Consider the following 57,671-nt stretch of genomic DNA (forward strand, 5'->3'; position numbering starts at 1 on the left):
TATCCTTCATAATAACTAGCTCCTTCCGTAATGTAGCTCTGATTTGGTTTGTTTTATCAATAAACATTCTTACCAAATTAACCTACGAATTTACGAGTAAGGAGCTAGTTTCGTTCATGATAACTCGACGTTCCGTCTGTGGGGTCTCGACCTTTCCTCTACATCCCGCAGGAGTCAAGCGCCTTCCCCTCCAATCAACTCAGTGCTCTTTACTAATAAATAAAGGAAGTAGGGAAAAATCTATTTCCTCTACCTCCTTTATTTTAGGGGGACTTAATGCAGCCCATTTCCGTACTTTACACCCTTTATATTTGTCAAAAGAGCATATCCATTATATATCTTTACACTAACTAATACTTTTCCTTCACGCGCCTGTTCTTCAAGCTCAAGACCGGTCCCTTCTTCTACATAGAAACGATCTAAGCCGTAATGAATGTGAACAAACTTTCTTCCTTGATTTTCAATGTCCTCGTTTAAATAGTCTTCCATTTTTCCTTTTATGAAAATTCCCTCAGGACGATCTTTACTAACACGATCTACAGTATAGATTCCCCCGCTTCCCTCTTTTAACAAGACATAAACCGTAATTTGATTCTCATATGTGGAGTTATGAACCTCTTTCCTTAGTTCTTCATCTAGCAATGTCTCCTCCACCTGATCTATCTCCAAATCCAAAATTACATAATCTCCATAAAATAAATCTCGCGGATCGATAGGTATAGTAGCTAGTACTACTTCATCTCCAAAAGTAGTTGCTTGCAATGGTTTCATTAGCATGGAGCAAAGTACGGCCACAGGGATAAGGAGTGATAAGAAAAAAAGTTTATTTGGTGCTCTTCTGTTCATTCCGTCTCTCTCCTCTCCTTGTTTTTTCAAACCAAAAGCCCAGTCCAAGTAGGATTATTCCACCTATTAGAAAAGCAATAGATTTATTTAAAAATACTAATGAAACATCAATATAGAATCGAAAAATTAATACACTGACAATGACAACACCAATTAATTGCTGGCGATACACAAGGAATAGACCATAAATCATATACCCTATTCCAAACACGATCCACCACGGGAAAGTGAATGAATTTGGTGACATATCCATTCCTTCCATCCATAGGTCCCTAGCCGTTAAAATCAGGCCTGAAATAAAGGAAATAATGATTCCTAAGTTTTTCATTGTATGTTTGTATGATGGTAGTTGAACATGAGTGATGGTTATTCCTACTAGTAAAAAGATGACAAATAATACAGCCACTCTTTCAACCTCAAAATAGTAGAAAGTCATAGCTATCCATTGAAGGAACAATAAGCTATTAACAACAAAGATAGCATTAGATTTATTGAAGAATTTATGCCCTATAGCAAACAATAGAGGCAAAAGGATAGTGAACACCATTGGAAAATCATTTTGCTCTAATGGTTGGATGGCAAACTTCATTTGTATAAATTGATAAAGTAACACTAAATTTGCAACTAGGAGCAGCCTATACTTGTTGAATAGGAAATACCATACCGCAAACAACAATGGAAGAATGATTAGCATAAAGGTAGACGGATTTAGCTGATCCCCAACAAACATAAATTTTAACTCAATTACTAGATAGATTAATACGAAACTTAATCCATATAAAAATTTATCTTTTAAATAAATAGCTAATGGAAAAACGCCTATTGCCCAGGCCAAAAATGCATTTTCAAGCTTACCACCTAGATGAAACAGCTGCCCTATATAGAATATCTCTGCACCATAAACAAATACACTAATGTAATATAAGCTTTTAGATAGTATTGGTTTACGATACTCGGTGAGCCAAGCAACAAAATATCCTAATATTAAACTTAATAATAGAACGGAGAATTTCGTTAAATCACTTAAACCTGCCCAATTGCTAGCTACAAAACTTAATACTCCTAAACCAATTAACAAAGCCCCAATCATGGAAAGGACTTTTATAAAATTTAGTGGCTCTTTCTTTTGACTTGGTACTTCATAGAAAGATAATAAATGCTTCGCTTGTTGTGGAGCTAGTTCTCCTATGTCTTCAAGGTATTGAAATTCTTTTCTTAAAAGTTCATATTGAAAGATGGACACTACTCGTTTCATCGCAAAACCTCCTTACTAGTAGTATAGTCACTCACTCCCTATCGTCTACATTAATTTTGAATCAAAAAAGAACCCTAGAGCAATCTAGAGTCCTTTCACTATTCTATATCTTATTCAAATGTAATTTTATCTACTGTTTCACGGTCTAGACGTTTAATTACTTCAACAATTAGTTTAACAGCATTTTCATAGTCGTCACGGTGTAACATTGCTGCATGTGAGTGAATGTAACGTGTAGCAATGGTAATGGCTAATGATGGAACACCGTTATGTGAAATATGGATAGCTCCTGAGTCTGTTCCTCCACCAGGGATTGCATCAAATTGGTACGGGATATTGAGCTCATCAGCTGTGTCTGTTACTAAGTCACGAAGACCTTTATGTGACACCATGGAAGCATCATAAAGGATGATTTGAGGTCCTTTACCCATTTTACTTTGTGCTTCTTTTTCAGAGATTCCAGGAGTATCTCCAGCGATTCCAACGTCTACTCCGAAGCCGATATCGGGTTCAATAGCTTGAGCAGATGTACGAGCACCACGTAAACCTACCTCTTCTTGTACTGTTCCTACGCCATATACCACATTTGGATGTTCTGCATCCTTTAATTGTTTTAAAACATCAATAGCAATTGCACAACCAATACGATTATCCCAAGCTTTTGCTAATAGCATTTTTTCGTTATTCATAACCGTAAATTCGAAATAAGGAACGACCATATCACCAGGTTTTACTCCCCATTCCATAGCTTCATCACGGCTAGAAGCACCGATATCAATGAACATGTCTTTAATTTCAACTGGCTTTTTACGAGCTTCTGGAGGAAGGATGTGTGGCGGCTTAGAACCAATCACACCAGTTACATCTCCTTTTCTCGTTACGATTGTTACACGCTGTGCCAGCATAACTTGAGACCACCAGCCTCCAACAGTTTGGAAACGAATGAAGCCTTTGTCATCAATATTTGTAACCATGAAACCAACTTCATCTAAATGGCCAGCTACCATGATTTTTGGTCCGCCTTCTTTACCAACCTTTTTAGCAATCAAGCTGCCCAGACCATCCGTTGTTACTTCGTCTGCGAATGGAGTTATGTATTTTCTCATCACTTCACGAGGTTCGCGCTCGTTACCAGGAATACCTTTTGCATCTGTTAAATCTTTTAGCATTAATAATGTTTCATCTAATTTAGCCATTTATTTCGACTCCCTTAGTATGTAGTATCATTTACATTATACAGAGTTTTCTAAAAATGCACAAAAATTATTTAATATCCTTCTTGTTGTCTCTTATAATTTACTTCATTCTTTGATACATATGCTCTTTCAATGTCTCCATCTGTGAATCCTAATTGGTTCGCTAAAAGTAAATAACTCTCAAACACTAATTTATAATTTTCAATAGAACGATTTAATCGGAATGTGGTGATTAATTCATAGATTTTTAAAAATTGATCACTTAGTGAAGTTTCTGGAGATCGCTCTATATTAATCTCTTTTAGATGGTTATAACCACTTTCAATTCCTAATGATAAAATAAAATGAATACCATCTACAAATTCCTCTAATATAACATCTTTAGAGTTAGACTCCTTTAAACTCCAAAACTTAAAGCATCTCGTTTCGTTTGCTAATTCCCCGATTTCTACTAGAAGAGCCAAGACTTTTCTGTCAAATAAATCATCAGAAGTTAGATTGTGCTTTTCTTCAATATGATGATCTAAACTCTTTTGCATTTCAAACAAATTCTGTAATTTCATGTTTTTCACCCTTTGTTTCAAATTACAATAACATGTATAGGATAATACCATATATTATTCTCTTTTATTAAATTATTATATAAAATATAGTTTTCGTAATACGAAATATCTTTATTAAAGAAGTTTTAAAAAAATATAATTTAAATGAAACTTTTCTGTGCTTGATACGTAAATAGGTTAAAAATCATTTGTTGGAGGAGCTTTGCGATATGTGGCTATTACGCTTCCTTTTATTTGCTCTTATTATTTTCTTGATTTACACTGCCATAAAATTTGTGCTCAACCCAAAACGAAAGCTAGAGCTCGCTCATGAGCAAAAACGCTATTATTTCTTAGATGACAAAAATAATGTTCGTAAAAACTTTTTAATTACTTATAAAGGGGTATTATTTGAAGGGGAAAAATATTTAGGTACAACAGAAAATGCGTTTGAAGTAATCTCCATTTTTGTATGGCCCCATAAAGTATCGGCCTTACAGGGATTAGTTCGTGAAGATTTCCTGTTTATTGAGAGGAAGATATTAGAAGGCTACCCAAATGCTAAAATTGACTGGAAAAGTCCTATAAAAGAATTTATGAAAAAAGAACATCCATCAGAAACGCCTTTTCAAAAGTAAATTCTTAAAAAAAACGTTCGGAAAATTTTCCCGAACGTTTTTTCTTTTAAGCAGCCTGATTAAAAAACTCTTTCCATTTAATAACAGCCACTTTCTCTCGTAAAGCATAGACTAGAAAAGAAAGCGAGAATAATATAATCACAATCATCGTTGGTGTAAAACGACTGATGAACTCTCCAAAGACCGTATAAAAGAAAGCCAAAGGGATATTCGTGATAACAGAAGCCTTCATGTAATCTTTAAAGCCCTTGTAGCGCTCTAACAAACAAAAGCTAAGTAAATGATAATGCACAAACGGTATAAGCCGTAAGATAGCAATCTGACTCATGGTTAAATTACGGTACTCACCAAACCACTTCCTCTTAATAGTAGAAAGCTTCTTATGTGTGTTGGGCAATCTATGAATAAGTACATAAAATAATAGACTACTTAAAAATAACCCGATTATTGAATAAATAGTTCCAGCAAGCGTGCCAAAAAGTGCTCCTCCTGCTATGCAAATAACCACAACCGGAAAGAAAAGAAACTGCCTTAAAAAATGAATCAAAATAAATGCTATAGGTGCTAATATTCCACCCGATTTCACCATTATAAAAATCATTGCTAATTCATCTTCCATGATGTTTTCACCTTCTTCAGCTGAAAAACTAGTTGTTACTAAAGCTTATAGAAAACGAATGGATGTTATGACAATAAATCAGCTAACCATAGTATTACAATTATTTCTATTATAGTTAACGATGGCAATCCCCATTTAAATGAGGTATGTTTCGTTTTATGCCTAAAAGTGTTCATGCCAATCATGGCTCCAGCTGCTCCTCCAATAAAAGCAACCATCCAAATTGTTTTCTCCTGTATTCGATATTGTTGTTTCTTTGCTTTCTGCTTATCTGCAAACATTATATAGAATCCAATTAAATTAATGATTACTAGATAAAAAACTATGTATAACATAAACTTCACAACTCCTCTTTTGCACTTGAATTGAAAAAGCCACCCTCTAAGAGGATGGCTCTATTATATGTTAAAATTATTTGTTTAAGCTATTTTTAGCAACAGTTGCTAATTCAGCAAATGCTTTTTCGTCAGCGATTGCTAATTCAGCAAGCATTTTACGGTTAACTTCGATACCAGCAACGCTTAAACCGTGCATTAAACGGCTGTAAGAAAGACCGTTCATACGAGCAGCTGCATTGATACGAGTGATCCATAATTTACGGAAGTCGCGTTTCTTTTGACGACGATCGCGGAAAGCATACATTAATGATTTCATTACTTGTTGGTTAGCAACTTTGTATAATGTATGTTTTGAACCGTAATAACCTTTAGCTAATTTAATAATTTTTTTACGACGTTTGCGAGTAACTGTACCGCCTTTTACACGTGGCATTTAATTTCCCTCCTAATTTCCCAATATTACTTAAGATTTACTAATAAGTTACGGATACGTTTGTAATCGCCTGAAGAAACTAAAGTTCCTTTGCGAAGTTTACGTTTTTGTTTTGTAGATTTGTTAGCGAATAAGTGGCTTGTGTAAGCATGAGAACGTTTAAGTTTACCAGATCCTGTTCTCTTGAAACGCTTAGCAGCGCCACGGTGAGTTTTCATTTTTGGCATTTGGGATTCCTCCTCGTTTACTTATCGTTTTTAGGTGCTAATGTCATAAACATGCTTCTACCATCCATTTTTGGATGTGATTCCACTGTTGCTACTTCTTTACAAGCTTCAGCAAAGCGGACTAAAACACGTTGACCGATTTCTTTATGAGTAATGGCACGACCTTTGAATCGGATCGATGCTTTTACTTTATCGCCTTTTTCCAAGAATTTAATCGCATTACGTAACTTTGTGTTAAAGTCATGCTCATCAATTGTTGGGCTAAGACGAACTTCTTTAATGTTGATAATCTTTTGATTTTTACGTGCTTCTTTTTCTTTCTTCTGCTGTTCAAACTTAAACTTTCCATAGTCCATGATACGAGCTACAGGTGGCTTAGCATTTGGAGCAACAAGAACGACATCAAGATTAACACGAGCTGCAATTTCAAGTGCTTCGTTTTTAGATTTAATACCTAATTGCTCGCCATTTTGGTCAATAAGACGAACCTCGCGGGCACGAATACCCTCGTTTAACAACATGTCTTTGCTAATAGTTAGACACCTCCAAGGTTTTATACGAATACAACGTCTGGGTCAAGAAATTACGATTTTATAAAAGTAATTATTGCACCATATTTCTAGCTAAGATTATGACTCAAAGGTTGAATCGTACATTTGATAAACTTCATTAGATAAACAAAAAAGTGTGGATGCACAAAACACCCACACTTTACGAAAACAATAAAGTTTAACTAGAAACGTTCGTAAAACCTGCCAACTGCTTAACTGCGTCAATCAGGTGAGAAGCGGGTGCTTCTTCTTTTCCTCAAACTCGTATTCAATTTACCTAAGCAACTATATCACAAAAGATGACCTTGTGTCAACGAATCAATATTTACTGCAACGAAATGAATTGTAGCAAATATATTTAAGTATGACAAGTCTTTTTTGATATTTTGTTTATAAAACCATTTTTTACATGGTATTAGTTTGATTAATTTTATTCTCTCTACGTAAGAAAGAGAGGCTTTTACACCTCTCTTTTCTCACTAAATTATGAGCGTTTTACTTCCGCTTTAAGGCTTTCCATAAAGTCGCTAAATGGAAGTGTTTCTGACTTTTGTTCACCATATTTACGAACATTCACTGCGTTTTCAGAAACCTCATTATCACCAACAACTAGCATATATGGTACTTTTTGCATTTGCGCTTCACGGATTTTGTAACCAATTTTCTCATTACGATCGTCAAGTTCCACACGGAAACCTTCTGCTTGTAATTGTTCTTGTACTTGTTTTGCATACTCAAAATGAGCATCTGGAGAAACTGGAATCACTTGTACTTGAACAGGTGCTAACCAAGTTGGGAAAGCTCCTTTATACTCTTCAATTAGGAAGGCAACGAAGCGCTCCATTGTTGAAACAACTCCGCGGTGGATAACAACTGGACGATGCTGCTTTCCATCTTCCCCGATGTATGATAATTCAAATCTCTCTGGTAATAAGAAGTCTAATTGAACCGTTGATAAAGTCTCTTCCTTACCTAAAGCTGTTTTTACTTGAACATCTAGTTTAGGGCCGTAGAATGCCGCTTCCCCTTCTGCTTCAAAGTAATCTAATCCAAGCTCGTCCATTGCTTCTTTTAGCATGCTTTGTGCACGATCCCACATTTGATCATCTGCATAGTATTTCTCTGTATCTTGAGGATCACGATATGACAAACGGAATGAATAGTCATTTAAATTAAAGTCTTTATATACTTCTAACACTAATTGAACGACACGTTTTAACTCTTCCTTGATTTGATCTGGACGTACAAAGATATGAGCATCATTTAGAGTCATCCCACGAACACGTTGTAACCCTGATAAAGCACCAGACATTTCATAACGGTGCATTGTACCAAGTTCAGCTATACGGATTGGAAGCTGGCGGTAACTATGAATACCATTTTTGAAAATCATCATATGGTGAGGGCAGTTCATCGGGCGAAGAACTAGTTGCTCATTGTCCATATCCATTACAGGGAACATATTCTCTTGGTAATGATCCCAGTGACCTGAAGTTTTATAAAGTTCAACACTACCCATTACTGGAGTGTAAACGTGATCATAACCAAGGCGCTCTTCTTTATCCACGATATAACGCTCAATGATACGGCGAATCGTTGCACCTTTTGGCAGCCATAATGGTAAGCCTTGTCCAACTTTCATTGAATTCATGAATAAGTTAAGCTCTTTACCAATCTTACGGTGGTCACGTTCTTTCGCTTCTTCTAAAAGACGTAAATGCTCTTCTAAATCTTCCTTCTTGAAGAAAGCAGTTCCGTAAATACGTTGAAGCATTTTGTTGTCGCTATCTCCACGCCAGTAAGCACCAGCGATACTTAATAACTTAAATTCTTTTAGCTTTCCAGTAGATGGCACGTGAACTCCACGACATAAGTCAAAGAAATCACCTTGCTCGTAAATAGTTACCGTTTCACCTGCAGGAATAGCTTCAATTAACTCAAGCTTGTATTCGTCACCAACTTCTTTGTAAAGTTGAATTGCTTCTTCACGACTCACTTCTTTACGAACGATCTCGATATTTTCGTTGATGATTTTTTTCATTTCTTTTTCAATGGCCGTTAAATCTTCAGGCGTAATTGCTTCTTCTACATCAACATCATAGTAGAATCCACCTTCGATTACTGGACCTACACCAAGCTTAACGTTTTTATATAAACGTTTGATTGCTTGTGCTAGTAAGTGTGCAGAGCTGTGACGTAAAATTTCTAATGCATCTGCATGGTCCTGAGTAATAATTTCGATTGATCCATCCTCTTCAATTGGACGGCGAAGGTCAAATAATTGACCACTAACTTTACCAGCTAAGGCTTTCTTTTTTAGTCCAGGACTGATTGAACCTGCAACATCTTCCGTTGTCGTACCTTTTGGAAACTCCTTCACAGCTCCATCTGGAAACGATAATTTAACAACGTCTGACATAATTTTTTTCCTCCTTCGTTTAAAAAAGCAAAATAAAAAAACCCGTCCCTATGAAAGGGACGAGTTATCATTAACACGTGGTTCCACCCTAATTTTCACAATAATAAACACATGATTGTGACTTTAGAAAAAAAGGTAACGGTTTTTAGCCGTCAATCAATACTTAACCTCGTAGTTCCGAGTGCTGTTCCTGATTGAAGTTTAGAGGTGGTAAGCATTCATATCGTGTTAGGAAGTTTGCACCAATCCCTTCCCTCTCTGAAAACCGTACAAGAATACCCATGTCCTCATCAAGACATTTACATTAATCTAATTTTGCAATTGCTTGGCTCCATTTAAAAAGTATTTCCGAAATAAGAAATGATATGTAACGGGCCAATGCTATGTACGTTATTATAGTTTGTTAAAATGGGAAAATCAAGGGCATTCTCTACATTTTTTCTTCTGCTGTCATAGAAATCTTTCTCTTCATATCATAAAAGGAGGTTAACGGTTTGATAATCATCCGTTCCTCAAATATATTGCAAATGGTTCGAATAAGCGGTTGCTCACAATCATCTGTATATAAATAAATCGTTTCTGGTGAAATGGAAAGTAATGGTGCAATGGTTACAGAATCTATATAAACAGGATGATTTGAAATCAACTTACGATCAACCATCCTTACTAACTCTGCCCTTTTAATCTCATAAAACTGTGCATCATAAAAGGTTACTTCGTCATCCATCATGAGATGAAGTTGACTAATCTTCGCCTTTCTCCCATTCAAAAATTCTCTTAACATTTGAATAAACATCTGATATTCTTGTTCCATTTTGTATTCATCAATTGCTAATTCTACGTATTTACCTAAGGAATCTATAAATGGCCTCATCCGAAATCTAACGAAAGAATCAAATGAAAAAGAAACGTTTTCTTGGAACATTTGATCAATCGTCTCTTCCAGACGATGCACTTGATCGTCGTCCTCAATAAAAGAATGTAAATCAATTCTATTCCCATCAAGAATGGCTTGGACAATATCAATTATTTGTTGTTGTTCATCCTCATCTTCATAAAAGAATTGTTCTTTTAAAATGATTTGGAGCCACTCAACCTGTTTGATCTCCATTATAAAATGAGAGAAAGCCCTTTTCACTAAATCATTTAGTTCGATATTGTAACTAACTTTTACTATATGTTGATCTTCTAAAAGAAGAATATCATTTTTTCTAAAATGGAAGGTTTGCAACTTTTGCTGTAGATATTGATATAGTCTTTTAGCATCCTTCTTATTTTGGAAGATGATTTCAATCAACCAAATCCCCCCTCGAAAATTTAAACTCTGCAGATTTCTTATAAATTAAGGTCAGGATCTGCAGAACACTAGTCTCTGTTTTCATGTATATGGGGGACTTGGCCAAAATAGAAGCGAGAAAAGGAATGACTTGGTATTTTTCTCTTAATGAAGACCGCTAATTTCCACTCGGGCCACTTACTTTCCTAAGTAAATAAAAAAGCTGAACGAAAATATTTCGTCCAGCAATTTTATAGTAATGTTTTATTACCTTCTCCTATTCGGCCCGTCTACTAAAACAGGTGTGGATAGATATCGGATGCGCTCTAAAATACGGCGAGCCTTCATCTTTTCTTCTTCCCCTCTTTGACTATAGGTCAAATGGTGCTCTAGGCCGTCATAATCAAAATTTGAACTGAAGAAGGTTGGTAAGTTTTCTAGCATTCTAAACTGTAACAGTGGACCAAGTACTTCATCTCTTGTCCAACTTGTCATGGTTTCAGCACCAATATCATCTATCATTAGAACCGGTTCTCTTTTAATCATTTCTATCTTTTCATTTAGAGTGGAATCTCCAATTGAGTTCTTTAATTCCCTTAATAACTCAGGGAAGTAAACAATCATCGATGATACTTTCTTCTTGGCTAACTCATTGGCTATAGCCCCTAATAAATAGGATTTTCCAACACCAAATTTACCGTATAGGAATAATCCCTTTGGTGGATTTTCAGAGTCATAGTTTTCCACAAATTGTGTCGCTCGATCTACAGCATCAATGCGCCCAGCCATATCTCCATGCAAATCAATATCCGCAAAAGATGCCTTTAAAATATCCTTTGGAACGTAAAGGCTTTTAATTAAAAGTTCATTTTTCTTTCTTTCATCATGAATGACTTTACGAGGACAGCGATCATAATGAATATCAATAGCTCCTCTTGTAATCACTAACTCTGGATGATAGCCCTTCATAATGTTTACACAGCCTTCTAAGCTAGGACATCCTTGACACTCTTTGCTTTGATTAGAATACTCATATAACTTCGTAAGACTTTTATCAACCATCTCTTTCGTTACTTCATTCTTATGATCGAGTAAAAAACTCCTAACGTCAGGGTGCTTTAATGTATCTTCTCTCATTTTTTCATATCTTAGCTGAAAATTTGAACTAGAAGCTAGTTTCTTTAATGTTTCATTAATTTTTTCCACTTAAAGTCACCTCCTTAGCTTTTATATTTTTTTAGCCTTTCCTCAAGTGCACGTTTTTTCGCTTCATAGTCTTCTGTTTTTTCTGTTTCATTTGTAACATTTGGTTTGTTTTCTTGCTCATGGTCGAACCAATCAGGTAGAGCCTCTGTTCGAATAGGCTTTTTCTTCCCAGGAGTTTTGGCTGTTTTCCCTTCAGCCCAATCTAAGTATTGACGGTGCTCTTTCTTGGCAAGCTCCATTGCCTCTTTAACCGTCTTAATTTTCTTTCTAGCCCAGTGAGAAGCAATTTTCTCTACATAACCTTTTGTTAATTTCATATCTGTCTTAAGCAAAACATATTGAATCAACACATTAACAACACCTGGTAAAAGCTTCTGTTGAAACATAACATCCTCAATAATTTGTAGGTCAGATTTAGAAGCCTCTCCTCCACCTGAAATATCGATTAATAATTGTCGAGGAGAGGTTGTGTCTAGATAATGTATCAATTGTTCTTCTTGAGTTTTGGGCTCACGTGTTTTCGATTGATTCATTGGGGGTTGAATCTTATCGATAAGTAAAGGGAGCTGATCTTGATTCTCAAATTGAAACCAATCTCGAGCAGCTTTACGTAGGTCTTCTATATTTATTTTATCGTCTGCATCTAGGGAGCTTAAGACGAGATTTTTCATTTGGATAGGATCAATTCCATATAAAAAGGAAAGATTACTAATGGCTTCTCTAACTTTCTTTGTTAAAGAGTTTCGAGGCACTAGCGCTTCTGTTAAACCCGCTAATAGCAAGTCAAAGTCAAATCCTGTTTCATCCACTTGAATACTGGTAGAATGATTTCTCCCTACAAAAACTTGACCTTCTTCCTGCTGAATGTTCTCTGCATCCTCTGAAAATTGAAAAGTAGTTGGAGTGGCCGTTTCATATATATCCTGAAATGCTCTTGTTATGTTTTCATATCGTTCTTCAGCTTGAACCGCTTTATCACTAAAAAACCTTTTTAATTTTAAATATTGATTCTTGCCAATTTTACGATATAGATAAATGTTTAGCATTCCGTCTAAAAAAAATTGATCTGGAGTAAGCGGCGGTTGAAGTTCATAAATAAAAGACCTTGTCCCATCTTCTACTCGAACAAGCGTTTTTATAAGTCCAATTCCTTCAAGCTTTAATCTCGCCTGGTAAATGTCATTTAGATTTAATCCCATAATGTTCATTAACCCATGATGAGAGCTTGATTCAGACCATAGACGATTTTCCTCCACCTGTGCCCAAAGAGTGAAGTAAAGGCTTAAAGATGTTGGCCCGATAAGAGGTTGATATAAGAATGTTAATATTTTTCGATCATACTCATAAAGTAGACCGTTAGAGGAAGCGACATATCGGTCAATAGGTAGCATCTCCTGCCAATGCTGCACCATAAAATTATTCAAACCTTTCACTATTTAATAAACCTGTTCATTGCGAAAAACAACCATGATAAAAAAGAGCCAAAGCACCCCTTTAGCTCATAAAAACTACTTTTACTGTTCTTTTTTAATTAATTCTTTAAGCTCTTCTATAAATACATTAATATCTTTGAACTGTCGGTAAACAGACGCAAAACGAACATAAGCCACTTCATCAATCTTTGCCAGTCGATCCATCACCATTTCTCCGACTAATTCACTTTTAATTTCTGAAACCCCTAGATTACGTAATTCCTTTTCAACTTCTGAGGCAATTCCTTCAAGTTCCTTTAATGCAACGGGTCTCTTTTCACAAGCTTTAATAAGTCCACGCAACATTTTTTCACGACTAAACTCCTCGCGTGTTCCCTCTTTCTTTACAACAATTAAAGGGATTTCCTCCACTTTCTCAAATGTAGTAAAGCGGAAGGAACATTTTTCACACTCTCTCCTGCGACGTATGGATCTGCCTTCATCAACAGGACGAGAATCAAGAACACGGGTATTGTTATTTTGGCACGTTGGGCATTTCATACAATCAGCTCCGTATCTCACTTCTAATGGTTCCGTAATTTCTTCATACTAATATCTTATAAAAAAGAAGATGTTAGTACAAGTAGTAGGAATGAATTATACATTCTTCCCTGAGCCGATGTATGTAGATTTTTGATCTAATTTCTGATAAAAGCGTAAAATTTCTTCTTTCAGTTGTCCGTATACACCTGTTAAGGAACCTGATTCTGTTGATGCATTAATATCCACAGCCGTTTGATAGGGCTTTACGGTGATGATGGTAATAATCATAAAAATCTTCCGCCCACGGTTCACTTCAATGGCTAGCTCTCCATGTTCTTTTGCGGAGTTAACAACTTTTGCCTGCTTATCATTATTGAAGATTTCCTCAACAGTAGTAAAAAGTTGATTTAAGTTACCCTTATAATACCTAGTTTGAAGGGATTCATCTTTATGATTGTCTGATGTTTCACATTGCTTTTCAAATCTTTTTAACAATCCACCAAAAAGTGTCATTTTATCATCCTTTGCCGCATTTTTGTAGTATAACGTACAAACAGTCTATGTATATTTACTATTTTACACCGAATCTAGATAAAAATAAAAAGAGGTGTAATAAATACACCTCTCGGATTTGTAAAGTTAATTTTAATTAAAATTATAATGCTTTCGCTTGAGCTGCTTTAACTTGAACAGGACCCATTCCGCGTGGAATTTCGATATTCTCACGAGTCTGTGCTCCTAATGCTTCTGCAATGTAATCTGCAGCAATATTAGGATCCATGTCTCCGCACGTATATACATCAATACTAGCATAACCATGCTCTGGGAAGCTGTGAATTGTTAAGTGAGACTCAGAGATAATAACCACTCCACTTACACCTTGTGGCGCAAATTTGTGGAACGCAACCTCGCGAATTTCTGCACCAGATTTTAATGCAGCATCAGCAAAGATTTGTTCAATTTGCTCTAAATCATTTAACTTCTCAAAATCGCAACCCCATAATTCTGAAATAACGTGACGACCCATAGTTTCCATATTCAAATTTCCCCCTTTAAACTATTTTCCTACTAATACTGAATTTCCCTATTTTTCTGGAATATAACTACCACGGGGGAAAGTTAGTCCAAAGAGGTCCTAACCCTTTAAGTAGCCATGCTTACCAAATTTCGAGAAGTTCACGAGGAATAGTATACTTCCTTTATATTTTTTTTGCAACCATCATTTGTACATTTTTATTTAAAAATTTATTAAAATGGCAAGCACTTTTTTGTTATTTTTATTATAAATTAGTAGAATAGTTGAGCTATAAAGAGGATTAAGCAGATAGTGTTTTTCAAAATAATATTTGATTTTTTCTTAAAAAGACCTGAAGAACGCAAACAAGCTTACCGATATTTACCGGTAAGCTTGTTTACTAAACATGTATTTATCGTACTTCAACAGAAGATGATTTTTTTAATTCTTGTGCAACGTATTTAGTAAGGTCTACCACTCGGCAAGAGTAGCCCCACTCGTTATCATACCAAGCTAATACTTTAACTTTATTAGCTCCGATTACCATAGTAGATAGACCATCAATGATAGCCGAATGTGGATTTGTGTTGAAGTCTACAGATACTAATGGCTCATCTGTAATATCAAGGACACCGTTTAGAGATCCTTCCGCTGCTGTTTCAAATGCATGGTTTACTTCATCAATCGTTACTTCACGCTTTAAGTCAACAACTAAGTCTACAAGAGAAACGTTTGAAGTTGGAACACGTAAAGCCATTCCATGTAATTTCCCTTTTGTTTCTGGTAAGACTAAAGATAAAGCTTTTGCAGCACCAGTTGTTGTTGGGATAATTGATTGTGCACATGCACGAGCACGACGTAAATCTTTATGTGGATTGTCAATATTCTTTTGATCATTTGTATAAGCATGAACGGTAGTCATTAAGCCGTTAATTATACCGAATTGCTCATCAAGTACCTTAACTACAGGTGCTAAACAGTTTGTAGTACATGAAGCATTTGAAATAATACTATGCTCATCAATATTTAATGCGCTTTCATTTACTCCCATAACGATCGTTACATCTTCATTTTTACCAGGTGCTGTTAAAATAACCTTCTTCGCACCAGCTTCTAGATGTAGACTAGCTTTATCTTTTGAATTAAATTTTCCTGTTGCTTCTATAACAATATCAATCTCTAATTCTTTCCATGGTAGTTCTTGAGGGTTACGGTTACTTAATAACTGAACTCTTTTACCATTAACGATTAGAGCATCATCCTCAGCAATAACTTCCCCTACGAATTTCCCGTGATTTGTGTCATACTTTATTAAATGTGCTAACGTTTCTGATGGATAGCTAGCATTTATAGCAACTACTTCTAATTGATCTTCAAGAATAGCCTTTCTAAATACCATTCTTCCAATTCTTCCAAACCCATTAATCGCAATTTTAGCCTTCATTTTACGGCTCCCTCCGCATAAATGTTATACTTTTGTTGCTCGTATTTACAATTAGTATAACATAATAGGACTGATTTGTGATGACTAAAATGCGGATTTTTTAATAATTAACAATTCAGAAATGTTAGAATATGAATTGCTGCTCACTTCGTAAATTTTGACTCATAGTTAGACAGCAATTATCTTCATCATATGTGCACATTCAACTTAGTTATTCCATTTAGAAAGAATATGGTTAAGTTGGTCCTCACTTTGCTGTATCGTTCCGTTATTGTCTATAACCGCATCAGCAAGTTGGAGTTTATCCTTTAGAGGCATTTGTGAAAGAACACGAGCAGTTGCCTCATCCTCGGTCAATTGATTACGGTTCATCAATCGTTGTAACTGTACTTCTTCACTAACATATACGAGCAAAACCTTGTCCACCATATAAGTTAATTTACTTTCAAACAAAAGTGGTATATCCAATACGATTATGTTTGAACCTTTCTCAATTTCCCTTTCTTTCTTCTCAGTCATATGTTTCCTGACAGCAGGATGAACAATACTGTTTAGCTTTAAGCGTTTTTCTTCGTTATTAAAAATAATAGCACCTAATTTTGCACGATCAATCGTATGATCCTCATTTAAAATTTCCCTACCAAAATAAGAAACAATTTCCTCATAAGCTGGTTCACCAATCTCAACAGCAAGTCTTGCTTCTACATCCGCATCTATAACAGGGATTCCTTTTTCTTTAAGCATGTTTGAAATTGTACTTTTTCCACTAGCAATTCCACCCGTTAGACCAATAATTAAACTCATTTTATAATCTCCTTAAAGTGAAAATCATCAGTGAGCATTTCCTCACTGATGTATAAATGTCTTACCAACACCCAGAATGTTAGAAAATGAAACATACTTAGATTTGTATACTATATTTATTTTAATTTATTTTCGGTTCTATTCGCAAAAAATGTTTATAGTTCACATAACCATCTTATATTTTCCATATCCCTAAAATAATGAGTAAAACACCTGGAATAAAAGAAAAATTTTGCATCCAGCTAATTTTAGATAACTTTACTCCCATTCTCATGCCTAGAAACACAAATAAAGAACTCATAAATGCCACTGTCACAGCTAATGATAAAGGGGAAAAACCAAGCATAGCAGCACCAATACCTGCACCAAAGGCATCTAAGGATAAAGCAAACCCTAGCATAAATGCTTCAATTCCTGTTATAGTTCCTGATTTATCAAAATCAGCAGACATGGGCTTTTTCAAAATATTCACTACTAGTCCGAGAGATTTGATTTCAAAGTTCACAATTGTTTTCTCATGTGGAAGTGCGTCATCTTTCAATTTTTCCGGGCGAAAAAACTGAAATAACACCCATCCTCCAATTAACACTAAAACAATTCCCCCGACACTTTCTGCCAAATCTGGAGAAATAAATTTTTCAATGATATGCCCTATACCCATTGCTATCATTAATGTTACTGCTGAACAGCAGGCAATAACCAAGATTGATTTAAAAGGAATTCTCATTTTCCTCAGACCGTAAGTGAACCCTACACTAAAACTGTCAAGACTAACAGCTAAAGCAAGTAGTAGAAGTGAGACTGTATAAACCATTGGATAGAGCTCCTTCCTATCAAAAAGCTAAGATAGTATATGGAAAATGCCTATCCGATGTTAATCATTTGTTGGTAGAAAAAAATCTCAGGAATTCCCTGAGATTTTCTTTATTTAACCTTTTGACACTTCGGGCAAAAGACGGTCCCTCTTCCACCCACGACAATTTTTTCTAATGGACTTGCACAAACTTTACAAGGCTCTCCCTTTCGGCCATACACGTATAGCTCTAATTGGAACATCCCAATTTGCCCTTGAGAGTTGACATAAGAACGAATCGTACTACCACCCTTTTCGACTGCTTCTGATAAGGTTTTAACAATTTCTTCGTGTAATTTCTTGATTTCCTTCTTATTTAAAGAATTAGCTTTTCGTTCAGGGTGGATGCCAGAACGAAATAATGCTTCATCTACATATATATTCCCTAGGCCAACAACAAGCTTTTGGTCAAGTAAAGCTGTTTTGATCGATCGATTGGTTTTTTCTAATTGCTCAGAAAGCTGACTTATAGAGAATTCTTCTGTAAATGGCTCAGGGCCTAATTGAGACAAAGGTAAAACAGTAAATTCTTGACCCTTTTCAAACAAGTGCATCGTACCAAATTTTCTTACATCTTTGTAGCGGAGCTCTGTTCCATCTTCAAAATGAAAGATAACATGGGTATGGAGATCGACTGTTTCATCGCTCTGAAAAAGCCCATATTTACCTTCCATTCTTAAATGAGATACTAAAGCAAACTTTTCTGTGTAGATGATGAGGAATTTCCCTCGTCTTCCTATTTCTTGGATACTTTGGCCAACAAGGCCGTCTTTAAATTGCTCAACCTCTTCTGGTTTTTTCACCATTTTCGGCCAGAAGACAGAAACTGATTTAATTTTTTTGTCTAATACTAATGCTTCTAATGTTCTTCTGACGGTTTCCACTTCTGGTAGTTCAGGCACGTCCATACCTCCGAAAAACTTTTGATCTATAATGATGCCCGTTGATTTCCGCTTCAGGCACTTGCTTTCCGCAAGGAGTGACGGGAGCCTCCTCGGCGTGTCGCCTGTGGGGTCTCCCATCCCCTCTATTCTTGCAGGAGTCAAGTGCCTTCCGCTCCAATCAACTCAGATAGGTAATTATGACAGATATATCACGCAAAGTTTCAACAACCCATATTCTATACTATTTCGCATCAAACCACGTTGGTCCATAAGAGAAGTCCACTTTAAGTGGAACTTTTAGTTCGACTGCGTGTTCCATTACATCTGGGACAATTTCTTTTAGCTTTTCGATTTCTTCTTTTGGAGCTTCGAAAATCAGCTCATCGTGTACTTGAAGGAGTAATCTTGTTTTTAGTCCTTCTTTTTCTAGGCGATGGGCCATGTCTATCATAGCCTTTTTAATGATGTCTGCCGCACTACCTTGGATTGGGGTATTCATGGCTGTACGTTCAGCAAAGCTTCTTAAGTTAAAGTTTCTACTCGTAATCTCAGGTAGATATCTCCTTCTCTGAAGTAGGGTTGATACGTAACCTTTTTGCTTCGCATCGTGAACAATATCTTCCATATAATCTTTTACACCAGGGTAGCTGTCTAGATATTTCTCAATAAATTTACCTGCTTCTTTTCTATTTATATTTAAACTTTGAGATAAACCATAGTCACTGATTCCATATACAATTCCAAAGTTAACTGCTTTTGCATGACGACGCATATTAGAAGTCACTTCATCCGCTTGAACATTAAATACTTCCATAGCTGTTTTCGTATGAATATCTAAGTCTTCTTTAAAAGCACTTATAAGCTTTTCGTCTCCAGCAATATGAGCAAGGACTCTTAACTCGATTTGTGAGTAGTCAGCTGCAAAAATGACCCAGTCTTCCTCTGAAGGAATGAAAGCTTGACGTATTTTTCTCCCTTCCTCTAAACGAATTGGGATGTTTTGTAAGTTAGGGTCGGTTGAGCTTAATCTTCCGGTTTGAGTCAATGCCTGGTTGTAACGGGTATGAACTTTATCATTTTTAGGATTAACTACTTTCAATAACCCTTCAATATAGGTTGATTGTAATTTTCCTAGTTGTCTAAAATGAAGAATTTCTCGAATAATTTCGTGGTCTTCTTCAAGCTTTTCTAATACATCTGCTGAAGTAGAATAACCCGTTTTTGTCTTTTTAATAGCAGGGAGTTGTAGCTTTTCAAAAAGAATGACTCCAAGTTGTTTTGGAGAATTAATATTAAACTTTTCTCCCGCTAATTCATAAATGCGACCTTCAATAGCCTTTAGTTTTTCACTAATATCTTCACCCATGGAACGTAAGCGTTCTAAGTCCATTTTTATACCCGTTGATTCCATATCGGCTAAAATTAAGGATAAAGGCATTTCTAACTCATGGAATAGTTCATATTGTTGGTTTTCTTTAAGCTCACTTACTAGCTTCTCTTGAAGTTCAAACAAAGCTAATGCCTTTCTAGCAAGATGCTCTGACAAGGTTTCTTCTCCTGGAACCTTTCTTTTTGCACCTTTTCCGTAAAATGCTTCATCCGATTGTACACTCATAAATCCGTGGCGTTTAGCTACAGATGAAAAATCATCAATGGATTCAGAAGGGTTAATAATATACGATGCTAAAAGTAAGTCAAACTCAATCCCCTTTAAATGAATATCATGATGTCTTAAAGATACTTCTGTTCGTTTCGTGTCATAAACAATTTTCTTTTTTGACTCATCTTCCGCCCATTGTTTGAACACGTCCGATTTGATGGCTAGTTCTGTTGGAATAAAGAACTTTTCATTTTCATTCACGACTGCTAGTCCCACAATGGGAGCATAGTGATAATTATCCTCTAAGATTTCTACATAAAGTGCATTTTCATCTGTAAAAAGATCAGCTGTTATTTCAGAAATCATTTTAAATTCAATTTCTTCTAATGTTTCATTTTCTTCTACTACTTCATTTCCACCAATTTTATCTAAAAGAGAATTAAAGCCTAATTCTTTGAATAATCCTATAAGCTTTTCTGGTTCATAGCTTTCATACTCTAATTGATCAAGTTCTACAGCTACAGGTGCTTCTCTTGTGATAGTAGCTAGTTCTTTACTCATAATTGCTTGATCTTTAAATTCTTCCAGCTTTTCCTTTAACTTTTTCCCGCTCACTTTATCAGTCGATTCAAGTAACTTCTCTAATGTTTCAAACTCTTTTAACAGCTTAATAGCGGTCTTCTCTCCTACACCTGGTACTCCTGGTATATTGTCTGAACTATCTCCCATTAACCCCTTCATATCAATAATTTGATCTGGTGTTAGTCCGTATTTCTCTTTTATGTGTTCTGGAGTATATTCTTCAATTTCGGTAATACCTTTTCTAGTGATGCTAACCGTTGTTTTATCAGAACTTAACTGTGTTAAGTCTTTATCTCCTGAAATAACTTTAACTTCATATCCGTCCTTCTCTGCCTGTAAAGAAAGGGTACCAATAATATCATCGGCTTCATAATTTTCCAATTCATATTGAGCGATTCCATAAGCTTTTAAAAGTTCACGAACATAAGGGAATTGCTCTGACAGCTCAGGTGGAGTCTTTTGTCTACCACCCTTATATTCTGTAAATGTTTTATGACGGAACGTTGTTTTTCCAGCATCAAAAGCTACCATGATATGTGTTGGTTTTTCGTCCTCAAGGATCCTCATTAACATCATCGTAAATCCATAAACCGCATTAGTATGTATACCTTTGTCATTATTCAAAAGCGGCAAAGCAAAAAACGCTCTATACGCAATACTATTTCCATCTATAAGAACCAATTTTTTCTGCAAAAATATTCCCCCTTAAAGAGTCATTTAAACCATATTTAGTTTTCAACAATCGATTAAAATAAATTAAAAAAACCGTTATACCCCTTATATTCTATCATGAGAATATTAAGAAAGGAAAATAACGGTCTTTATTATTGGGTTTTAGTAATTATGGTTGTTATTGGGTTTTAGTAATTATGGTTGTTATTGGAAAAAGTTAGAATAGAGTCTCTACGATTAGTTCGTATATCCCATTAAAAGCCTTGCATATGGTGAGTCTGATGGAAGAACAATGACCGTTTCTTCATTTATTGTTTTCTTATAAGATTCTAATGTTCGGAACATGGAGTAGAACTCAGGATCCTTCGAGAATGCTTTGTTATAGATTTTTGCTGCTTCTGCTTCCCCTTCAGCTCTGATTACTTCAGCGTCCGCTTGAGCTTTTGCTAACATTTCGTTTACTTCACGGTCTGTTTCAGCAATGATTGTATTCTTATCAGCGTCTCCTTTTGACAAATACTCCTGTGCCTTGGATTCACGCTCAGATATCATTCTCGTAAATACAGATTGTTCATTTTCAGTTGGTAAATCTGTACGTTTCATACGAACATCTGTTACTACGATCCCGTAATTATCTTTCGTTAATAACTCGTTAACTTTTACTGTCACACGATCATTTAAGGAACCTCTTGAAGACTTTTCATCATTAATAATTTCGTCATAGTCTAGCTGACCAAGCTCTGAACGAACAACTGAGTAAATAAATTCCTCCATACGTGTTTCAGCATTTACTAATGTTCTAGCATTTGTAATCATTTTCTTTGGATCTTCAATTCGCCAAACTGCATAGTTATCAATTAACATACGTTTCTTATCTTTTGTATTAATCTCTGCTTCTGATACATCATAAGTCATTTGATACTTTGGAAGAGTAGATACACTTTGGATGAAAGGAATCTTATAACTAAGTCCAGGAGTACTTTCAATACGAACAACCTCTCCAAACTGCCTAACAACTTTATATTCACCCTCTTTTACAATAAAGAGGTTTGAGAAAATAATTCCAATAATGATTAATAGGATAATAAAGAAAAGTCCTATTTTCGTATAACTACGCCAGTTAAATTGTGGTGCTCTTTCATTAATATCAACTACATTTCCGTTTCCATTACTCATTATTGTCACTTCCTTCCCCTTGTGTCTTAGGCTTTTCCTTTTCAAGTGGACGGATTGGGAAATATTTCATCGTATTACCATCATCATTCATAATGTAAATTTCTGAGCCAGGTAAAACACGTTCTAACGTTTCTAAAACAAGACGTTGTCTAGTGATATCAGGATTGTTTTTGTATTCATTATAAAGCTTATTAAATACGGCAACGTCACCACGAGCGATCTCAATTCTCGCTGCTTTATCTCCTTGAGCTTTGGAAATTAACGCTTTCTTTTCCCCTTCTGCTTCATTCGTGCGCTTGTTTCGGTATTTATTCGCTTCATTAATTTTTGTATTCATCGTTTCCCTTGCATCCGTTACATCTGTGAACGCTTTACGAACTTCTTTGTTTGGAAGTTCAACATCTTGTAATTTTACAGCAAGTATAGATATACCTATATCGTACTTATCAATAAGTGAGGAAAGTAAGTCTCTTACCTCTGCCTCAATCTCAGCCTTACCACTCGTTAATGCGTCATCAATTTTTGTGCTTCCAATAATACTTCTTAAAGAAGCTGAAGTTGTACTATATAAAATTTCCTTTGGATTGTCTGCATTATATAAATATTTAGCAGGTTCAGTAATTTTCCATTGAACAACAAGGTCTGCTAAAACAATATTCTCATCACCTGTAATCATTTTTGTGTCTGCATGAAATTCTTTTAACTCGCCATCTTTTTCTTCGAATCCAAATTGTAGACTGAATGTCTCTTTTGAAAGCTTTTCTACTCCTTGAATAGGCCAAGGTAGTTTAAAATGAAGTCCTGGTTCATTTATCGTTTCTTCAGCCTTACCAAATGTTAAAATAACCGCTTGTTCTGATTCATCAACTGTGTACCACGTTGTAAAAGCAACAATACTTAAAATAATAATAAGAAGTACAAGACCAACAATTGTATATATTCTTTTTAAGCTGACCAACCGGTTTCCCTCCTTAAAATGTTTATAACACTTATACGAAACATTAGGCTAAAGGTTTCAAAAACATTTTAACTTGATTTATTATCAGAAAGGAAAAAGGTGAGAGCGGGGTCTGCTCTCACCTTTTTCAGGTTCCTTGGATGAAGGGGTCTTCGTTAATAATCTTATCAACAAAATATTAAGGAAGAATAAATGAATTGTAAATGTAATGTAAAATTCCATTTATTCCATTTTTCCCTTCACCTATTAGGCCTTTTTAGGATATTTCTTGTACATTTCAATCGTAAATGTCGTACCTTTACCCACTTCACTATCAACAGTAATATTCCCTTTATGCGCTTCAACTAAATGTTTGACAATGGCTAAACCTAAACCAGTTCCACCAGAATTTCGACTTCTAGCTTTATCCACTCGATAGAAGCGCTCAAAAATACGGGAAATCTCTTCTTTTTCAATTCCTATCCCCGTATCTTTTACCTGTGTGTATACTTTAGATTGCTTTTCAAATAAAGTAATACTCACTTCCCCATCATTCGGCGTATAGGAAATAGCATTGTTAATTAAATTGATAAAAATTTGTTTTATCCTGTATAAGTCACCTTCAAGTATCATTTTATCCACACTTGCATGTAACTTAAGATTAATACCCTTTTCAGAAGCTTTTCCTTGTAAAATTGCTATTACCTCATTTAAGGCTTCAACAAGGTCAAATTCTTGTAGAGAAAGGTTAAATCCTTGCTGTTCAATTTTAGATAAATCTAATAAATCCTGGATAAGAGATTGTAAGCGGTCGCTTTCTTTTAATATGATATTTAAAAAGGCTTCTAGCGTTCCCTGGTCCTCCATCGCCCCATCAAGAAGTGTTTCTGAAAAACCTTTAATTGATGTAACAGGTGTCTTTAACTCATGTGAAACGTTGGCAACAAAGTCTTTTCTCATTTGTTCAAGCTTCTTAATCTCCGTAATTTCATGAAAAACGAGTAGAATTCCCTTCCAAACATCATTTGTCCCAATAATCGGTACACCATACACCTCAAAATAGCGTCTTTCAATTCCAATAGGAATAACTACTTGCTTTCTAAGCTTTTGTTCCGTCATAAAAATTTCTTCAACCATCTCAGAAATTTCTTTATGCTTAATTACATCGTAATATAATTTATTCAAATATTCTTTTGAGCCGACATTAAAAACCTCTTTATAGGAACGGTTAATCAAATTGATAAAACCCCTACTATCAATTAAAATCAGTCCACTTCCCATATTCTCAATGAGCGTTTCCAACCGATCTTGCTGAATCTCCTGTGATTTGACCATTTCTTGAAGATTTCTCGCCAATATATTTATAGATGAACTCAGCATTCCTGTCTCGTCAATATGATCTTCATAAGTTCTAGCCCGATAATTTCCTTTTGCTAGTTCAATTGCTACATTAGTAGCTGACTCAATTGGCTTAGTATAACGATTCGTAATTCTAGTACCAAGTAAAATAATTATAATCAATGATAATCCTAAGCTAACAATTAAAATCCACCATATTTGATGATATGCTTTCTTAATTTCGTTTAACTTAGTACTAAGGAAAACATATGCTTCTGCTTCACCGTTCTTACTAATTTGATCCCAGTAATAGTGTAGATTAAAGCCACCAGCAACCTCATGAACCTTATTCTTGTCCACTATCTTTTCTCTATATAGTTCTTCAATGATCGATAGATGCCGACCAGTAGTTTCCTCTGGTTGCCCACTGTCGTAAATAAGTTCACCATCATTATTAATAATTGTTATACGAGAATCTAGCATCTCACTAAAAAGTTTCATTTTTTTAGGCTGGAGTGTATTAACCCCACCACTGTCTTCTATATAAGTGGAGATTAGACTACTCTCTTTTTTTAGCCGTGCATCAAATGAATTTAAATAATAGCTTTTAAACAGTTGGCCAAGTAGTAGGCCTAATCCAATTAGAACAGCAAATATTAAGGTGATTAAAGCAAAAAGGAGTCTTGTTCTGAATTTAATCATTCTCCTTTAGGCTCCTCCAATTTATATCCTAAACCGCGAATGGTTTTTATGTAGATTGGTTTTTTTGTATTTTGTTCAACCTTTTCACGCAAATGGCTTATATGAACATCTACAATTCGAGTATCCCCTGCAAAATCATAATTCCAAACCGCACTTAACAGTTGGTCCCTAGTAAGAACGCGCCCCTTATTCTTGGCTAAATATAGTAGTAGTTCAAATTCCTTTGGTGTTAAATCTAATAGTTCTCCATTAAAATAAGCCTCGTATTGCTCTGGGTAAATTTTTAATCCTCTGACAACAAGATGATCGTTGTCCTCTTCTGCTTTTTCCACTACTTCTGGTTGGAATTGTGTTCTTCTTAATATAGCTTTAACCCTTGCAATCACTTCTCTAGGACTAAAAGGTTTCGTCATATAATCATCCGCACCTAGTTCAAGTCCTAATACTTTATCGAATTCATCATCCTTAGCCGTTAACATTAAGATAGGAGTAGATACCTTATGCTGACGAAGCTGCTTACACACTTCAATACCATCAAGTTTAGGTAGCATTAAGTCTAGTACAATTAAATCTAATCGTTCTGATAATGCTAAATTCTTCCCTTCTTCTCCGTCCATTGCAGTAATGACTTGAAAACCTGCCTGTTCTAAATTGTACTGTAGCAGTGTTAAAATGGATTGTTCATCATCTACGACAAGCACTTTTTTATCCATAACAGCCTCCGTTTTGTATATATTCCCCTTAATCCCCAAGTACCATATTTTTATTATAATATAAATCTGCTTTTTACAATAATATTACAGGAAATTTATATGGAGTAGAAAGAAACATAACTATTTATCCGCCCTGTTTTTTGTCGATTATTGTAAAATAAACGATATTCAGCTGAAAATCGATGATATATTTTAATTTTCGATGATATAATACCTAAAATCGATGATATATGGTCCCAATTCGATGATATGTGCTCTATTACGTGAGTCTGAGGAGAAAATAGCTAATAATAAAAGCTTCAGTAAACAGAAAAAAGGTGTATCTTAACTAGATACACCTCATTTTAAGCCCATATGAATCATTTTTTCTAAAAATTCTCCAGCGCGCTGCCAACCATCCCTTCTAGTTGTCGTGGTGGACATACGACTAACGAGCCTTGGATCACTACTTCTTCTTGTTCATTGGAACCAGTCACATTCAGTTGAATAGTGTGGTTATTTCTATCTACTTCAACTACTTCAAATAAGAATTGTACTGTCGCATAATGATAGACTGGTTTAAGAAAGCTAATATCTTGTTTTAAGATGTGACTTCCTGGACCAGGCATATATTTAGAAATCGCAGATGAGATCATTCCAGTAAGCATAATGCTGGGAACAATCGGCTTTTTATATGGCGTTTGTGAAGCATAATCGTGTTGAATATATAATGGGTTAGCATCATTTGTTAGGCCCAGATATAGAAGTAGATCTTTATCTTCTACCTTTTCAGTAATAGCCAGTTTTTCTCCTACTGTCATCTCTTCAATTTTTCTGCCTAACTTTCGTTTTTTCCCAAGTAGCATATAACGGCACCTCCAAGTTATGTAAACGGTTACAAGATTAGTTTTTAAAAGGCTTTTTTCTTTATGATTGTTGTAAATAGTAAAAATCCAAAAACCGATTTTTACCCTTAAAACTGACTATAATACTATTCGTATTTTTCAGTCTATTTATTTTATTATAGCATTTCTACTATATCTGTAAAAGTACTAGCTTCTTCTTCAATCCAATCTAATCAATCACACAAAAAACGGGGTTGCCCCCGTTTCCAAGCTAAATTTATGCTAATACTTTCATTACGCTTCGTACAGCATCAGCCGATTTATCTAATGCCGCTTTTTCTTCAGAAGTTAATTCTAACTCAATTACCTTTTCAATACCATTCGCACCTAGAATAGTAGGAACTCCTAAGTAAATTCCATCATAACCATATTCGCCTTCAAGGTAAGCGATAGATGGAAGGACGCGACGCTGATCCTTAAGAATCGCTTCACACATTTCAACTAGTGAAGCTGCAGGTGCGTAATAGGCACTACCGTTACCTAAAAGGTTAACAATTTCACCGCCACCTTTACGTGTACGCTCTACGATTGCATCTAGGCGATCTTGTGGGATTAACGTTTCAAGTGGAATTCCACCAGCATAAGAGTAACGTACAAGAGGGACCATATCATCACCATGTCCGCCTAGTACGAAACCTGTGATATCTTTAACTGAAAGGTTTAACTCTTGGGCCACAAATGTACGGAAACGAGCTGTATCAAGAACTCCTGATTGACCAATAACACGGTTTTTAGGGAAGCCAGACTCTTTAAATACTGTGTAAGTCATTGCGTCAACTGGATTAGTTAATACGATTATATAGCTATTTGGAGAGTATTTTACAATTTCTTGCGCAACACTCTTCATAATCTTTTGGTTTGTTTGTACTAAATCATCACGACTCATACCCGGTTTACGAGCAATGCCTGCCGTGATTACTACAATATCAGAATCCTTGGTATCTTCGTAGCTGGAAGTACCTGTTATGTTCGCATCAAACCCTTGTACTGGGCTTGCTTCTAACATATCTAACGCCTTTCCTTTTGTCGGGTTTTCCATTTGTGGAATATCAACTAATACAACATCACCTAACTCTTTTTGAGCTAATAAAAATGCAGTTGTTGCCCCTGTAAAGCCGCCACCAATTACGGAAATCTTTTTACGTTTCATTGACATGATACATTTCCTCCCTTGGATTCTAATCATCTTTATAAGACAATTTCTGAATACGGTTTCTAATTAACAGTATAATTAGACCGTTCTGAAATGTCATTTATGGAAATATCCACCTATAAAATCATATCATACAAGATTTGCTACTTACAACTTGTAAAGTAAACCTAAAGCAAAGTGGCTGACTCCAACTAGAGTCAGCCACTTAAATATATGCTAATTAGTCCATGTTCTTGATAAGTGTATCACCGAATTCAGAACATTTAACTTCTGTAGCACCGTCCATTAGACGAGCAAAGTCATAAGTTACAACTTTAGAAGCAATTGATTTTTCCATTGATTTAACGATTAAGTTAGCTGCTTCATTCCAACCTAAGTGTTCAAGCATTAGAACACCTGAAAGGATTACAGATGAAGGGTTAACTTTATCTAAACCAGCATACTTCGGTGCAGTACCATGAGTAGCTTCGAAAATTGCATGTCCTGTTTCATAGTTGATGTTAGCTCCTGGAGCAATACCGATTCCACCAACTTGAGCAGCTAGTGCATCAGAGATATAGTCTCCATTTAAGTTCATCGTAGCAACAACATCAAACTCGCTAGGACGAGTTAAGATTTGTTGTAAGAAGATGTCAGCAATTGCATCTTTAACGATGATTTTGCCAGCAGCTTCAGCATCAGCTTGAGCTTTATTAGCAGCATCTGTGCCTTGCTCTTCTTTAATACGATCGTATTGTGCCCAAGTGAATACTTTATCCCCGTATTCTCTTTCAGCAAGCTCGTAACCCCAGTTTTTGAAAGCACCTTCAGTGAACTTCATGATGTTTCCTTTATGTACTAGAGTTAAAGATTTACGTCCTTCGTTGATCGCATACTCAATAGCAGCGCGAACTAGACGAGTAGTACCTTCTTCAGAAACTGGTTTAATACCAATACCAGAAGTTTCAGGGAAACGGATTTTGTTAGCTCCCATTTCGTTTTGAAGGAAAGAGATTAACTTTTTCACTTCATCTGATCCTTTAGCATACTCGATACCAGCATAGATATCTTCAGTATTTTCACGGAAAATAACCATATCAGTATCTTGAGGACGCTTAACAGGTGAAGGTACACCTTCGAACCAGCGAACTGGACGTAAACATACAAATAAATCTAACTCTTGACGAAGAGCAACGTTTAATGAACGAATTCCTCCACCGATAGGAGTTGTTAAAGGACCTTTAATCGCGATAAGGTACTCGTTAATTACTTCTAAAGTTTCGTTAGGAAGCCATTCACCTGTTTGGTTAAATGCTTTTTCTCCTGCTAAAACTTCTTTCCAAACTAATTTACGCTCACCTTTGTAAGCTTTTTCTACAGCTGCATCTAATACTCTTGAAGCAGCAGCCCAAATATCAGGACCTGTACCGTCTCCTTCAATAAATGGAACGATAGGGTTGTTTGGTACGTTTAATACACCATTTTGAACTGTAATTTTTTCACCTTGCATAAAAAGTTCTCCCTCCAATTTCGAAATGCTTAGCTGTACCTTGATAAGAATCAGCTAGGTATATTATTCAGAATCAAAGGTTAGAAAGCTTAAGCTTCTAACCTTTTTTCTTGCATTTCTATTACAGCAATTTTTCACGAAAAAGTAAAATGCTGTTTTATATTTTTAGACTCTTTTTTTGAAAAGAGTATTAAAAACCATATTAGTTTGCGTTGAATCATTAAAAATTATTAGCTTCTTTGGTCAACTGGCACGTAAACTTGCATTCCAGGTCCAGTGTAATCTGCACGCGGACGGATTAGGCGGTTGTTATCATACTGCTCTAAAATATGAGCTAACCAACCTGATACACGGCTAACAGCAAAGATTGGTGTGAATAAATCATGGTCAATTCCTAAGCTATGATACATAGATGCAGAGTAGAAATCAACATTTGGCGGTAAGTTCTTTTCACCTGTTACGATTGCTTCAATTTTAGTTGACATTTCGTACCATTGAGGCTCACCAGTTAATTTTGTTAACTTCTCAGACATCACGCGTAAGTGTTTTGCACGTGGATCACCTTGTCTGTATACACGGTGACCGAAGCCCATGATTTTTTCTTTATTAGCTAATTTTTCACGAACATAAGATTCTACATTATCTGGTGAACCGATTTCTGAAAGCATTTTCATAACTGCTTCGTTTGCTCCACCATGTAGAGGACCTTTAAGAGCTCCGATTGCTGCTGTTACTCCAGAGTAAACATCTGAAAGAGTTGCAACGCAAACACGTGCTGTAAAAGTAGATGCATTTAGTTCATGATCTGCGTGTAATACTAATGCTTTATTGAAAGCATCAACCGCGATTGCATCTGGCTCGTTACCTGATAACATATATAAGAAGTTTGCAGCAAAGCTTAAATCAGTTCTTGGAGCTACTGGCTCAAGACCTTTTCTAATGCGAGCAAATGCAGTTACAATTGTTGGCATCTTAGCTTGAAGGCGAATAGCTTTAAGATAGTTTGACTCTTGCTCCATCACATCAGCATCTTGATCATATAAACCTAGTAAAGATACTGCCGTGCGAAGTGCTGCCATTGGATGAACACTATTGATTGGATACATTTTAAAATGATCGAGAACTTCTTTAGGCAACTCAGCATTCTCAGCTAATTGTTTGTTTAGAACTTCAAGTTCAGACTTAGTAGGTAACTTTCTATGCCATAGAAGATAAATTACTTCTTCAAAACTAGCATTTTCAGCTAGATCATCAATGTTATAACCTACATAAGTTAGTGTGTCATCAATGATAGAACTGATAGAGGAAGTTGTAGCTACTACCCCTTCTAGACCACGTGTTACTGTCATATGGACCCTCTCCTCACAATATTAATTTCCCCATGCCCTTTGTTAAACTAAATGTTGAATGAAGTATTCAACTAATTCAGAATCATATTCCTGAATCTATGCGGCCAATAGACCGATAAGCCGACTGTATGTAGCCGGAGCACAGATTTTTCACCTGAGCGGATGCTCAAATTAAACCGTTAAAGAAATACTATATACATTATCCTTATGAATAATCATATAGTTTCATGGAATTCTATCGCATCATAAAAAAGGATGCGCTTACAAGTCCTATTATAAACAATTATCTGACTTTTGTGAATGAAAAGAGCTCAAAATGTGAAAAATTTATTATTTTATTAGAAAAACATAAGCCTCTCTATAAAATAATGAACTTATGTGTAGACATGACCAAAAATTAAGATGATGCCTATTTAATAATAATAAATCCTATAGTAATTATACCGCATTTTTTCTAGGAGATAAAATTTAAGCACTTTCCTACAATTACTTAAATAAATCAAATATCTTCATAGCCATATAAGCAATCCCAGCACCAATTAAAGGGCCTACAGCTACACCATTAAATATAGATACAGATAAAATGGTCCCGAGAACGAGTGCCGTTGTGATATGTGGATCTTCTGCCAAGAGGATTACTCCACCCTTCGCTAACAAAGCTACGACCATTCCTGAAACGAGAGCAATCCATGCATATGGTGATTTAAACGCACCCGTTAAGTCTTTAAAACCTATATCCCCTGTAGCAATTGGAGCTAACACTGCAATCGTTATTATCGTAACGCCCCAATTAATCCCCTTAGATTGAATTACAGAAAATGTTTTAGTATCAAAACCAACAACCTTCAAGACTAACAATACGGCAACAGCTATGATTAACGAATTGTTTTTAGCTACTAAGCCGATGGCGAGTAACAAGGCTAAAAAAATAAAAGGTTCAGAGAACAACAAACTCATCCTTCCCTAGTAACACTTTAAAATACTTTTAAAATGCAATATTAATGTTATACAGATATAATTTCTTGTGATTTTTTCAGATAAAAGTTCATAACTTCTCTACATTCATAATTGAATAAAGTTACAAACAAATATTTTATCATGCAAATGGGCTCTTATCTAAAACTGCATTGTCCCTCCGTAATCCTTAAAAAAGAAGTCGAAAAACTTCTCTACTATTTTGTGTGTTTTTATTTTTATAATTTACTTGAATCTTTTATTATTAATATTACGTAATACTTTTATGATACTCTCATTTCATTCTTCTTTATATGTTTAAAATCTTCAGTAAAGCTTATAACTTTTACCACAAAAATTTAAAAATAAGTCACCTAGAATCTGCTTAATTTTAGTTAAAGGGGGCTCTTATTCTGAATTCAGTTTACTTTCATCGAACCTTAAGATTCTTACTTGTCATTGCCATCGTTGTTGGATCCTTAATTTCTTTTTTCTATGTTTCAAAAGTAACCTATCCGTTTTTAATTGGATTTGCCTTAGCGTTTTTAATGAATCCATTAGTAAATGTATTAGAAACGAGGGCAAAACTACCTAGAGCACTCGCTGTTTTAATTGGATTAATCCTTATTTTTTCCATTCTAGTAGGTTTAATTACTTTACTTATTGCTGAATTAGTATCTGGTGCAGACTATTTGGCTCATTCTGTTCCAACTCATCTTGTGACTTTAATTGATTACATAGAACAATTTGTTGCAGCACAAATTATTCCTTTCTATAATCAGTTAACTAGCCTTTTCAATAACCTAGATACGGGCCAACAAGAAACCATTCTATCCAATATCGAGAACTTTGGTAAAACATTCGGAACAACCGTTGGAACATTCGTTCAAACTTTTTTTGAAAATATTCCAAATATCTTATCATGGTTTCCTAATGCTGCTACGGTATTCATTTTTGTTTTCCTGGCTACCTTCTTTATTAGTAAAGATTGGCCACGCTTAACAGCACTAGCGGAAAAAATTCTTCCTAATAAAGCTAGAAATAGTAGCAAGTCGGTTTTAGCAGATTTAAAGAAGGCATTATTCGGTTTTATAAAAGCTCAGTTAACATTAGTATCTATTACAACGATCATTATTTTAATCGGACTACTGATTTTACGAGTAGACTATGCTATCACTATCGCTCTTATCACCGGGATTGTAGATGTCATTCCGTATTTAGGAACAGGTTTAATATTTGTACCTTGGATTATCTATGAAGCTATTTTTGGTGAAATGAGTTTAGCGATTGGTTTAGGCGTTTTGTACATTGTTGTAATTGTTCAACGTCAAATCATGGAACCTAAAGTACTTTCCTCCAATATCGGACTCGATCCACTAGCAACCTTAGTTGCCCTATTCGTCGGATTTAAGCTGATAGGATTTTTAGGATTAATTGTTGGCCCAGTTACTTTAGTCATCATTACAACCTTACACCGTGCTAATGTCTTTAGAGATGTTTGGGCGTTTATAAAAGGAAAAGAAGCGTAAAAAAACAGCCAACTCAATGTTGGCTGTTTGACTTTATCTAATGATCGTCACATTTTTATTTTGAATCCATTTCCTAAAAGATTTCATTATAAACGGTTTAAAGAGATTTCTAGTTGGAGGGGCTAGCAAGAGGAAACCAACTGTATCTGTAATAAATCCCGGTGTTAATAATAGTGTTCCGCCGATTAAGACACATATTCCGTCCAGTATAGCGTCACCAGGCATCTGGCCATAGTTCAATTGTCTCTGAACCTTGCGTATCGTTTCTAGGCCTTCTTTCTTTGCTAAATAGGCACCTAGAATACCTGTTAGGATAATGAGTGCAATGGTTGTCCAAATCCCTAAAATATCACCGGAAAGCATGAGTAATCCAATTTCTGCTGCTGGAATGATGATTAGTAATAAAAGAATATAACGCATTCTCACCCTCCTAATAATTACAAGCATACAAGCAACTAGCTTGTCTATTTTTATTATATGATAGAATTTTTTATTACAACAATTTAATGCACTAATTTCTTGAAATTCAAAAAAGGAAGGGCGTTTGGCGCCTCTTCCTTTTTTTGATTATCATTTATTATAGAACACTCGCATGTCCATTGTAAATGACACCTCTGTTTGCATCAACAGTGATTTCTTGCCCATCCTTAAGGATTGTAGTAGCTTTATCAATTCCAACGATAACTGGGATACCAACATTTAATCCTACAACAGCAGCATGGCTAGTTAATCCACCTTCTTCTGTTATAAGAGCGCTACACTTTTCAATGGCAGGTACCATTTCAGCATCAGAACCAATTGTAACTAAGATCGAACCTTGCGTTACCTTCGATAAAGCTTCTTCTGCATTTTTAGCAATAACCACTTTACCAAAAGCTGATTTACGGCCAATTCCTTGACCCTTTACGAGTACATCACCGATTACATGGATTTTCATTAGGTTTGTTGTACCAGCTTCACCAACAGGAACTCCTGCTGTGATAACAACTAAATCGCCATGAGAGACCATTCCGCTGTTTAAGCTCTCTGTAACAGCTGTTTCAAGCATATCATCTGTAGTCGTAGCTTTTTGACCCATTTGAGGATATACTCCCCATGCAAGAGAAAGACGTCTCGATACAGCATTATCTGAAGTTACCGCAATAATTGGTGCTTTTGGGCGATACTTAGAAATCATTCTAGCTGTATGTCCACTCTCAGTTGGAGTAATGATAGCATCTACATCTAAGTTCAACGCTGTGTGTGCAACCGATTGCCCAATAGCGTCTGTGATATTGTGTTCGTTGTCTTTACTACGACTTGATAAAATTTCTTTATGAGCTAATGCTGATTCAGCACGTGAAGCTATATTATGCATCGTTTGTACTGCTTCTACAGGGTATGAGCCTGCTGCTGTTTCACCTGAAAGCATGATTGCATCCGTACCATCAAAAATAGCGTTTGCCACATCACTTGCTTCTGCTCGCGTTGGACGCGGATTACGCTGCATCGAGTCTAACATTTGTGTCGCAGTGATAACTGGTTTACCTTGTGCGTTACATTTTTTAATTAATTGTTTTTGAACTAGTGGTACTTCTTCTGCTGGAATTTCAACCCCTAAGTCTCCACGAGCTACCATTAAACCATCAGAGATTTCCAAGATTTCATCAATATTGTCAACGCCTTCTTGGTTTTCAATCTTAGGTATAATGTGAATTTGCGCCGCATTATTATTTTCTAATAATTGTCTAATTTCTAGAACATCTGATGCACGACGTACAAAGGATGCAGCAATAAAGTCGATACCCTGTTCTATACCAAAGCGTATGTCACTTGCATCTTTTTCTGTGATTCCAGGTAAGTTTACCGAAACACCAGGTACGTTTACACCCTTTTTATTTTTCAGCGTACCCGTATTTAAAATTTTCGTATGAATCTCTTGAGCATCTTCATCAATTTTTATTACTTCTAGACCAATTAGCCCATCATCTAATAAAATTTTAGAACCGATATGTACATCTTTAATCAGCCCTTCATATGTTACTGAAAATTTCTCCGTTGTCCCTTCAACTTCTGTCATGGAGATAATGATATTATTTCCGGCTGTAAGCTCAATCGCACCGTTAACCATGTTGTTTGTACGAATTTCAGGACCCTTAGTATCTAATAAAATCGCTACTGTTTTCCCTGTACGTTCAGCTGCCTCACGGATATTCTGAATACGTTGTCCATGCTCTTGATGGTCACCGTGAGAAAAATTAAGACGTGCGACATTCATACCAGCTTCAATGAGCTGTGTTAATTTTTCAACACTTTCACTAGCTGGACCAATAGTACAAACTATTTTTGTTTTTCTCATCATCTTGTAAACCCCCAGTTAAATTTAAAAAGGATTAAATCGAAAGCTCTTTTGATAATTGATACATACCTAAGTCAACCTTATGCGGCATAGATAATGCTTGGATGATATCGTAATCTACTAGTTCGTTTCTTTCAATACCAACAGCACGTCCACCCTTGCCTTCTATTAATAACTCAACCGCTCTAGCACCTAATCTACTAGCTAAAACTCGGTCTGCTGCAGTTGGTGAGCCCCCGCGTTGCATATGTCCTAATACAGATACTCGTGTATCAAAGTTAGTCATTTCTTTCAGCTGTTTACCAAATTCCACTCCACTACATACGCCTTCAGCAACAATGATAATACTGTGCTTTTTACCACGCTCATGACCCTTTTTTAGTCTTTCAGCAATTTGGTTCATATCATAATTTTCTTCAGGTATAAGGATGGTTTCGGCACCACCTGCCAGTCCAGCCCATAAAGCAATATCGCCTGCATCTCTTCCCATAACCTCAATAACAAACGTTCTTTCATGAGAAGTAGCTGTATCACGAATTTTATCAATTGCATCAATAACTGTATTTAATGCAGTATCAAATCCAATGGTAAATTCAGTTCCAGGAATATCATTATCAATGGTTCCAGGTACGCCTACACATGGGAATCCTTGTTCAGTAAGAGCTTTTGCCCCCCTGTATGAACCGTCACCACCGATAACAACTAATCCTTCAATACCATGTTTGTTAAGTTGTTCAATACCACGTTGTTGACCTTCTTTAGTTTTGAACTCTTCAGATCTTGCTGAATAAAGCATTGTTCCCCCGCGATGAATAATATCACCTACAGAACCAAGCTCAAGCTTTTTAATATTTCCAGTCATTAGCCCAGAGTAACCACCATAAACACCATATACTTCAACGTTATGATAAATGGCTTTACGGACTACAGCACGAACAGCAGCGTTCATTCCTGGAGAATCCCCACCACTTGTTAATACTCCTATTCTTTTCAAATGGATCACCTCAAATTATTTAGTCATTTATATGTAGTAATTATATGATAAGCTGCTTTCTTAAGCTTTGTTGCTAGTTAAATAATATTCATATGGCTAAAATAAAAGAGAAATTTAGCAACAGACAGTTGAAAGCAACATTATAATAAAATTCATCTTAGATGCATGTTATAGACGTATTATTTATTATTAACAAAATACGTGGGATTATTTCTAAAATAACACGAAGAAACAACCTTCTCAACAGAATCCTTGTTATATTTCAAAAGACTAAATTATCGGTGAATTGAAAGCGTTTTATAGGGAATATTAAGGGTAATTTCCTTCACGATTTTGTCAAAATTATTGTTTTTCCTTCATGAGACTGGTCTTTAGAGCGAAAAAGAATACGTGCTAAAAGAAGCACGTATCTAGTTTACACTAATGTATTCATTTAACTCTTTATATTCACCCATCGCTTTATACTTATCGTAACGGTTTGCAATAAGTTCTTCTTCTGTAAGATTCCTTAGTTCTTGAAGGGATGAAAATAACACTTTGCGAATCTCCTCGCCTTGTGCCTTTACATCTCTGTGAGCTCCACCTTTTACTTCAGGAATAATATCATCAATGATTCCTAGCTGTTTTAAATCTGGAGCAGTAATTTTCATAGTCTCAGCAGCCTTTTTTGCTAAGCTTGCATCTTTCCATAAAATAGCTGCAGCTCCCTCCGGAGAAATAACAGAATAAGTAGAGTTTTCTAGCATATGAAGATGATTTCCGATTCCCAATGCTAGTGCCCCACCGCTTCCACCTTCTCCGATGACGATACAAATAACAGGAACTTTAAGGCCAGCCATTTCAAAAAGGTTGCGAGCGATTGCTTCACTTTGCCCTCTTTCTTCTGCTGCTTTACCTGGATAAGCACCCTTTGTATCAATAAAGCAGATAATCGGTCTTCTGAATTTTTCTGCTTGTTTCATTAATCTTAATGCTTTACGGTAACCTTCAGGATGTGGCATACCAAAGTTTCTTCTAATGTTTTCTTTCGTATCTTTTCCTCTTTGATGACCAATAACGGTTACTGGTAGTCCATGGAATTTCGCGATTCCACCTACGATTGCCTCATCGTCTCCGAAAGAGCGGTCGCCGTGACATTCAAAGAAATCTGTAAATAAATTGGAGATATAGTCTAGAGTCGTAGGGCGGTTAGGATGTCTAGCAATCTGAACTCGATCCCATGGCTTCATATTTACATAAATATCTTTTTCTAATTTCTCAAGACGTGCTTTTAACTTCTCTATCTCAGAAGTTAAGTCTACATCTGCGTCTTTTGTAAATTGTTCTAACTCTGATATTTTCTTTCGTAGTTCTATTACTGGTTTTTCAAATTCTAATTCTCCTACCATTCTAGCTCACCTCCAGGTTGATGCATTTCTAGTATTTTGCCGATTTGTTCCTTTAACTCGGTTCTAGGAATGACCGCATCTAGTTGACCATGTTTCATTAAAAACTCAGCCGTTTGGAAATCCTCCGGTAGATCTTCTCTAATCGTCTGTTCAATAACTTTTCTTCCTGCAAAACCAATCAAAGCTTTTGGTTCAGCGAAATTATAATCACCTAGAGAAGCAAAACTAGCAGAAACTCCACCTGTAGTAGGATGGGTCATAATAGAAATAATCAAGCCGCCTTGATCACTAAATCGCTTTAATGCAACACTCGTTTTCGCCATTTGCATTAAACTTAGAACCCCTTCTTGCATTCTTGCACCGCCTGATGCTGTGAAGATGATAAAAGGAACAGAAAGCTCACCTGCTTTTTCAATGGCTCTAGTAATTTTTTCTCCTACAACAGACCCCATGCTTCCCATACGGAATGTAGAATCCATAACGGCTACAACTGTCTTGTTTCCGTTAATTTCTCCCACTCCCGTTACTACAGCTTCATTAAGATTCGTCTTTTGTCTGTCCTTCTCAAGCTTCTCTGTGTAATCGGGAAATTGCAGAGGATTCTCTGAAATCATCCCTCTGTCCATTTCTTGAAAACTTCCTTCATCTAAAAAACTAGCTATTCTTTCACTTGAATTCATAGGATAGTGATATTGACAGTGTAAACATACTTTTACATTTTTTATTAATTCTTTTGAATAAATAATTTTTTTACAGTTCGGGCATTTGTTCATTATGCCTTCTGGAACGTCTTGCTTTGATGCTTCTGAAGGTATAGTGGCATATTTTTTCTTTTTGGATTTAGTAAATAGCTCCTTAAGCAAGGTGTAACCTCCCCCGTAATTTAAAAAACTTCGCCTTTGTCTATTGACTGAAGTTTAATTGTCATTATTAACATTTTTATTAAAATACAAAGTTTTCTTAGTGGTCAGACCACTAACACAAAAAATTAGCGCCTATACAATAGGCTTTTAGCATACTTGTACTATCTCATATTAAAATAATGATTTTAAAAAATCTGCAAAATCTTGTCGTTAACCATTCGACAATTTCCTTAGTTGAGCGTACTGCCTTCTTACAATCTCTTCTTCGTTTGTCATTAAAGCTTCTACAAGTTTTGAGTATTCTATTTTTTCTATTTCTACTGTAGGTAATTTAAGTGATTGATAATAGTCACTTAAAATATTCCAAATCCGATAAAATAGATGGTTATCCGCTAAATCTACAATTTTCAAAAAGAACTCATCGTCTGAAAACGCCTGCTGTTCAACCCAACTTTTCAAAAGTGAAAGCTTTTCATCATTATTTCTATCAATAATGAGTCTTAAACAATCCATTTCAATGAGATATTTCGTTTCTACTACATCTTTTCTAGCTTTATCATCTTGTAAGATAAACGTACTTAATAATTGCACCAGCTGATTACTTCTAAAATCACGAATAAAGGTACCTTCCCCTCTTCGTGTCTCTATTAAACCAAGGAGTTCTAGAGCTCTTAAAGCTTCCCTTACGGAGGAGCGTCCAACCGCTAGACGCTCACTTAATTCCCGTTCTGAAGGGATTTTATCTCCTGGTTTCAATCCATCTTGTTCAATCATCTTTCGCAGTTGTTTAACAATCTCAATATAAACTTTTGAGCCAACTTGGTTTGAAACCACTATTTTATATCACTCACTTTTCCCAATTATAGCGAGCCTACTCGTCTTTTCCTTGACCTCAGCAGGGTCTACCTTTATACGCGCAACTCCTGTTTCCATAGCCGCTTTTGCTACAGCTTGAGCCACTTCAGGTGCGACTCTTGCATCAAACGGGCCTGGAATTACATAATCTGGATTAAGCTCACCCTCTGAAATTAAACCGGCAATTGCCTCAACAGCTGCAACCTTCATTTTTTCATTAATATGAGTAGCTCTAACATCAAGGGCCCCACGGAAAATTCCAGGGAACGCCAGTACATTATTCACCTGATTAGGGAAATCTGAACGGCCAGTACCCACTACTTTCGCTCCAGCATTCTTCGCCTCTTCCGGCATGATTTCAGGATTAGGGTTAGCCATTGCAAAAATAATTGGATCTGGATTCATGGTTTTAATCATTTCAGATGTTAATGCCCCTTCAACAGATACTCCAATGAATACATCTGCACCTTTAATGACATCAGCTAGACTTCCTTTTAAGTTATCACGGTTAGTGAATTTGGCTACCTCTTCTTTAATGTCATTCATCCCTTGAGGACGACCTTCGTAAATAGCACCTTTTGTATCGCACATAATAATGTCACGAACTCCGTAGCTATATAATAATTTGATGATGGCAATACCAGCAGCTCCAGCTCCATTTGCCACCACTTTAATTTCATTCATTTTCTTGTTAACAAGTTTTAATGCATTCACTAATCCTGCTACCGTTACGATAGCCGTACCATGCTGGTCATCATGGAAGATCGGAATATTCGTTTCTTTTTTTAAGCGTTCTTCTATAACGAAGCAATTTGGTGCTGCGATATCTTCAAGATTTACCCCACCAAATGTGGGTTCTAAAAGTTTGACCGTCTCTACAATCTTATCTACATCTGTTGTATTTAAACAAATCGGGAAGGCATCTACACCAGCAAAGCTCTTAAATAGGACGGCCTTACCTTCCATTACTGGCAAAGCAGCCTCTGGACCAATGTTTCCTAGACCAAGTACAGCTGTACCATCTGAAACCACAGCTACCATATTGCCTTTCATTGTATAGTCATATACAGTCTCTGGTTTATCATAAATTTCTTTACAAGGTTCCGCTACCCCTGGAGAATAAGCTAAGCTTAAATCCTTTGCGTTTTTCACTTGTACTTTTGATTTTGACTCTAATTTACCTTTATTAGCTCTATGCATATGCAAAGCTTCTTCACGTAAAGTCAAACTGATTCACTCCTTAAATGGTCGCATAGATGACTTAAATACCTATCTAGTGGTCAGACCACTTCTTTACAAGAATATAACATATTCTATAAAGTTGTAAAGAATAATGTTGATAGCATTCTTGTCCCTATATTTTCAATAATTTCATGTATTTGTCTGGGATGGGTGTGATGTCTACCCCAAAAAACAATATTTCACAATAAGATTTACTGTTTTTTTAGGTTCACTACTTCCTTCATTGTTTTAAAATGACATTCTTTTCTCCTAATAGTCTTTTCAATTCTTCTATACAATCCTCAGTAGGATTTATCCAATCTTCTTTTCTTAGTTTGACACTTCGATCTTCTTGTTCATAATACAAAACAACGGATACATTCCCATGATATTTTTGAAGCAAGGTCTTTAATTTTTTTAATTGGTCGTTTTTTCCTTCATTTGTTTCAATCTTAATATATAGTGTTCCTCTATTATGCTTAAGATCTTCTGTTACTTCTTTCATATCTCTAGCATTTTGTACAATAAATTGACCTTTTCCATCTCTGATGTCTATTTTTCCTGATAACATGATAATCGATCCTTTTTGTAAAAGAACACTTATCCTATTGAAAACGGTTGGAAATGCAACTGCTTCCATGTCCCCAGTTTGATCGCTTATTGTTAGGAAAGCCATTGCCTCTCCTTTTTTCGTTCGAATTTTTTTTGATTCTAATATATAAACAACCGAAGTAACATTTCCTTTAGAATCTTGAATTTGCGAAAGTTGCTTTGCACCTAAATCTCCAAAATACTTTTTAAAAATAGATACAGGATGATCCGATAAATATAACCCTAAAGCTTCCTTCTCAAATTGAAGCTTGTCTTCCGAGCGGATAGGGTCCACTTCAACATATTTGGGCTTAATAAAAAATTCATCCTCTGCAAATAAATCCCCTTCACTTGTATCAAAAGGGTTCACTAGTTGTGCATGATCGAGTGCAACATCGAGACTAGCCAAAAGGACGGCACGGTCTTCTCCAAATTCGTCTAGGCTTCCCGAATGGATAAGTGATTCAAGGGTTTTTCGATTAACCGCTCTTGGTGGAACTCTTAAGCATAAATCAAATAAATCAACAAACTTTTTGGTTTTCCTAGCTGAAAAGATTTCCTTTAATGCAGCTATTCCCACTCCCTTAATAGCGGCCAAACTATAACGGATGCTACCGTTCTCTACTAAGAAAGAATATCCGCTCTGATTGATAGAAGGAGATAAGATGCTGATGTCCATTTCCTTTAATTCACGAATATATTGGGCAATTTTTGTATCGTTCCCCACAACAGATGATAATAGGGCAGCCATAAAGTATAGAGGATAATGCGCTTTAAGATAGGCCAATTGATAAGCTATGAAGCTGTAAGCCACTGCATGACTTCTATTAAAGCCATAATTTGCAAACTTAACAATTAAGTCATAAATTACGTTTGCCACATCTTCTGTATAGCCGTTTGTTATCGCACCATTTAGAAAATGATTTCTTTCCTTATCTAGGACTTCTTTTTGCTTTTTACCTACCGCACGCCTTAATAAGTCTGCTTCTCCTAGAGAAAAACCAGCTAGCTTTGAAGCAATTTGCATAATTTGCTCCTGATAAACAATAACCCCATACGTATTTTCTAAAAGAGGTTCCAAATCAGGATGTGGATAGGTTACCGTTTCCCTTCCATGTTTTCGGTCAATATAAACGGGTATATTCTCCATTGGTCCAGGTCTATACAGAGCATTAACAGCAACAATGTCTTCAAAACGTGATGGCATTAGTCTTTTCAATACATTTCTCATTCCATCAGACTCTAATTGAAAGATTCCTGTTGTTTCACCCTTACTCAATAAACGAAAAGTGGCTTCATCCTCTAACGGAATAGCTTTTATATCCAATCTTCTCCCTGTTTTTCTTTGAATGGAGTCTAATATAGTTTCAATTAATGTTAGATTTCTGAGACCTAAGAAGTCCATTTTTAATAGCCCAACGTCCTCCAAATGCTCCATCGCATATTGAGTAAGATAAACATTTTCATGTCCACTCTGAATAGGGATTGTATTCACTAGTGGCTCTTCTGAGATCACAACTCCCGCTGCATGTGTCGATGTATGTCTTGGCAAACCCTCTAATTTAAGCGCTGTGTCAAATAGCTTTTGATTTAGCGGTGATTCATTCACAAATCTTCTTAACCCTTCAGATTCTTGATAAGCATTTTTCAACGTTATGCCAAGTCTCGAAGGAATATGTCTGGAAAGTGTATCAAGCTCCTTACTGTTTAATCCGAACGCCCTTCCTACATCTCTTACGACAGCTTTGGCAGCTAATGTACCAAACGTAATAATTTGAGCTACGTGTAGTTCTCCATATTTTTTTGAAACATATTCGATTACTTCGTCTCTTCGGTGATCTGGGAAATCAATATCTATATCGGGCATTGATATTCTTTCTGGGTTTAAGAATCGCTCAAATAATAAATCATGTTCAATAGGGTCAACGTCTGTAATATATAGAACGTATGCCACCATAGACCCGGCTGCAGATCCCCTTCCAGGACCTGTTAGTATTCCGTTTTCCCGAGAAAACTTCATGAAGTCCCACACAATTAAAAAGTAATCGGAGAATTTCATTTCTTTAATAATTTTCAGCTCGTATTTTAACCGTTCCTTTTGTTCCTCTGTTTGGACAGGGTAGCGCTCTCTATAACCATCTAAACAGATGGACTCAAGAAGTTCATCTGCGGTTATCCCTCTTTCAGTTGGGTATTTGGGAAGTTTTTGCGTATTTAACTCAACCATTACATTACATTGTTCTGCTATATATAAACTGTTTTCTAAAGCTTCAGGAATATCGGAAAAAATCTCAACCATTTCTTGTGGTGATTTCAAATAATACTCTTCCGTCTGAAGACGCTCCCTGTCCTCATCTTGCATTTTATGTCCGTTTTTTATCGCTAAAAGACACTCTTGTGCAAATGCATCCTCTTTATCTATGTAAGAAACCTCATTTGAAGCCACGATTTTTAGATTGTACTCATTAGCTAGTTGAAGCATTTTTGCTTTAATTTCATTTTCTGCATTCGTTTTATGATCTTGAATCGCTAAATAAAAACCGTCCTTCCCAAATAAATGGAGATATAATTCGAGACTATTTTTAGCTCCGTCCTCATTATTATTTAAAAGATTCTGCTCAATCTCTCCAGACATACCGGGAGTGATGGCAATCAAGCCAGCTGTATAATGCTTTAGCCATTTTACAGGTATTCCTTCTTGTGACTTCGTTTGAACTACACTCGTTATTTTCAAGAGATTTTGAAGTCCCATTTGGTTTCGTGCAAGTAAAACTAGTGGATAGGCTTCCCCTTCCCCCTTCTCACTTAAAACATCCACTGTTAATCCGATAATGGGTTTAATTGATTGCTTTATACACTCTTTATAAAAAGCAATCGTTCCGTACATCACATTCCGATCGGTAAGAGCAATTGAGGAGTATCCTCTGTTTTTTGCTTCTTTTACTAAACTCTCTATTGTTGCCGAACTCGTTAACAAGCTAAATGCACTATATACATGAAGGTGAACAAAAGACATTTTTTACACCCCTTACTTACTTCTTAAGAACGTTTTTCTCTTACTTTTATTATAGGACTTCATGTAAAAAAAAGAAAATATGTTCTCCTTTTCAAACTAGAATTATTCATCGTCCATCCTAAATTTATCTATTATCTACTATCTATTGGCTAACTGTAAAACATATTTAGTTGAGTTTGTCCATATGATGTACTATTACGAGTTTCTAATCTCACATTGAGGATGATTTACATGAACGAACAACGCTTTTTTCAAGTATTTATTGATAGCTATTTTATTGCTCTAGGAGTTTTACTTGGTGGTGCCTTAATCGGAGGGCTTGCTGCCTTTCTAACAGGACGGCCTCCTTTAACCGAAATTTATCGTATTTCATCCTCTATTCGAATTTGGGCTATTGTTGCTGCAATTGGGGGAACTTTTGATGCTGTATATAGCTTTGAAAGAGGCTTATTCGATGGGGAAACAAAGGATATTTTTAAGCAATTTTTACTGATTCTATCGGCTTTAGGCGGTGCACAAACAGGGGCACTCCTTATCACCTGGTTAACAGGGGAGCATATTTCATCATGAGAATTCCTCCCTATTATCGTCAAGCCTCTTGGCAAAGATTTTTTGCCGGGATGGCTATTGGTGGTGTTATTAGCTGGTGTATTTTTTTGTATATCTTTGGTGAGTGGCAGGAAGAATACAGCATGAAAATAGAAAAACAGGAAGAGGATATTAGAGATTTAAAGAATGAAAAAAAAATTTGGCAAGAGGATTACAATGAAATTAATAAAAAGAATAAAGAATTGTTAATGGTTCAAGAAATTAACGTAAAAATTACAAATAGCGAGAAATATAAGCTGGATTCCTATACGGTTTTTGAAATTGAAGAGTCTATTAAAGAGGATATTAGTGTGTTATTAGCTAAAGACATTGATACAGCCTACAAAAGTAGAGAACTCATTCGTAAGGCAATTGAAAATAAAACAGTTAAAGCTCATGAGAAGCGTTACGAATTAGAGGTCAGAGAGATCGTATTTTATACTAAGGTGTCTATTCAATTGCATATCAAATTAGCAGATTAAAACGCTCGACTAGTAATGACCAGTCGAGCGTTTCTTACTATTGCTTGGCACACACTTCTTTTAAATCCCTAATGACATCATCCATTTCATCCCACGAAAAGATAGATGCACCTGCTGCAAGAGGATGACCTCCGCCTTTGTACTTTTTAGCCACTCCATTAATAACTGGCCCTTTTGAGCGTAAACGTACTCGAATTTGGTCTTCCTCTTCAATAAAGAATACCCAGGCTTTAATTCCAGCCACATTGCCAAGGGTACTTACAAGTAAAGAAGCTTCTGAAGCTCTAATTCCGTATTCTTGAAGTAATTCTTTCCGTAAAATCATGGAAGCAACTCCATCGTTGCTCATTTCAAAGTTTAGGAGAACATAACCGTTTAGCTTTACTACATTTGGTGAAAGTTCATACATTTTATCGTATAGGTCGTTACGAGAGAAGTTATAGTGAATTAACTCTCCTGCATATGAGAAAGTTTTTTCCGTTGTACTTGGATAGAGAAAACGTCCAGTATCGCCAACAATGCCAGCATAAAGTAATCTTGCTGCCTCATCTGACATTTTCAAACCAAGATCTTTCCCAAAAAGATAAAATTCATAAATCATCTCACTAACTGAGCTAGCATCCGTATCAACCCATAATAAATCTCCATATGGGTCCTCATTTGGATGATGATCAATTTTGATAACTTTGTCGCCAAGGCGGTAACGTTCATCACAAATTCTTTCCTGATTGGCTGTATCTGTTATGATTACAAGAGCTCCATTGTATGTTTCATCAGGAATGACATCGAGACGGCGCATAAAATTTAAGGTTTCCTCTTCCCTTCCTACTGTATAAATGTTCTTATCAGGAAATGAAGCTTTCAATACTTCCGCAAGTCCACCTTGCGATCCATAAGCATCTGGATCGGGACGAACATGACGATGGATGATAATGGTCTCATACTCTTTGATCATATCTAATATTTCTCTTTTCATACACTACTCCTTAGAACCGTTATTGTTTAAAAAGCGTCATTATCTTTATGTAAAAAACTTTAAGTAAGATAAGATCAACATACTAACTATTTTAAGTTATTTTTCCCTTCCTACCAAAATTTAAGAAAAACAACTAACATATTTTCTTTTTAACATAAAAGTCAAAAAAGAAAAAGCAAGGTTAGTGGAATTTTTCTTAGAAAGTCGGTAAAATGAAATGAGATTGTCGAAACTTGGAGGATTAAAACTATGCCTATATTTGCCATCTTAATTATCTTTGCTTTAGCCTTTTACGTTTTTTATAAAATTAAATACTTTCGCACAAAACGCCCAGCAGAAAAGAAATGGCTAGCATCTAAATCTAGTATAGCACTAGGAGTCTTCGTTTTTCTTTTTGGTGTTAACCAATTATTTATTAATCAGTCCACTACAACTTATATAGTTTCCGCTATTTTTATTATTTTAGGGGCAATAAATATATTAGGTGGAAGGAAAGCCTACAAACACTATCTACCGATTGCCATACAGGAAGCTGAATCGTTAAACAAAAAGTAATGAATTTTAAAAGCCTCTCCCTGTGGAGAGGCTTTCGTTCGTTAATTAATGCCGATCTATAAGCTGGCACATCATCATGGCTTTACCAACCAATACTCCCTCGTTGAACACTTCAACATCTACCTTACCAAACTTACGCCCAACCTCTAATACTTTCGGGTAAATTTCTAATAAACTGTCGATTTGGACTGGTTTAATAAAATAAATGGTCATGTTTTCAACAACGAGATCGCCTTTTTTGTATCCTCTTAAGATACCATTGGCAGCTTCCGTAACAATGGTTGTGAAGACTCCATAGGAGATGGTCCCCAGATGATTGGTCATTTGAGGAGTAACCTCACAACGGAAAACATCATCATTCTTAGTCTTCCCTCTTGTTAATACCAACTGGTTTGTAACTATATCATCAATTGTTTCACCTACCTGTGGTTGACGCTGAATCATTTGAAGGGCTTTCAGTACATCTTGTCTGCTAATAATTCCTTCTAATTTGTTACTATCATTCACAACAGGAAGTACTTCAATTCCTTCCCAGACCATCATATGAGCAGAGGAAGCTACACTCGTTTTTCCCCCAACGGTCATTGGGTTCTTAGTCATAATTTTTTCGATAGGAGTTTCTCTACTGATTCCCATTACGTCCTTTGAGGTGAGCATCCCTTGTACTTTCATATTCTGGTCCACAACAGGAAAGCGGCTATGAAGAGTTTCACCGTTTAACTCGTACCATTTGTCTAGTGTGTCTGTTGTCTTTAAGAAAGCCGTGTCTTCAATAGGAGTTAATATATCCTCTACTAGCACAATTTCTTTTTTAATTAATTGGTCATAAATGGCTCTGTTAATCATGGTGGCAACAGTGAACGTGTCGTAGCTACTAGAAATAATCGGTAGTTCAAGCTCGTCAGCTAATTTCTTTACATGCTCTTCCGTATCAAATCCACCTGTTACTAAAACTGCTGCACCAGCATTCAAAGCATATTCATGTGCCTTCGTACGGTTCCCGACAATGAGTAGGTTATCCGCACCTGTGTAGCGCATCATCGCTTCAAGCTTCATCGCACCAATAACGAACTTGTTCAACGTTTTGTGAAGACCTGCTCGGCCACCTAATACTTGACCATCCACGATGTTTACGACTTCTGCATAAGTAAGCTTTTCAATATTTTCTTTCTTTTTCCGTTCAATTCTAATTGTTCCAACACGTTCAATAGTACTTACATACCCTTTATTTTCTGCATCCTTAATGGCTCTGTATGCCGTTCCTTCACTAACATTCAGTGCCTTGGCGATTTGTCTAACTGAGATTTTTTCTCCAATCGGTAAATCATCTATATATTGTAAAATTTGTTCGTGCTTTGTTGCCAAGACCTTCACCCTCTATTTGAATTTCCTTAATTGACCATAGATACTAAGTCTTATTATAAAGTGAATAGTATTTGTATTCAATTTATTGTTAGAGGATGAAGTTTCTATATAAGTTACTTATTAATTAGAGCGAAGTCTTTTTCTAACTTGTTTTAAAGTTCGCTCTGCTCGAACGTTAGACTTCTTAGGAGCGTATAACAATGCGGATAGATTTCCAGCGATGACAAATAGAGCAAGCACAAGCCAGGAAATTGCGAATATCCCAGAAGGACCCTCACTAAAAACAGATAGATTAGGTACGGCGTAATAGAGCATCATACCGCATACTAACAGACAAAGTAAGTATCGATTTTTATTCATAATATCCTCCTTTAAATTAATTACTTTATATCCAACATATGCGGACAAGTCGTAAAAAAGTCGAATTAAATTAAAAGGAGGGTTAACAAAAAGCAGCCCTTAAATAGGACTGCTCTACACTTTGATTAGAGTTCAATAGATTCCCCAGACTGTAGCACTTTCCCAACCCCTGCCGGCAGCATTTCTACAAACCTATTAGGGTCTTGCTTAATTGGTGGGAAAGTATTGAAATGAATAGGAACTACTTGTTTTGCTCCTAATAGCCCAGCCGCATAAGCCGCATCCTCTGGACCCATTGTAAAATTATCTCCAATTGGCAGGAAAGCTAAATCGATTGGATGACGGTCACCAATTAATTTCATATCTGAAAATAATCCAGTGTCACCAGCATGGTAAATGGTTTTTCCATCAATTGTTACTAGCACTCCCGCAGGCATTCCAAGATAAATGATTTGCTTATCTTCTGTCACGTAACCTGAACCGTGGAAAGCAGGGGTAAGCTTTACTTTTCCAAAATCAAATTCGTAAGCTCCTCCTATATGCATCCCGTGGGTCTTTACCCCTTGCCAGCTTAAATATGTAGAAAGTTCAAAGTTCGCTATAACTAGAGAATCATTATTTTTAGCAAGCTCTACCGTATCTCCCACATGATCTCCATGCCCATGAGTTAAAATAATGACATCAGGCTTAATGTCGTTTACTTTTAAATCTGTTAAACCATTCCCCGAAATAAAAGGATCAATTAAAATCGTTTTTCCATTTGCTTCAATTTTTACAACAGAATGTCCATGATAAGAGACTTTCATCACGCGGTTCCCCTTTCAATAATACAGAGTAGACATTTTTAAACTTCAACAAAAGATTAAAATGTCCTTCTTATCCTTTTACCTTATACCCATTTTACAAGCTGTTTCATTCATCTCTCCTATGAAATATCAAAGTTTTAAGTTTACATTTCATCTAATAGTTGCTACTTTTAAAGTACAGTTTCATTTTGTTGCAAACTTCAGAAAAATTATTATATTTACATACTCTCATCTTCTGAAGTTCAATAAATATCAAAAAAATAATAGGAGCGAATTTACATGACAACTGAAAGATTAAATAAACTTTCCTCTTGGATGAAAAATGAAGGGGTAGAATTTTGTTTCCTAACGTCTCCTGATAGTGTGTTTTATTTAAGTGGTTTTTTAAGTGACCCTCATGAGCGCTTACTAGGCTTGGCCGTATTTCAAAATGAGGAACCGTTCCTAGTCTGTCCAGCAATGGAAAAGGAAGATGCCAAAAACGCTGGCTGGGCAAATGAGATCGTTGGTCATAGTGATATTGACAATCCTTGGGCACTAGTGAAGAACGCCATCGATAAACGTGGAATTCGTGTTGAGAAAATGGCGATTGAAAAAGAGCACATGAATGTGGAGCGTTATGAAGCATTACTAAATCTTTTCCCTGGTGTATCATTTGTTTCTGCAGAAGAAAAAATGCGTAAATTAAGACTAGTAAAAGACGAAAAAGAATTATCCATTATTCGTGAGGCATGTGCTTTAGCAGATTACGCCATTGAAGTTGGTTGTTCCGAAATTCAAGAAGGAAAAACAGAACTGGATGTACTAGCAGCTGTAGAATATGCCTTAAAGAAAAAAGGCGTAACGGAAATGTCTTTCTCAACCATGGTATTAACAGGAGCGAATGGAGCTTCTCCACACGGTACTCCTGGGTTAACTAAAATTAAAAAAGGTGACCTAGTCCTGTTTGATTTAGGTGTAGTAGTTGATGGATATTGTTCTGATATTACTAGAACGGTTGCATTTGGAGATATAGACGATAAACAAAAGGAAATTTACGATACAGTTCTTAAAGCTCAACTTGCTGCACTAGAAGTAAGTAAACCGGGAGTAACTTGTGCAGAAGTAGATTTAACGGCACGTAACATTATTGCTGATGCTGGCTATGGTGAGTTTTTCCCACATCGTCTTGGCCATGGATTAGGAATAAGCGTACACGAGTACCCTTCATTAACAGAAACAAATTCTTTACTTCTAGAAAAGGGAATGGTTTTTACTATTGAGCCAGGAATTTACGTCCCTGGAGTTGCAGGAGTAAGAATTGAAGATGATGTAGTTGTTACAGACAACGGAATTGAAATTCTAACTAAATTTCCTAAGGAATTACAAGTTATTAGATAAATATCAAAAGCTCCATGGATGTCCATGGAGCTTTTTTTAATAGGTAAGAAAGTATATGTTTTCTGAAGTTAGACTACTGTCTAGCTCCAGCGACTAGTGTACTTCGCTAAACGGGGCGCTTGCGCTTTTCTTATTACGCGCGCTCTAGAAGTGTTCTAGCAGATGAATATTCTAAACCATGTGCTTCTGCAACTGCTTCATAAGTTACAAAACCATCTAATGTGTTAATTCCTTTTAATAGAGCTTCATTATCTAAACATGCTTGCTTATAGCCTTTGTTAGCAATTTGTACAGCATAAGGAACCGTTACGTTTGTTAATGCAATAGTAGACGTACGTGGAACGGCACCAGGCATATTAGCAACTGCATAGTGAACAACTCCATGCTTTTCATAAGTAGGGTTGTCATGTGTTGTAATACGATCCGTTGTTTCAAAAATTCCACCTTGGTCAATAGCGATATCTACAACTACTGAACCAGCAGACATAGATTGAATCATTTCTTCAGATACAAGTTTAGGAGCTTTTGCACCTGGAATTAATACAGCACCAATAACTAAGTCAGATTCTTTAACTGCCTCAGCAATGTTATATGGATTTGACATTAATGTCGTTACATCACTACCGAAGATGTCATCTAATTGGCGAAGACGATCTGGGTTTAAGTCGATGATTGTTACGTGTGCACCAAGACCGATAGCCATCTTAGCTGCATTTGTACCAGCCACTCCACCACCGATGATTGTAACTTTTCCTCTTTTTACGCCAGGAACGCCTGCTAAAAGAATTCCCTTACCACCGTGCACTTTTTCTAAGAATTGTGCACCAATTTGTGTAGCCATTCTTCCAGCCACTTCACTCATTGGAGTTAATAGAGGTAATGTATTGTTTGGTAATTGAACCGTTTCATACGCGATACCAATTACTTTATTATCAATTAAAGCTTTTGTTAATTCTGGCTCAGGAGCTAAGTGTAAGTATGTAAATAGGATTAAACCTTCACGGAAGTATTTGTATTCTGATTCTAATGGTTCTTTAACTTTCATTACCATATCCATTGACCATGCTTCTTCAGCTGTGTTAACAATTTTTGCACCAGCGTTTACATAGTCCTCGTCTGAGAAACCTGATCCTAATCCAGCACCAGTCTCAATGAATACTTCATGTCCAAAATTAAGTAAGTTCACAACACCAGCCGGCGTCATCGCAACACGGTTTTCGTTGTTTTTAATTTCCTTTGCTACTCCGATACGCATTTACTTGCCTCCTATTAGAAAAATCCTTTATTTATGCTAAATCCGATACTAATATACCACCTTTATAATACAAGAATAAAGAGAAATTTTGAAAACCGAAAAAAACTCCAATGAAAACCCTTACACACCAGTGTTCCTGTATTGTTTTCTAACTATTCTGTATTTTACTTCTATACAGTTGTTACCAGTGTGGAGAGTAAAAAAAGTCCCTTTTAGAGCTAGTCCTAGTATAGAATAATGAGTAGAAAATATTTAATTAAGACTTATAGAAAGGACAAAGTCTATGGAATCAGCAGCTAAAGTTCAACAGCCTGTTCGCCATTCTACTATTGAAAAGTTTGGTTTAGAAGCTGTCCCAAAAGAGCTTAGAAAAACAAGTTGGTATGATTATTTTATTTTACAAGTATCATTTTCCGTTAACTCAGGTAATTTTCTTGTGCCTGCACTTGCTGTTCTTAACGGAGGGTTATCCTTTTTATCAGCCGTTTTAGCAACTGTAATTGGCGCGGCGGCAGCTTTCTTTTTTGTTTCATTACTCACTTTTCCTGGATCTAAAAACGGAATTCCTGCTCAGTATGCGATTCGAAGTATGTTAGGAACCTTTACAGCAAGATATATCGCCTCTCCTATTCGGTCATTAACATCACTTTATTGGTTTTCTGTTCAGACCATCGGAGGAACGATCGTTTTAATAGAATTAGGAAAAAGAGTGTTCAATTTTGAGCTATCCTTTCTTCCTGTAGCTATTACTCTAGCAATTCTCATGAGTGTATTAGCTCTAGTTGGATTTGAGGCAGTTAAAAAAGCAACTAAATATTTTATGCCATTTTTAATAATCGGTCAGATAGTATTGTTTGTTCTGTTCATCCAAGAAGCAAACAATATAGCCTCTAGTCAACCTATATTGGAGTTACAAGGCAGTGTAAAAACCTTTTTCTTTTATTCAAGTTTAGCCTTTGTTCAATATGTTTCAGGTGTGAGTGCCTCTTCTGACATGGCACGTTATGCAAGGTCCTCTAAGGGGGCTTTCTGGGGATTATTCAGTGGAAATACGTTCGGATTCCTTTTAACCGCTTTATTAGGTGCACTTTCCGCTTCTCTATTAGGAGAATGGAATCCATTTGTATCAGCTAGTACGTTAACCTCATCGTATGTTGTCCTATTTTTAATTTTTATATGTGTGTTTGTATCGATGATATCTATTAACTTAAACAACGCCTATACCGGCGGATTCAGCCTCCTGAACACCTTTCAAGGACTAGGAAGAGTGAAAAGTGCCCTTGTGTTTGGAGTATTTGCTGTTGTCCTTAGTTGCTTCCCTACTTTGGTAAATGAAGCACAAAATTATATCTCTTTATTAGGTACGCTTGTGATTCCTATTTCAGCCGTCATTGTCTCTGATTTTATTATCGTGAAAAAATGTCAATTAACAGAAGAAGACATTGAGGGATTAATTAGAAGTAACAGGTTATCTATTAATAAACTAGCTATTTTAGCTATTGTATTTGGTGCACTATTGTACGGCCTACTTCCAAAGAGTCTGTCACCTGGTTTTATTTCCTTCGTTGCAACATCCATATTTTATGTTGTTGCTTCTATTATTAAGAAAATAAATAAACATTAACACTATACGGTCACTAGTTGATTGGAGCGGAGGGCGCCGACTCCTAACTAGTTTTTAATGGTCTAATTTTTTTAAATAATATACTGCGAAACTTTTACTCTTTAAATACGTCTTTAATAGAGGTTACTTTTTTTAATTAGCTAATGCAAGAAGGAGACATAATGGAAAGATTCAAACCTTATTGGGAATGGGTTGTTCGTTTCTGGAGAAAGAAACATATAACTCAAATATTATTGTTAACACTATTAGTTTTTATTTTACTAACCATTTTGTTTTTTGCATTCCTAGCGAACCAAGCAAATGTTCAATCTCTTAAAGAGGGTTTAAGACAATCAACCGTCATTTACGATAAAGATGGTGATATGGCAACCAACGTAGCAACTAACCGAACTTCAGGAGTAAGCGTAAACGACATTCCTGAACATGTAAAAAATGCTGTCGTTGCTATCGAGGACCATCGATTTTATGAACATAATGGTTTTGATTTAAAAGGAATTACACGTGCCTTTTTCACAAACTTACTTTCTGGTCGAATAACCGGTGGTGGAAGTACACTTACACAACAATTAACGAAGAACGCCCTGTTGTCACCAGAAAGAACGTATAAAAGAAAGATTGAAGAATTATTTTTAGCTGTTGAAATAGAAAAGAATTACTCCAAAGATGAGATTCTAAAAATGTATTTAAATCAAGTCTATTTCGGTAGTGGTGCGTGGGGAATTGATCAAGCGTCAAAAAAATACTTTAACAAAGATATTAAAAACGTGACAACTAGTGAGGCTGCTCTTCTGGCGGGGCTTCTTCAAGCACCAAGCGCACTCGACCCTTATCATTATTATGATAGAGCTATCAATCGCCGAAACATCGTATTAACAAAAATGCATGAAAATGGGATGATTTCTAAAAAAGAGTTGAAATTAGCCCAAGCAGAAGAAATAAAATTAGAAGATGGTGGCGGAAGCTTTATTGAAAGAAAATATCCATATTATATTGATGCTGTCCTTGACGAAGCAACAACTAAATATGGACTAACACAAGAAGAAATCTTAACAAGAGGTTATCGTATTTACACAGAAATGGATCAAAACCTTCAAGCTGTACTAGAAAATGTCTATAATAATGATTCTCTTTTCCCGCGAGGTAATAATGGAGTTCTAGTACAAAGTGGCGCAGTATTATTAGATCCAAATACAGGTGGAGTAAGAGGACTTATTGGTGGTCGAGGAGAACATGTCTTCCGAGGCTTTAACCGAGCAACTCACCTGAGAACTCAGCCCGGGTCCACTTTTAAACCATTAGCCGTGTACACACCAGCTCTAGAGGAAGGATATCACATCACCTCTAAACTGAAAGACGAGCAGCTAACGTTCGGAAAATACAAACCGACTAATTCCTCCAAAACGTATAAAGGAGAAGTCGCCATGTATGAAGCTGTACAAGATTCTCTTAACGTACCGGCTGTTTGGTTACTAGATCAAATTGGGTTAGAAAAAGGTCTATCATCATTAAAGAAATTTGGTATTCCTCTTCAAAAAGAAGATGAGTATTTAGGTATTGCTTTAGGTGGAATGCATAAAGGAATCTCTCCTTTACAATTAGCTGAAGCTTACTCCACTTTTCCAAACGATGGAAAGAGAAATGATAGTCATCTTATTACGAAGATTGTAGGACCAACAGGAAATATTATTGCAGAAAGAAAACCGGTTACAACTAAGGTTACCTCTAAAAAGGTGGCCCGCGAAATAACTTCCCTGCTGTTAAATGTCGTGGAGTCTGGGACAGGTAAAGGAACAAAGTTAGCTGGCGTAGATATTGCTGGTAAAACAGGTTCTACCCAACTTCCCTACAACAATATTAACGGTTCAAAAGATCAATGGTTCGTCGGGTTTACTCCCAATATCGTTGGTGCTGTTTGGGTTGGCTATGATAAAACAGACAAAAATCATTATCTATCCAGTAGTAGTTCAGAAAATGTTGTTCCGATTTTTAGAAGCATTATGGAAAAATCCCTTCCTCATTTGGAACCAGCTGAATTTGAAGTACATTCTGTTAACGATAGACTTGCTGGAAATGACAAGAAAGAAATAGAAAAGAAACTAAAAGAAAAAGCCGAACAAGTGGAAGAAGTATTAAAAACTGAGGGTTCTAAGTGGAAAAAGGTTCTTGAACAAGCTAAGAAGGACTTCGATGCTCTCAATGATAAAGTCATTAAGAAATTAAGAGAACTTAAAGAGTAGTAAAACAAGACCGTTCGATTGCTCGTCGGTCTTGTTCTTTAACTTATCATTTTTTTATCATTCAGATTCATCATAAACAGTTTCACTTTTGTCTAACTGACCATGTTCCTGGTCAATGACTCCACTGTTGTACGAATCCATAATCTGCTGACTAACTTCCCCTTCACCTTGGTGGTCATAAATATAGTGAGATTGACCTTTCGGTTGCTTCTTTTCCACAATATCTCTCCTCTTCAAAATAAATTTAATTTCTTCTATATTTTTCGAAATTTAGCCACAGATATTCACTTTTCTAAACTGTATAATTAAGGTAAAGGAGGAGATTTAAATGAGTCTCACTTATAAGAATATTTTAGTTGCTGTTGATGGATCGAAGGAAGCTGAATGGGCTTTTAAAAAAGCAATTGAAATTGCTAAAAGAAATGATGCTAAGCTAGTTTTGGCACATATTATTGATACTCGTACTTTTGCTACAGTTGAAGCATACGATCGTACTATTGCTGAAAGAGCCGACCGTTTTGCTACTGAACTAATGGAAAATTATAAACAAAAAGCTCTAGTGGCTGGGGTTTCAGAAGTAAATTATGTTGTAGATTACGGTTCACCTAAAGTTAGAATCCCTAAAGATATCGCACAAAAACATGAAGTTGACCTAATCATTTGCGGAGCTACTGGCTTAAACGCTGTAGAGCGCTTCCTAATCGGTAGTGTTTCAGAACATATCACACGTTATGCTCCTTGTGATGTACTAGTGGTTCGTACGGAGAAGGATGAATAATCATATATGTAAAAAAGACAGGAATTACATCCTGTCTTTTTTTAGTTACACAGAAGATTTTAATATGTGTGAGAAGCATTGTTTAGAATAGGGCCTTTATTAAATAACCCCCGTAAATTTCTCATGTTCAACAAGTTTCTTCGCTTTTGATATTGCGCTTCTTACTTGGTCGAACCCCGTACCGCCTGCACTGTTTCTTCGAGCAACAGCTGTAACTGGATTTAACACTTCATAAATATCCTCTTCAAATAGTGGATTGATATTTTGATAATGTCCTAAAGGTAAATCAGCTAAATAGCAGCCTTTGTTTACACAGGTTAATACTAATTGACCTACAATTTCATGGGCTTCGCGGAAAGGAACTCCTTTTGCCGATAAGTAATCAGCAAGTTCCGTTGCGTTTGAAAAATCTTGCATGGT

54 protein-coding genes and 2 other annotated features (1 of these 56 running past the window's edge) are annotated in these 57,671 nt (G+C 36.0%); of the genes, 9 read left to right on the plus strand and 45 right to left on the minus strand.

The genetic code is table 11. The features are described from left to right. Positions 1-273: 273 nt before the first annotated feature. The 4 genes from SM124_RS11905 to SM124_RS11920 all read right to left on the minus strand — a co-directional run bounded on the left by SM124_RS11905 (position 274) and on the right by SM124_RS11920 (position 3,860). Positions 274-846 carry a GDYXXLXY domain-containing protein gene (locus SM124_RS11905; RefSeq protein ID WP_322446760.1) on the minus strand — a complete coding sequence of 191 codons (573 nt, stop codon included), beginning with the start codon at positions 844-846 and terminating at the stop codon, positions 274-276. Continuing rightward, the gene (locus SM124_RS11910; RefSeq protein WP_322446761.1) at positions 824-2,101 is read right to left on the minus strand and encodes a DUF2157 domain-containing protein; all 1,278 of its coding nucleotides are present in this window, start codon (positions 2,099-2,101) and stop codon (positions 824-826) included. The genes SM124_RS11905 and SM124_RS11910 overlap by 23 nt, the downstream gene beginning before the upstream one ends. A gap of 110 nt (positions 2,102-2,211) precedes the next feature. Next, positions 2,212-3,297, minus strand: coding sequence for a M42 family metallopeptidase (locus SM124_RS11915; RefSeq protein WP_322446762.1), 1,086 nt, complete (start codon positions 3,295-3,297; stop codon positions 2,212-2,214). A 71-nt stretch (positions 3,298-3,368) separates the two neighbouring features. Then, the gene (locus SM124_RS11920) at positions 3,369-3,860 is read right to left on the minus strand and encodes a dUTP diphosphatase (protein ID WP_322446763.1); all 492 of its coding nucleotides are present in this window, start codon (positions 3,858-3,860) and stop codon (positions 3,369-3,371) included. A 209-nt stretch (positions 3,861-4,069) separates the two neighbouring features. Between SM124_RS11920 and SM124_RS11925 the strand changes: the two genes are divergently transcribed. Next, entirely contained in the window at positions 4,070-4,477 is a 408-nt protein-coding gene (locus SM124_RS11925) for a sigma-w pathway protein ysdB (protein ID WP_322446764.1), read from the plus strand. 46 nt (positions 4,478-4,523) lie between these two features. Here SM124_RS11925 and SM124_RS11930 read toward each other — a convergent pair whose 3' ends face one another. From SM124_RS11930 to SM124_RS12055, 26 genes are all read right to left on the minus strand, one after another. Beyond that, positions 4,524-5,096: a TVP38/TMEM64 family protein gene (locus tag SM124_RS11930; protein WP_322446765.1), complete on the minus strand. Its 573-nt coding sequence runs from the start codon at positions 5,094-5,096 to the stop codon at positions 4,524-4,526. Positions 5,097-5,161: 65 nt separating this feature from the next. Next, positions 5,162-5,431, minus strand: coding sequence for a DUF1294 domain-containing protein (locus SM124_RS11935; RefSeq protein ID WP_322446766.1), 270 nt, complete (start codon positions 5,429-5,431; stop codon positions 5,162-5,164). Positions 5,432-5,507: 76 nt separating this feature from the next. Beyond that, positions 5,508-5,867: a 50S ribosomal protein L20 gene (gene rplT / locus SM124_RS11940; protein WP_322446767.1), complete on the minus strand. Its 360-nt coding sequence runs from the start codon at positions 5,865-5,867 to the stop codon at positions 5,508-5,510. A 26-nt stretch (positions 5,868-5,893) separates the two neighbouring features. Continuing rightward, positions 5,894-6,094: a 50S ribosomal protein L35 gene (gene rpmI / locus SM124_RS11945; protein ID WP_322446768.1), complete on the minus strand. Its 201-nt coding sequence runs from the start codon at positions 6,092-6,094 to the stop codon at positions 5,894-5,896. A 17-nt stretch (positions 6,095-6,111) separates the two neighbouring features. After that, positions 6,112-6,615, minus strand: coding sequence for a translation initiation factor IF-3 (gene infC / locus SM124_RS11950; RefSeq protein WP_322446769.1), 504 nt, complete (start codon positions 6,613-6,615; stop codon positions 6,112-6,114). 152 nt (positions 6,616-6,767) lie between these two features. After that, positions 6,768-6,903 (minus strand) — a sequence feature (ribosomal protein L20 leader region). Between the two features lie 226 nt (positions 6,904-7,129). Then, positions 7,130-9,064: a threonine--tRNA ligase gene (gene thrS, locus SM124_RS11955; RefSeq protein WP_322446770.1), complete on the minus strand. Its 1,935-nt coding sequence runs from the start codon at positions 9,062-9,064 to the stop codon at positions 7,130-7,132. A 52-nt stretch (positions 9,065-9,116) separates the two neighbouring features. Beyond that, positions 9,117-9,367, minus strand: a binding site (T-box leader). A gap of 127 nt (positions 9,368-9,494) precedes the next feature. Next, positions 9,495-10,361, minus strand: a complete 867-nt coding sequence (locus tag SM124_RS11960) for a putative sporulation protein YtxC (protein WP_322446771.1) — start codon at positions 10,359-10,361, stop codon at positions 9,495-9,497. A gap of 246 nt (positions 10,362-10,607) precedes the next feature. Beyond that, positions 10,608-11,546 (minus strand): primosomal protein DnaI, encoded by a 939-nt coding sequence (gene dnaI / locus SM124_RS11965; RefSeq protein WP_322446772.1) that lies wholly within the window; start codon positions 11,544-11,546, stop codon positions 10,608-10,610. A 14-nt stretch (positions 11,547-11,560) separates the two neighbouring features. After that, positions 11,561-12,958 carry a replication initiation and membrane attachment family protein gene (locus tag SM124_RS11970; protein WP_322446930.1) on the minus strand — a complete coding sequence of 466 codons (1,398 nt, stop codon included), beginning with the start codon at positions 12,956-12,958 and terminating at the stop codon, positions 11,561-11,563. A gap of 102 nt (positions 12,959-13,060) precedes the next feature. Beyond that, positions 13,061-13,519 carry a transcriptional regulator NrdR gene (gene nrdR / locus SM124_RS11975; RefSeq protein WP_322446773.1) on the minus strand — a complete coding sequence of 153 codons (459 nt, stop codon included), beginning with the start codon at positions 13,517-13,519 and terminating at the stop codon, positions 13,061-13,063. A gap of 96 nt (positions 13,520-13,615) precedes the next feature. Next, on the minus strand, positions 13,616-14,014 hold the full coding sequence (locus tag SM124_RS11980; protein WP_322446774.1) for a hypothetical protein: 399 nt from the start codon (positions 14,012-14,014) through the stop codon (positions 13,616-13,618). Positions 14,015-14,156: 142 nt separating this feature from the next. After that, a complete protein-coding gene (speD, locus tag SM124_RS11985) occupies positions 14,157-14,537 on the minus strand; it encodes an adenosylmethionine decarboxylase (protein WP_322446775.1) in 381 nt (126 codons plus the stop codon). 391 nt (positions 14,538-14,928) lie between these two features. After that, positions 14,929-15,960, minus strand: coding sequence for a glyceraldehyde-3-phosphate dehydrogenase (locus SM124_RS11990; RefSeq protein WP_322446776.1), 1,032 nt, complete (start codon positions 15,958-15,960; stop codon positions 14,929-14,931). 207 nt (positions 15,961-16,167) lie between these two features. Then, positions 16,168-16,764 carry a dephospho-CoA kinase gene (gene coaE, locus SM124_RS11995; RefSeq protein ID WP_322446777.1) on the minus strand — a complete coding sequence of 199 codons (597 nt, stop codon included), beginning with the start codon at positions 16,762-16,764 and terminating at the stop codon, positions 16,168-16,170. A 175-nt stretch (positions 16,765-16,939) separates the two neighbouring features. Continuing rightward, on the minus strand, positions 16,940-17,578 hold the full coding sequence (gene ytaF, locus SM124_RS12000) for a sporulation membrane protein YtaF (protein WP_322446778.1): 639 nt from the start codon (positions 17,576-17,578) through the stop codon (positions 16,940-16,942). A gap of 110 nt (positions 17,579-17,688) precedes the next feature. Next, positions 17,689-18,519 carry a DNA-formamidopyrimidine glycosylase gene (gene mutM / locus SM124_RS12005; protein ID WP_322446779.1) on the minus strand — a complete coding sequence of 277 codons (831 nt, stop codon included), beginning with the start codon at positions 18,517-18,519 and terminating at the stop codon, positions 17,689-17,691. A 223-nt stretch (positions 18,520-18,742) separates the two neighbouring features. Continuing rightward, complete coding sequence (polA, locus tag SM124_RS12010; protein WP_322446780.1) at positions 18,743-21,376, minus strand: DNA polymerase I; 2,634 nt, start codon at positions 21,374-21,376, stop codon at positions 18,743-18,745. A gap of 216 nt (positions 21,377-21,592) precedes the next feature. After that, complete coding sequence (gene hflC, locus SM124_RS12015) at positions 21,593-22,531, minus strand: protease modulator HflC (protein WP_322446781.1); 939 nt, start codon at positions 22,529-22,531, stop codon at positions 21,593-21,595. Continuing rightward, complete coding sequence (gene hflK, locus SM124_RS12020; RefSeq protein ID WP_322446782.1) at positions 22,524-23,489, minus strand: FtsH protease activity modulator HflK; 966 nt, start codon at positions 23,487-23,489, stop codon at positions 22,524-22,526. Before hflK ends, hflC begins: the two co-directional genes overlap by 8 nt. A 246-nt stretch (positions 23,490-23,735) precedes the next feature. Beyond that, on the minus strand, positions 23,736-25,508 hold the full coding sequence (gene pnpS, locus SM124_RS12025) for a two-component system histidine kinase PnpS (protein ID WP_322446783.1): 1,773 nt from the start codon (positions 25,506-25,508) through the stop codon (positions 23,736-23,738). Then, a complete protein-coding gene (locus SM124_RS12030) occupies positions 25,505-26,221 on the minus strand; it encodes a response regulator (protein ID WP_322446784.1) in 717 nt (238 codons plus the stop codon). Before SM124_RS12030 ends, pnpS begins: the two co-directional genes overlap by 4 nt. A 368-nt stretch (positions 26,222-26,589) precedes the next feature. After that, positions 26,590-27,066: a MaoC/PaaZ C-terminal domain-containing protein gene (locus SM124_RS12035; RefSeq protein WP_322446785.1), complete on the minus strand. Its 477-nt coding sequence runs from the start codon at positions 27,064-27,066 to the stop codon at positions 26,590-26,592. A gap of 256 nt (positions 27,067-27,322) precedes the next feature. Beyond that, on the minus strand, positions 27,323-28,261 hold the full coding sequence (mdh, locus tag SM124_RS12040; RefSeq protein WP_322446786.1) for a malate dehydrogenase: 939 nt from the start codon (positions 28,259-28,261) through the stop codon (positions 27,323-27,325). Positions 28,262-28,478: 217 nt separating this feature from the next. Then, positions 28,479-29,747 carry an NADP-dependent isocitrate dehydrogenase gene (icd, locus tag SM124_RS12045; RefSeq protein WP_322446787.1) on the minus strand — a complete coding sequence of 423 codons (1,269 nt, stop codon included), beginning with the start codon at positions 29,745-29,747 and terminating at the stop codon, positions 28,479-28,481. 230 nt (positions 29,748-29,977) lie between these two features. Beyond that, complete coding sequence (gene citZ, locus SM124_RS12050) at positions 29,978-31,096, minus strand: citrate synthase (protein ID WP_322446788.1); 1,119 nt, start codon at positions 31,094-31,096, stop codon at positions 29,978-29,980. Between the two features lie 486 nt (positions 31,097-31,582). Continuing rightward, on the minus strand, positions 31,583-32,044 hold the full coding sequence (locus SM124_RS12055) for a DUF441 domain-containing protein (protein ID WP_322446789.1): 462 nt from the start codon (positions 32,042-32,044) through the stop codon (positions 31,583-31,585). Positions 32,045-32,463: 419 nt separating this feature from the next. Here SM124_RS12055 and ytvI point away from each other — a divergent pair, with 419 nt between their 5' ends. Continuing rightward, the gene (gene ytvI / locus SM124_RS12060; protein WP_322446931.1) at positions 32,464-33,579 is read left to right on the plus strand and encodes a sporulation integral membrane protein YtvI; all 1,116 of its coding nucleotides are present in this window, start codon (positions 32,464-32,466) and stop codon (positions 33,577-33,579) included. A gap of 33 nt (positions 33,580-33,612) precedes the next feature. On the opposite strand, the gene SM124_RS12065 is transcribed toward ytvI, so the two are convergent. The 8 genes from SM124_RS12065 to dnaE all read right to left on the minus strand — a co-directional run bounded on the left by SM124_RS12065 (position 33,613) and on the right by dnaE (position 44,845). Continuing rightward, entirely contained in the window at positions 33,613-33,999 is a 387-nt protein-coding gene (locus SM124_RS12065) for an FxsA family protein (RefSeq protein WP_322446790.1), read from the minus strand. 157 nt (positions 34,000-34,156) lie between these two features. Next, positions 34,157-35,917 carry a pyruvate kinase gene (gene pyk / locus SM124_RS12070; protein ID WP_322446932.1) on the minus strand — a complete coding sequence of 587 codons (1,761 nt, stop codon included), beginning with the start codon at positions 35,915-35,917 and terminating at the stop codon, positions 34,157-34,159. Positions 35,918-35,951: 34 nt separating this feature from the next. Continuing rightward, positions 35,952-36,911, minus strand: coding sequence for a 6-phosphofructokinase (pfkA, locus tag SM124_RS12075; protein ID WP_322446791.1), 960 nt, complete (start codon positions 36,909-36,911; stop codon positions 35,952-35,954). 410 nt (positions 36,912-37,321) lie between these two features. Beyond that, complete coding sequence (accA, locus tag SM124_RS12080) at positions 37,322-38,299, minus strand: acetyl-CoA carboxylase carboxyl transferase subunit alpha (protein WP_322446792.1); 978 nt, start codon at positions 38,297-38,299, stop codon at positions 37,322-37,324. Further along, positions 38,293-39,162, minus strand: coding sequence for an acetyl-CoA carboxylase, carboxyltransferase subunit beta (gene accD / locus SM124_RS12085; protein ID WP_322446793.1), 870 nt, complete (start codon positions 39,160-39,162; stop codon positions 38,293-38,295). Before accD ends, accA begins: the two co-directional genes overlap by 7 nt. A 210-nt stretch (positions 39,163-39,372) precedes the next feature. Continuing rightward, on the minus strand, positions 39,373-39,936 hold the full coding sequence (locus tag SM124_RS12090; RefSeq protein WP_407691405.1) for a FadR/GntR family transcriptional regulator: 564 nt from the start codon (positions 39,934-39,936) through the stop codon (positions 39,373-39,375). A gap of 69 nt (positions 39,937-40,005) precedes the next feature. After that, complete coding sequence (ystJ, locus tag SM124_RS12095; protein ID WP_322446795.1) at positions 40,006-41,244, minus strand: NADP-dependent malic enzyme; 1,239 nt, start codon at positions 41,242-41,244, stop codon at positions 40,006-40,008. Positions 41,245-41,479: 235 nt separating this feature from the next. Then, positions 41,480-44,845: a DNA polymerase III subunit alpha gene (gene dnaE, locus SM124_RS12100; RefSeq protein WP_322446796.1), complete on the minus strand. Its 3,366-nt coding sequence runs from the start codon at positions 44,843-44,845 to the stop codon at positions 41,480-41,482. Positions 44,846-45,076: 231 nt separating this feature from the next. On the opposite strand from dnaE, the gene ytrH reads away from it, so the two are divergent. Together ytrH and ytrI are read left to right on the plus strand one after the other, a co-directional pair. Beyond that, on the plus strand, positions 45,077-45,415 hold the full coding sequence (gene ytrH, locus SM124_RS12105) for a sporulation membrane protein YtrH (protein WP_322446797.1): 339 nt from the start codon (positions 45,077-45,079) through the stop codon (positions 45,413-45,415). Continuing rightward, the gene (gene ytrI / locus SM124_RS12110) at positions 45,412-45,915 is read left to right on the plus strand and encodes a sporulation membrane protein YtrI (protein WP_322446798.1); all 504 of its coding nucleotides are present in this window, start codon (positions 45,412-45,414) and stop codon (positions 45,913-45,915) included. Before ytrH ends, ytrI begins: the two co-directional genes overlap by 4 nt. Before the next feature lie 37 nt (positions 45,916-45,952). On the opposite strand, the gene SM124_RS12115 is transcribed toward ytrI, so the two are convergent. Beyond that, the gene (locus SM124_RS12115; protein ID WP_322446799.1) at positions 45,953-46,891 is read right to left on the minus strand and encodes a DHH family phosphoesterase; all 939 of its coding nucleotides are present in this window, start codon (positions 46,889-46,891) and stop codon (positions 45,953-45,955) included. A gap of 249 nt (positions 46,892-47,140) precedes the next feature. Between SM124_RS12115 and SM124_RS12120 the strand changes: the two genes are divergently transcribed. Then, entirely contained in the window at positions 47,141-47,446 is a 306-nt protein-coding gene (locus tag SM124_RS12120) for a YtpI family protein (protein ID WP_322446800.1), read from the plus strand. Positions 47,447-47,491: 45 nt separating this feature from the next. Here the strand turns inward: SM124_RS12120 and SM124_RS12125 are convergent, their stop codons facing one another. The 3 genes from SM124_RS12125 to SM124_RS12135 form a co-directional block, all read right to left on the minus strand. Continuing rightward, complete coding sequence (locus SM124_RS12125) at positions 47,492-48,811, minus strand: DRTGG domain-containing protein (protein WP_322446801.1); 1,320 nt, start codon at positions 48,809-48,811, stop codon at positions 47,492-47,494. Positions 48,812-48,931: 120 nt separating this feature from the next. Then, a complete protein-coding gene (locus SM124_RS12130) occupies positions 48,932-49,171 on the minus strand; it encodes a hypothetical protein (RefSeq protein WP_322446802.1) in 240 nt (79 codons plus the stop codon). Positions 49,172-49,296: 125 nt separating this feature from the next. Beyond that, positions 49,297-49,977, minus strand: coding sequence for a metal-dependent hydrolase (locus tag SM124_RS12135; protein ID WP_322446803.1), 681 nt, complete (start codon positions 49,975-49,977; stop codon positions 49,297-49,299). A 279-nt stretch (positions 49,978-50,256) separates the two neighbouring features. Between SM124_RS12135 and SM124_RS12140 the strand changes: the two genes are divergently transcribed. Further along, entirely contained in the window at positions 50,257-51,357 is a 1,101-nt protein-coding gene (locus SM124_RS12140; RefSeq protein WP_322446804.1) for a M24 family metallopeptidase, read from the plus strand. A gap of 133 nt (positions 51,358-51,490) precedes the next feature. Here the strand turns inward: SM124_RS12140 and ald are convergent, their stop codons facing one another. After that, positions 51,491-52,612, minus strand: coding sequence for an alanine dehydrogenase (gene ald, locus SM124_RS12145; RefSeq protein ID WP_322446805.1), 1,122 nt, complete (start codon positions 52,610-52,612; stop codon positions 51,491-51,493). A 283-nt stretch (positions 52,613-52,895) separates the two neighbouring features. On the opposite strand from ald, the gene SM124_RS12150 reads away from it, so the two are divergent. Both SM124_RS12150 and SM124_RS12155 read left to right on the plus strand, forming a co-directional pair. Continuing rightward, complete coding sequence (locus SM124_RS12150) at positions 52,896-54,236, plus strand: purine-cytosine permease family protein (RefSeq protein ID WP_322446806.1); 1,341 nt, start codon at positions 52,896-52,898, stop codon at positions 54,234-54,236. 161 nt (positions 54,237-54,397) lie between these two features. Continuing rightward, a complete protein-coding gene (locus tag SM124_RS12155; RefSeq protein ID WP_322446807.1) occupies positions 54,398-56,473 on the plus strand; it encodes a transglycosylase domain-containing protein in 2,076 nt (691 codons plus the stop codon). Positions 56,474-56,530: 57 nt separating this feature from the next. Here the strand turns inward: SM124_RS12155 and SM124_RS12160 are convergent, their stop codons facing one another. Then, on the minus strand, positions 56,531-56,692 hold the full coding sequence (locus tag SM124_RS12160) for a hypothetical protein (protein ID WP_322446808.1): 162 nt from the start codon (positions 56,690-56,692) through the stop codon (positions 56,531-56,533). Between the two features lie 109 nt (positions 56,693-56,801). Here SM124_RS12160 and SM124_RS12165 point away from each other — a divergent pair, with 109 nt between their 5' ends. Next, positions 56,802-57,251, plus strand: coding sequence for a universal stress protein (locus SM124_RS12165; protein ID WP_322446809.1), 450 nt, complete (start codon positions 56,802-56,804; stop codon positions 57,249-57,251). A 99-nt stretch (positions 57,252-57,350) separates the two neighbouring features. Here SM124_RS12165 and argH read toward each other — a convergent pair whose 3' ends face one another. Continuing rightward, on the minus strand, positions 57,351-57,671 hold the 3' portion of the coding sequence (gene argH, locus SM124_RS12170; RefSeq protein WP_322446810.1) for an argininosuccinate lyase. It continues 1,080 nt past the right edge of the window; only the last 321 of its 1,401 coding nucleotides appear in the window; its start codon lies off the right edge, out of view — the gene reads right to left on this strand; it ends in the stop codon at positions 57,351-57,353.

It is taken from the genome of Robertmurraya mangrovi, assembly GCF_034427655.1.
Lineage (GTDB): Bacteria > Bacillota > Bacilli > Bacillales > Cytobacillaceae > Robertmurraya_A > Robertmurraya_A mangrovi.

Excerpts from the sequence above, each read along its gene's own strand:
- SM124_RS11905 (WP_322446760.1), bottom strand. The coding sequence starts at position 846 with ATGAACAGAAGAGCACCAAATAAACTTTTTTTCTTATCACTCCTTATC.
- SM124_RS11910 (WP_322446761.1), bottom strand. The coding sequence starts at position 2,101 with ATGAAACGAGTAGTGTCCATCTTTCAATATGAACTTTTAAGAAAAGAA.
- SM124_RS11915 (WP_322446762.1), bottom strand. The coding sequence starts at position 3,297 with ATGGCTAAATTAGATGAAACATTATTAATGCTAAAAGATTTAACAGAT.
- SM124_RS11920 (WP_322446763.1), bottom strand. The coding sequence starts at position 3,860 with ATGAAATTACAGAATTTGTTTGAAATGCAAAAGAGTTTAGATCATCAT.
- SM124_RS11925 (WP_322446764.1), top strand. The coding sequence starts at position 4,070 with ATGTGGCTATTACGCTTCCTTTTATTTGCTCTTATTATTTTCTTGATT.
- SM124_RS11930 (WP_322446765.1), bottom strand. The coding sequence starts at position 5,096 with ATGGAAGATGAATTAGCAATGATTTTTATAATGGTGAAATCGGGTGGA.
- SM124_RS11935 (WP_322446766.1), bottom strand. The coding sequence starts at position 5,431 with ATGTTATACATAGTTTTTTATCTAGTAATCATTAATTTAATTGGATTC.
- rplT (WP_322446767.1), bottom strand. The coding sequence starts at position 5,867 with ATGCCACGTGTAAAAGGCGGTACAGTTACTCGCAAACGTCGTAAAAAA.
- rpmI (WP_322446768.1), bottom strand. The coding sequence starts at position 6,094 with ATGCCAAAAATGAAAACTCACCGTGGCGCTGCTAAGCGTTTCAAGAGA.
- infC (WP_322446769.1), bottom strand. The coding sequence starts at position 6,615 with ATGTTGTTAAACGAGGGTATTCGTGCCCGCGAGGTTCGTCTTATTGAC.
- thrS (WP_322446770.1), bottom strand. The coding sequence starts at position 9,064 with ATGTCAGACGTTGTTAAATTATCGTTTCCAGATGGAGCTGTGAAGGAG.
- SM124_RS11970 (WP_322446930.1), bottom strand. The coding sequence starts at position 12,958 with ATGGTGCAGCATTGGCAGGAGATGCTACCTATTGACCGATATGTCGCT.
- nrdR (WP_322446773.1), bottom strand. The coding sequence starts at position 13,519 with ATGAAATGCCCAACGTGCCAAAATAACAATACCCGTGTTCTTGATTCT.
- SM124_RS11980 (WP_322446774.1), bottom strand. The coding sequence starts at position 14,014 with ATGACACTTTTTGGTGGATTGTTAAAAAGATTTGAAAAGCAATGTGAA.
- speD (WP_322446775.1), bottom strand. The coding sequence starts at position 14,537 with ATGGAAACTATGGGTCGTCACGTTATTTCAGAATTATGGGGTTGCGAT.
- SM124_RS11990 (WP_322446776.1), bottom strand. The coding sequence starts at position 15,960 with ATGAAGGCTAAAATTGCGATTAATGGGTTTGGAAGAATTGGAAGAATG.
- coaE (WP_322446777.1), bottom strand. The coding sequence starts at position 16,764 with ATGAGTTTAATTATTGGTCTAACGGGTGGAATTGCTAGTGGAAAAAGT.
- ytaF (WP_322446778.1), bottom strand. The coding sequence starts at position 17,578 with ATGGTTTATACAGTCTCACTTCTACTACTTGCTTTAGCTGTTAGTCTT.
- hflC (WP_322446781.1), bottom strand. The coding sequence starts at position 22,531 with ATGAGTAATGGAAACGGAAATGTAGTTGATATTAATGAAAGAGCACCA.
- pnpS (WP_322446783.1), bottom strand. The coding sequence starts at position 25,508 with ATGATTAAATTCAGAACAAGACTCCTTTTTGCTTTAATCACCTTAATA.
- SM124_RS12030 (WP_322446784.1), bottom strand. The coding sequence starts at position 26,221 with ATGGATAAAAAAGTGCTTGTCGTAGATGATGAACAATCCATTTTAACA.
- SM124_RS12035 (WP_322446785.1), bottom strand. The coding sequence starts at position 27,066 with ATGCTACTTGGGAAAAAACGAAAGTTAGGCAGAAAAATTGAAGAGATG.
- mdh (WP_322446786.1), bottom strand. The coding sequence starts at position 28,261 with ATGTCAATGAAACGTAAAAAGATTTCCGTAATTGGTGGCGGCTTTACA.
- icd (WP_322446787.1), bottom strand. The coding sequence starts at position 29,747 with ATGCAAGGTGAAAAAATTACAGTTCAAAATGGTGTATTAAACGTACCA.
- citZ (WP_322446788.1), bottom strand. The coding sequence starts at position 31,096 with ATGACAGTAACACGTGGTCTAGAAGGGGTAGTAGCTACAACTTCCTCT.
- SM124_RS12065 (WP_322446790.1), bottom strand. The coding sequence starts at position 33,999 with ATGCGTTATATTCTTTTATTACTAATCATCATTCCAGCAGCAGAAATT.
- pyk (WP_322446932.1), bottom strand. The coding sequence starts at position 35,917 with ATGAGAAAAACAAAAATAGTTTGTACTATTGGTCCAGCTAGTGAAAGT.
- accA (WP_322446792.1), bottom strand. The coding sequence starts at position 38,299 with ATGGTAGGAGAATTAGAATTTGAAAAACCAGTAATAGAACTACGAAAG.
- SM124_RS12090 (WP_407691405.1), bottom strand. The coding sequence starts at position 39,936 with ATGATTGAACAAGATGGATTGAAACCAGGAGATAAAATCCCTTCAGAA.
- dnaE (WP_322446796.1), bottom strand. The coding sequence starts at position 44,845 with ATGTCTTTTGTTCACCTTCATGTATATAGTGCATTTAGCTTGTTAACG.
- ytrH (WP_322446797.1), top strand. The coding sequence starts at position 45,077 with ATGAACGAACAACGCTTTTTTCAAGTATTTATTGATAGCTATTTTATT.
- ytrI (WP_322446798.1), top strand. The coding sequence starts at position 45,412 with ATGAGAATTCCTCCCTATTATCGTCAAGCCTCTTGGCAAAGATTTTTT.
- SM124_RS12115 (WP_322446799.1), bottom strand. The coding sequence starts at position 46,891 with ATGAAAAGAGAAATATTAGATATGATCAAAGAGTATGAGACCATTATC.
- SM124_RS12120 (WP_322446800.1), top strand. The coding sequence starts at position 47,141 with ATGCCTATATTTGCCATCTTAATTATCTTTGCTTTAGCCTTTTACGTT.
- SM124_RS12130 (WP_322446802.1), bottom strand. The coding sequence starts at position 49,171 with ATGAATAAAAATCGATACTTACTTTGTCTGTTAGTATGCGGTATGATG.
- SM124_RS12135 (WP_322446803.1), bottom strand. The coding sequence starts at position 49,977 with ATGAAAGTCTCTTATCATGGACATTCTGTTGTAAAAATTGAAGCAAAT.
- SM124_RS12140 (WP_322446804.1), top strand. The coding sequence starts at position 50,257 with ATGACAACTGAAAGATTAAATAAACTTTCCTCTTGGATGAAAAATGAA.
- ald (WP_322446805.1), bottom strand. The coding sequence starts at position 52,612 with ATGCGTATCGGAGTAGCAAAGGAAATTAAAAACAACGAAAACCGTGTT.
- SM124_RS12150 (WP_322446806.1), top strand. The coding sequence starts at position 52,896 with ATGGAATCAGCAGCTAAAGTTCAACAGCCTGTTCGCCATTCTACTATT.
- SM124_RS12155 (WP_322446807.1), top strand. The coding sequence starts at position 54,398 with ATGGAAAGATTCAAACCTTATTGGGAATGGGTTGTTCGTTTCTGGAGA.
- SM124_RS12165 (WP_322446809.1), top strand. The coding sequence starts at position 56,802 with ATGAGTCTCACTTATAAGAATATTTTAGTTGCTGTTGATGGATCGAAG.